Origin of the sequence: Psychrobacter sp. K31L, from assembly GCF_017942195.1 — a bacterium.
GTDB classification, from domain to species: domain Bacteria; phylum Pseudomonadota; class Gammaproteobacteria; order Pseudomonadales; family Moraxellaceae; genus Psychrobacter; species Psychrobacter glaciei.
In genome coordinates, this window is record NZ_JAGKSC010000001.1 from 57,672 (window position 1) to 115,342 (window position 57,671).

Sequence of the window (57,671 nt, forward strand, 5' to 3'; positions counted from 1 at the left end):
GTTCGGTTTCGGCATCTGTCATGCCTGCCACTGGTTCATCAAGCAAAATAAGCTTTGGTCTTTGCATCAGTAACATCCCAATCTCTAGCCACTGTTTTTGACCATGAGATAACAGTCCTGCTGGCTTGTTAATCAGCTCTTTTAGGCGTATTTGATCAAGCGTTGAGTCAAGTGTATCTTGGATTTCTGTATCAATACGAGTAAACCAGCTTTTTGACACTCGTTTGTCCTTTGGCGCGGCCAGCATTAAGTTATCGAGTACGGTAAATTTCTCAAACACGGTGGGTTTTTGAAACTTACGGCCAATGCCTGCTTCCGCTATTTCTTCGGTAGATAGTTTGGCTAAATTATGTACTTGACCGAAAAATGCACTGCCTTTAGTGGGACGCGTTTTACCAGTGATGACATCCATTAAAGTCGTCTTACCTGCGCCATTAGGGCCGATGATGCAGCGTAGCTCGCCTGCCTCAATGTATAGAGATAGATCATTGAGTGCACGGAATGAGTCAAACCACACGCTAACGTCTTCTAAATACAGCGCAATACCATGTCTCATATCTGGCCCTGATTTGGGAACAGGATGCGCCAAGCCTCCGCTATCTCCGTAATCTTCAGCCAGAGTAGTGACTGGTCGGGTAGGCGTGTTTTCTGCGACCGTTATGTGTGGTGTATTTTTAGAGTTTTTCATTGGATTATTGATACTAGGATTGTTTTTAACAAGCGCATCGTTAGTAACTTTTTGGGAAGTAGCAACATTAGAAGTAGCAGTATTAGTTATTAACATTATTCTTTTTCCTTTTTAAAACGATCAAGTACGCCAATGATGCCGTTAGGGAGAAATAAAGTAACCACCACAAATAATCCACCTAGGATAAGCAACCAAAACTCAGGGTAGGCGACAGTAAAATAAGTCTTAATCGCATTGATGGCACCTGCGCCTACGATAGCACCAATGAGTGAACCTCTGCCTCCCGCAGCCACCCATACTGCCATCTCGATAGAGTTGACGGGGTTCATCTCACCGGGATTAATGATGCCAACTTGCGGTACATATAGAGCACCAGCGATACCAGCAATGACTGCAGACAATACCCAAGCCGAAAGCTTGTACCAAAGCGTGCGATAGCCTAAATATTGCAAGCGATTTTCACTATCACGAATGGCACCGAGCACGCGCCCATAAGGCTGGCTCATCAGATAGCGTAGTCCAAGATAGGACAGTAGCAGCGCCAAAGCGGTCGTAAAACACAGCACAGCTCTCGTTGAAGAGGCAGTGATGTCATAGCCTAATAGCGTGGTAAAACCTGTAAAGCCATTGTTACCACCGAAGCCTGTTTCGTTACGGAAGAATAATAAGGCGGCAGCATAGGTCATGGCCTGAGTAATAATCGAAAAATAAACCCCTTTGATTTTTGAGCGAAAAGCAAAATAGCCAAAGATAAAAGCGACTAGACCGGGAACTAGCACCACTAGAGCCATCGCCCACCAGAAATGTTGAGTGCCTGCCCAATACCACGGCAGCTCGGTCCAACTTAAGAAACGCATAAAGTCTGGCAAGCCCGTGCCAGCAGTTTCACGCGTCAAATACATGCCAAAGGCATAACCTCCTAGCGCAAAATAAAGACCATGACCTAAGCTTAGGATGCCGGCGTAGCCCCAGACGAGATCTAGCGCCAGTGCTACCATAGCCAGTGCCATTATTTTACCGATGAGCGTTATCCAGTAAGCAGACAAATGAAAACTAGAGGTTTCAGGTAGTAGATGGAGCCAAGGCAATATCAGTAGCACTAAAAAACACAAACCAATCAAAATGGCATTACGTGGGGAATCAGATAATAATTGAGTCAAACGCATGAGGTTCTCCTTAATCCACAAAACGGCCTTTGAGGGCGAATAAACCTTGTGGACGTTTTTGAATAAACAAAATCACAAGAACCAGTAATACAATTTTAGCCATCACAGCACCAATGCCAATTTCAAGCACCGTACCACTGACACCAAGACCTAAAGATGCCAATACCGCGCCCCATACTTGCCCAACACCGCCAACCACGACGACTAAGAACGCATCAATAATATAAGTTTGACCTAAGTCGGGTCCGACGTTGCCCACTTGCGCCAAAGCACAGCCAGCGAGACCTGCGAGACCTGAGCCAAGCCCAAAAGCCAACATATCGATGCGAGCAGAGGATATACCAACCGCACGAGCCATTTGCCGGTTTTGAGTGACAGCGCGCACAAATAGCCCGAAACGAGTCTTATTAAGTAAGTACACCAGTAGCATAAGAATAATGATGGTAAAGCCGATAATAGCGATACGGTTGAAGGGAAGCACAAGGCTCGAGGACACTTGATAGGCACCGCTCAACCAGTCGACATTGCTGACTTCGACGTTTTGCGCGCCAAATATCATCCGAACCAACTGCATAAGAATCAGACTGACACCGAAGGTTGCCAGTAAGGTTTCAAGCTCACGACCGTAAAGCGGGCGAATAATGATTCGTTCGATAATCATGCCGATAATGGCACTGACTAAGAAAGCGACGGGTATAGCAGCAACCAGATACCATCCAGTCATACTAGGAAAATACGCTTGAAAGAGATTTTGCACCATATAAGTGGCGTAAGCACCAATCATAATGAGCTCACCGTGAGCCATATTGATGACACCCAGTAGCCCAAAAGTAATGGCCAGCCCTAATGCCGCGAGTAGTAAGATACTTGCCGTACTAAGCCCCGTGAATAGATGACCTATCCAAGTACTGATGGTAATGCGCTGCTCAATACTATCCTCAGCGTCTAACAGCGCAGATTTGAGCACAGGATCGATATCATCTGCCGCCAATGCTTTTTTGACATCAACTAAGACTTGCGGGCTATCACTATCAGCAAGCACGGTAAGTGCGGCAATTTGGGTAGTAACGTCGCCGTCTCTAAAATCAATTCTTGCTTGTAAAGTACTCAACGCCGTTTTGACGTCGTCGTCTTCCTCATTAGTGGCAGCAGTACTTATGAGTGCTGGATCTAGCTGTTCGATATTGTCCGCTAAGATGGCAACTGCCTGCACACGTTGCGTAGGATCGTTTGACTCAAGCTTAACCTTGGCTTGTCCAAATACTAAGGCTGAGCGTAGCGTATTGGTCAAAGTCACTTGCGCCAAGTCACTCGGCCACTCGGTGGTCAGCTGTTTAGCAGGATAAGTAAATAGCTCATCTTCGCTGTTAAGTAGGTAGGTTTGCCCGCCATTGCCTTGATATAGCTCATCGTTTTTTATCAGCTCAACTAAAGCATCCAAACTCTCAACTGACCCCGGCCACTGATTGAGCATGGTTTGGCGCTTGGTGAAGTCAGCAGCAACGAACTGCTCGATAGCATCCCCTTTACTTACCGCAAGATTAGCTGGCGTAGTAAGAGACTGCTTGTTTTGAGCAAGCAAGGTGTCGTCTTGAGCAAGTAAGGTCTCTTCACTTACAGCATTGGATGTCGCTGCCACAGTATTAGTCGATAGCTTCTCGCCATGGCTGTGTACTGCTGATGTCTCGTGAGCATGAGCAGGCGATGTGATAGCAATGAGAAGGAGTAAAGATAGTAAGGCGATGACAAAAGTCTTATTAGAATAATTGGCTTGCGCGTCACTTTTATAATAGGAAGGAGAATGTGACATGATGGTTCCTTTTTTGCAGTCAACACTCCTCTAACCTCTACTGAAAACTGTTTTATCAGTAGAGGAGCTAAAGGGTTGCTGGTATTGATACCATTAAGGGGCTAAGGATTAGGGACTAAGGCTTGGGTGACCACAACCTTATTTAGGGATGTACTGACTCCATGGCTCAGCACGAATGACTTTTGGCGTTTTGCTGATCACATCGAACTGACCATCGGCACGGATTTGACCGATCATGACAGGCTTCCATAAGTGATGGTTTTCCTCATCCATTTTTAATGTATACCCTGATGGCGCGTCAAAAGTCTGACCTCCCATACTAATACGCACTTTATCGACATTAGTGGTACCTGCTTTTTCGACTGCTTGTTTCCACATATTGATACCCACGTAGGTGGCTTCCATAGGATCATTGGTCACGACCTTTTCAGCATTCGGTAGCTTATGATCTAGCGCATATTTCTTATACTTTTTGGTGAAGCCGCTATTGACAGGATTTTTAACCGACATAAAGTAGTTCCATGATGCTAAATGCCCTTGCAATAAGCTGGTATCGATACCGCGAAGCTCTTCTTCTCCTACTGAGAATGCCATGACGGGGATATCAGAGGCTTTAATACCCTGATTGGCAAGTTCACGATAAAAGGGTACGTTTGAATCCCCATTAATGGTAGAGATAACCGCCGTCTTTTTACCAGTAGAGAAGCTTTTAATATTACCCACGATGGTCTGATAGTTGCTAAAACCGAAAGGGGTATACTCTTCCATGATGTCTGTTTCAGCGACGCCTTTAGACTTTAAAAAAGCACGCAGTATCTGGTTAGTAGTCCGAGGATAGACATAATCTGTGCCAAGTAAGACAAAGCGTTCTGCACTACCACCCTCTGGACTCATTAAGTATTCAACAGCAGGAATAGCCTGTTGATTGGGAGCTGCCCCAGTGTAGAAAATATTTTCTGACTGCTCTTGACCTTCGTACTGCACAGGGTAGAACATAAGGCCATTTAACTCTTCAACGACAGGCAGCACAGACTTACGTGATACCGACGTCCAACCGCCAAATATGACATCCACTTTGTCTTGAGTTAATAGCTGACGAGCTTTTTCAGCGAATAACGGCCAATCAGAAGCGGGGTCTACGACGATTGGCTCTAGCTGCTTACCCAACACACCGCCATTGGCATTAATTTCATCAATGGTCATGAGGGCAGTATCTTTTAATGATGTTTCAGAGATGGCCATCGTTCCAGATAAAGAATGCAAGATGCCAACTTTGATGGTGTCACCATCTGCCGCAGGGGTAGTAGCGGTCTCGGCCGTTTCGGTTTTTGTGGCTGTAGAATTGGTTTCAGCACTAGTTTCTGCAGGTTTTTGACAACCTATAAGGCTTAAGCTACCTACGACGGCTACTGCTAGTAGAGACAAACGTGATGTGAGTTTTGAGTCGATACGATAATTTGTACTTATAGGAGTAGCAGTGATAAGCGTTGGCAATAAAGACATGTATTTCTCCAAAAAGATAAAGTAGCAGCTTGGCAGGCCGAGTTAACAAACCATTCCTAACTGCTATTAATACTTCAATATTTATGCCATTCCAAAATACAAAATAAACGCACCAATATCGGTCTTTTTAAGAGATATTGCACTTTTTTCGCACCATGATGGTTTTTATGATTTTCTATGCACCATCTGTGTCTGGTTAAAAAGTGACTTATACTGTCAATGTCAAATCCGTACAAACAAGCTTGGGAGATATCAATTACGCAGCTACAAGTTTTGTCAGCATAGCTCAAATAACGATCAATTCCTTTTATTATCAAAAGATTAAATAGGTTGTTGTTGATATTATTGGCTTCATGCTTAACCATCCTATGGTGGTTGAAGGCTGGTCTAATATCAAAATGGCATCTCTGCCGACTATTAAATGTCCAAATATTATCGAGGAGGTTATAAAAGAGGGGAAGATAGAGGAGGTATAGGCGGTAACCTATGTGTTAGTGATTTTCTATCAAGTCCATGGTCAGATAAAAGTGAATAGCAGTGCTTGGCGATTCATAAGTGGTTATCTACAAGCTATATTTATAGTTGCAGCTTGGCAGGATAAGCATTCTCCCAAAGTTAATGTCTACGGGATTAATAGCATAGGTCAGAATTCAGAACCATTAGAATTGTGGGTACTCCAAGTAGTACTTCCTGGCAATGTCATGGTAAAAGCCAAGCTTGAATCGACAGACCTATTCTTCATGTAACGCGGAGGGTAAGTGCTGTTATTGTTGCCACCATCTACTGCAAGGCAGACCGATAGATATCCTGCAGAGCCGCTAAACCGGTTATTTCAGGAACAACTCAAAAAATATTTTATATCGTGAGAACATGGATTAAATCGAAGAATTACTCTGTGTTTTTCGGAGATACAGCGGCATACGTGAAGCCTTCGTACTCCATTGAAACACGAGTACCTCCACCTCCTTCAAGTGTCTGACCAATATTGGTCAGTGAGCCGATGATGGCGGTGTTTCCAGTCGCACGCGCAAACTCGCAAGCCGCTGCAACTTTTGGTCCCATAGAGCCCGCAGGAAGATCAAGCTCACTTAAAGCGTCTGGATGCGCCTGCAAGATACCTCGTTGTTTGTCCGTCCCAAAGTCTGTATAAACATACGCCACATCCGTGGCAATCACCAATAACTCACATTCAAGGCTACGGGCAAGTAAGGATGCGCACAAGTCTTTATCGATTACTGCCTCGACCCCTTGCAAACAGCCATCTTCATCAAATGCCGTTGGGATACCACCACCACCTGCACAGATCACAATCGCACCTTTTTCAAGCAGCCACTGTATGGGTTTTAGCTCAAATATCTTTTTGGGATTAGGGCTTGCAACCACTCGCCTAAAGTATTGACCATCGGCTTTAACAACCCAGCCTTTTTGCGCACTTAGCTTTTCTGCTTGCTCTTTTGAGTATACAGGGCCAATAGGCTTGGTTGGACTGTTAAAAGCAGGGTCTTTACGGTCGACTTCTACTTGAGTGAGCAGGGTAGCAATGGAGGAGTCTCTCGGCAGGACATTCCCAAGCTCTTGCTCGATGATGTAGCCAATCATACCTTCCGTTTCTGCGCCCAAAACGTCTAATGGATAAGTATCGACTTCAGTGTAAGCCGCGCCTTGCAACGCAAGCAAACCGACTTGCGGGCCATTACCGTGAGCAATGACTAACTCGTTACCCTCCGTAATCTTACTGATCTGCTCAACGGCCGTCTTGATGTTTTGGCGTTGGTTGTGAGCAGATAACGGCTCTCCACGTTTTAATAAAGCATTACCACCTAAGGCAATTAGTAACCTCATGATATTTCCCTACGCATTGTCTTCAGTTAACGTCATATCAGGGCGTGTCTTCATTTCAAAAATAGTGATAAAAATGAGATAAATGGCAGTCAAACAAGAAAAATAGCGCAGATAATATCGAGATATTAGTCAGCTATTTGACGCCGTTTGGCAAGATTTAGCCACTTTGAACTTATTTAGATGACTATCGATTGAATTAAGGGCACGCCCCAGTAGCACGCGTTGCTAATGTCATATGTTAGATATTACCAAGCGCAGAGACCAGAACGGCCTTAATCGTATGCATACGGTTTTCGGCTTGCTCAAATGCGATGTTGTAAGAGGATTCAAATACCTCTTCGGTCACTTCGATACCGTCTGCGAGCTGTGGGTATTTTTCAGTGATTTTTTTACCAACTTCAGTATCTGAGTTATGAAAAGCGGGCAAACAATGCATAAACTTCACTCTTGGATTGCCAGTGGCTTTTATCAGATCCATATTGACTTGATAAGCCATTAGCGCATCGATTCGCTCCGCCCAGCTCTCAATAGGCTCACCCATCGATACCCATACGTCGGTATGAACGAAATCAACGTCTTTTGCCGCCGTTTTTACATCTTCGGTGATGGTAAGACGCGCACCTGATTCTTTGGCAAAGTCTGCACAAGTGGCCAAAAAGTCTGCTTCAGGCCATAAGTCTTTAGGGGCACAAAGGCGTACGTCCATACCCATCTTAGCGCCCATTAAATATAATGAGCGGCCCATGTTATTACGCGCGTCACCAAAATAAGCATACTTAATCTGATGGGTTGATTTGTCGGTATGCTCACGCATGGTCATTACGTCTGCTAGCATTTGTGTGGGATGAAATTCATTCGTTAGGCCGTTAAAGACAGGAATATCCGCATATTCTGCCAACTCATTGACAATCTCTTGACCGAATCCGCGATACTCGATGGCATCATACATACGGCTCAACACACGAGCGGTGTCTTTCATGCTCTCTTTGTAGCCGATCTGTGATGAGTTTGGGCCAATAAACGTCACATTGGCACCCTGATCATATGCCGCTACTTCAAAAGCACAGCGAGTGCGGGTTGAGGTTTTCTCAAAGATTAGCGCAATGTTTTTGCCCAAAAGATGCTTTTGTTCTGTGCCTGAGTATTTCGCTCTTTTTAGGTCACGAGCCATATCCAAAAGATAAGTAAGCTCGCGTTCACTATGATGCATAAGGCTCAGCAGATCACGGTTGTGAAGATTGAAACTCATGATAATTCCTTAATTTTTAGTGTTTGTTTATTTTGAATGGACTATCACTGTATTTGGCACCGCTATGAGCAGGTAAGATTCAACATGCTCTAGGGTGTGTCTTCATCTCAAAACTGGAGATAAAAATGAGATAAATTGCCGTCAAACAAGAAAAATAGTGTCGGTAATATCGAGATATTGCCCCGCTATTTGACGATGTTTGGCAAAATCCAGCCATTTTTAACCCAGTTAGATGACACTCGTTTGAATTGAGGATATGCCCTAATCTGTTGAATCGCGAATGATAGGGCAAGTCATGCAGTGACCACCACCACGTCCACGGCCCAGCTCAGAGCTTGGAATCGTAATCACTTCAATGCCTTGTTTACGCAGTAACGTGTTGGTATAAGTGTTGCGGTCATAAGAGATGACAACGCCTGGCTCAAGGGCAAGGACATTGTTACCATCATCCCATTGCTCACGCTCAACTTCGTAGCTATTGCCGCCTGTTTCTACCACTCTTAATTTATCGACCCTTGCGGCTTCTTCTATCACTTTCAAAAAATGTCTGTCATCTTCGCGCACATCTATACCGTGTGGCTTGCTTTCATCAGGACGAATATGAAAGGTCGTAATATGATCTGTCACTGCCGGAAACACGTTGACCAAATCAATGTCGCAAAACGTAAATACAGTATCCAAATGCATCGCAGAACGTTGCTTAGGTAAGGCTGCTACGATGATATGGTCAACCGAACCATCGATGAATAAAGTCTTGGCCAGTCTGGTAATCGCTTGTTGTGACGTTCGCTCACCCATACCAATCAGCACGGTTTTGTTGCCGATAGGCATGACATCACCACCTTCTAAGCTACAGCCGCTTAAATCTTCTTCAGTATCATCCATCCAAATTTTGAAATCAGCGCCTTTAAAGTCTGGATGAAATTTATAAATAGCAGAAATAAGGAGTGTTTCTTGCTGGCGAGCGGGCCAGTACATTGGGTTAAGCGTCACACCACCATATATCCAATTTGAAGAGTCGCGAGGAAACTGAGTATTGGGCAGTGGTGGCAATACAAACTCAGTCGTACCTGACAGTGCGGATAATTTTTTGAGTGACGCCCCAATATCATTCGGTAACTCTTCAGTGGTGACACCGCCAATTAAAAACGAGGACAGTTTCTTGTGCTCAAGTTTGGTCAACCAATCTCTCACTTCGCTCGCCAATAAAGTACCGACATGATTATCAGTGATTTTATGATCCATAATCCACTGCATGGCATCACTATTATCAAGGGTTTGTGCGAGCAGTTGATGCATCTCAACCACCTCAATATCGCGATCTCGCATCTTTGTGACCATATCATAATGATCACTTTTGGCTTTGCTAACCCACATGACATCATCAAACAATAAATCATCGCAGTTTTGCGGTGTCAGTCTTTGATGGGCAAGACCTGGAGAACACACCATAACTTTGTGTAATTTACCGACTTCTGAATGAACACCTAAAGATTTGTCAGACATTTTTTTATCCTTATGCGGTTTGGGTGCAAGTATCTCACCACTGTTTAGAGGACGAACAATCTAAAAAAGCAACTGATGTGACAATTAAGACGAACGGTTTTTTGTGATTACAACGGTAAGGCATTTTATTTAATAGGGTCACTACAAGCTTAACGTACCGCTGTAGAGGCCATAGGCTGCATAGATGGCACTGACAGTAATGACTACCAGCACCACTTTTTCGGCTGTATTGAACAGCTGATGCTTGTGCTCTCTGCGTGCTTTTATATAGAGAACCACACCAGGAAGATACAACAAAGCGGATAGTAAAAAGTACTGAATACCAGCGGCATACAACAGCCAAATACTATAAAACAGCGCGGTTACCCCAATAATAATATCTTTTGTGGCGCTTTCGGATGGTCTGTAGCCCTCTTTGCGATAGGCCACCAAAAATCCATAGGCAGCAGAAAAGAAATAGGGAATCAAAATCATGGAAGTGGACAGATAAAAAATATTGTTATAGGTGCTTTTACTAAAGTAGGTGATGACTAAGAATAACTGTGTCGCTGCAGAAGACACCAATAGTGCATTTACCGGTACATCAACGGCATTTGTCTTATAAAAGAACCTTGGCATGGTTTCGTCTTTGGCGGCAACGAATAAGACTTCGGCACAAAATAGCGTCCAAGCCAATAAACCACCGAGTAGCGAGACGACCAAACCTACTGAGATAAAGGTCGCGCCCCACGGGCCAACGGCATACTCTAGCAAATAAGCCATCGACGGGTTTTTCATCGCTGCCAGCTCAGGGAGGGATCTAACACCCATCGCTAAAAAGTTAACCAGCATTAATAGCACTAACGTAAAAATGAACCCCAATACGGTGGCTTTACCAATATCGGAGCGTTTTTTGGCGCGTGCAGAATAGACACTGGCCCCTTCAATACCAATAAATACCCATACCGTCACCATCATCATGTTTTTAACTTGATCAGGGACTGACCCTAGATCCGTCTCTCTGCCCCAAAAGTCGCTATTAAAAAGATCCATATTAAAGACCGTAAAAATAATGACAATAAAGGTGAACAACGGTATCACTTTGGCGATCGTAATCAACGTATTGACTGAGGTAGCCGTCTGGATACCTTTGGTAATCATGAAGTTGTATGCCCACAATAATACAGAGGCACCCACCAATGCCGTTAGGGTATTGCCATCTCCAAACACATTAAAAAAATAACCCAGCGTACTAAATATCAGCACGTAGTAACTGACGTTGCCCAACCAAGCAGAGAGCCAGTAGCCCCATGCAGAGTTGAAGCCCATATAATTACCAAAGCCTGCCTGCGCGTAGGCATAAACCCCACTGTCAAGTTCAGGCTTGCGATGTGCTAAATTTTGGAACACGAAGGCAAGCATCAGCATGCCAACGCCAGTGATGATCCAGCCAATCAAGGACGCACCAGGGCTTGCGGTTTCAGCGATGTTTTGCGGTAATGAGAATATACCACCGCCTATCATAGAGCCTACGACAAGGGCAATGAGTGCGGTAAAGTTTAGATTTTTCTCGGATGGATTATGCGTTGTTTCAGACATGGTGACGACCTTTTACTCTCTGATTGAGAAATATATGAAAGCAACAAAATAGATATGGCCTTGAAGAATACTTAAAAACATTGTTTAATATATGAAAACCCCATAATATTAGCATGGATTATTATATATTTGCTAGATGAATGATTTTTGCTTGTAATTTCTATGTATCTATATCAACCAAACAGCCGTGATATTTGACGGCAAAGGTATTTTTCACGGCAGTATTTTTTGTAAAAGCTATAACTCAGATAGGCTAAAGCTCATAAGGTTAGATTTTGTGGAACGTATGATGATTGAGAATAGATTCAGTTTCTGATGGTGTATTGAGGTGGTATCGAGTACCATAACCACAATAAAATTATGGATTTATTGGTATTTCTGACTAAGTCGTGTCCTAATCGGCTCAATATCCAATGAATTAACTGTATTGCCGAACACCTTATATACCTCACTCAGCATCCTGCATTAGCGTAGAAAGTGTTTTGTACTCACACCGCGCCAATATGCCAGTCATTGTGATCGACACGAGGTGTACTTGAGCTGATTTCCTACACCCAACACGCCCTATACTAAAAAATCATTAAAATTTTTAAATTGAGGATATGCCCGAATACGGTTAAAAAACGTATGGGTTGGTTATTTTCTGTTTTATTTCCGCATATAAATAAGATATAGGAACCGTTATGAAAAAAGCATGGGTTTTGATTCTATTGCTTGTCGTGGCCGCCGCTGCCGGTTGGTATTACTGGCAACAGCAGCAGCTTGCACAAGCCCTACCGCTAGGAATAGTCAGCTCAAACGGTAGATTGGAGCTTGAGCGGTTTGATATTGCTAGCCTTTATCCAGGTAGAGTCGAGCAAATGCTGGTGGCGGAAGGAGAGGATGTCGATGTCGATCAGCTGCTTGTGAAGCTGTCTTCCTCACAAAGCGAAAGTCAGTTAGTGGCGGCACAGGCAACCGAGCAGCGCGCACATGAAATGGTGTCACAGGCACGGGCGGGTCGTAAGCAAGGAGAGCAGGCAATGGCGCGTGCCAACGCCCAAATCGATGCGCAGATTGAACAGCAAAAAATAGCCAAAATGGAGTTGGATAATGCGCGCAAGATGCGCCGCGAAGATTTGGTGTCAGACTCAGAGGTGACCAAACGCCAAGCGGCATACAATGGCGCGGTTGCGGTCGTGCAAGCGGCTAGAGCAGCGTACGCAGAAGCGCAGGCAGCCGTTCAACAAATCGATGCTCAAGTAGCGGAAGCAAATGCTGGCGTCAATCAGGCCAAAGCTCAAGAAAAATCTGCCGCTTCGATGAATGACGATATGTTGATACGCAGTCCTAAAGCTGGCCGTGTGGAATACCGAATTGCCGAGGTTGGCAGTGTGATTGCAGCAGGCAGCAAAATGGTTAGCCTGCTAGATACAGAGGATGTGTCTATGACTCTTTTTTTACCTAATGGGCAGATGAGTGGCTTACAAGTCGGTAATGACGCGAGAGTCGTGCTGGATGGTCTGGATAGTGTGTGGCCAGCAAAAGTCTCGTTTATTGCATCACAAGCACAGTTTACGCCCAAGTCAGTGGAAACACAGAACGAGCGCGAAAAGCTCATGTTTAAAGTGCGTATCAAGTTACCTGTGGCAATAGCCAAAGAATACAAAGGCCTACTCAAGGGCGGCATGACAGGCAATGGTTATGTGCGTAGCAATACCGACGTAGTATGGCCGAGTAATCTTGCTATAAACCTTCCCAAAAAAGGCCAATCCTAGTTTCTCACGTTCGAGTATGACAGCGGAAAATGAGGTCATAAATTATTCAGATGGTTTTACAACCGAAGAGTTATCTTTATGAATAAATTAACGACACAAACTGTGAGATAACGTATGGATAGCCAACATACCGCCGTTGAAATTAACACTGTTTCGCATACATATGGCAAGACGGTTGCTCTTGATAATATTTCCCTAAATATCTTACAAGGAAGCACTGTTGGGCTAATTGGTCCTGATGGTGTTGGAAAATCAACGTTGTTGTCTCTTATTGCAGGGGTCAAGGTCATTCAAAATGGCTCCGTGCAAGTATTCGGTAAGGATATGGCAGAAAAATCTGCACGTGAGGCGCTGTCAAAACATATCGCCTTTATGCCACAAGGCTTAGGGCATAATCTTTATCCAACCCTGTCGGTATATGAAAATGTGGAATTTCATGCGCGACTGTTTGGATTGAATGCGCATGAGCGTCATGTACGAATAGCCCGTTTACTTAAGGCAACTGGGCTAGCACCATTTCCTGATCGTGCGGCTGGCAAGCTTTCGGGCGGAATGAAGCAAAAACTGAGCTTATGCTGTGCATTGGTGCACAATCCTGACTTACTGATTCTGGATGAGCCAACCACAGGGGTAGACCCCTTATCACGCCGTCAATTCTGGTCATTAGTGGCCTCGCTACAAGCTGAACGTCAAGAGATGACGGTCATCGTGTCGACAGCCTATATTGATGAAGCCAAAAATTTTGAATACCTGCTAGCGATGGATGATGGCAAGCTCTTAGCCAATCAGCGGACGCAAACCGTCATGACAGAGCTGAATGTCACGTCACTTGAAGAGGCCTACATCAAGCTATTGCCACCAGAGAAACAAACGAATGCAGGCGCGTTGGTTATCACGCCATTTGTCCCTGATCCTGATGCACCGCCAGCTATTGAGGCAAAAAACCTAACCAAACGTTTTGGAGATTTTACAGCGGTTGATAATGTCAGCTTTTGTATTGAGAAAGGTGAGATTTTTGGTTTTTTAGGCTCTAATGGTTGTGGTAAATCGACCACGATGAAGATGCTGACTGGATTGATTGATAAAACAGAAGGCTCAGCCAAACTGCTGGGTCAATCTATCGATGCAAATGATATAGCGACAAAAATGCGCGTCGGCTATATGTCGCAGTCTTTCTCGCTTTATGAAGAATTGAGCGTACGTCAAAACTTAGAGCTGCATGCAACCCTTTATCAAATAGAAGGGGAGCGTGGACAGCAGGCCGTAAAGGATGCATTAGATAAGTTTGACCTCAGTGCCGTGGCGGATACAGCGCCAGCCTCGTTGTCACTGGGTATCCGCCAACGATTACAGCTGGCAGCGGCTTGTCTACATCATCCCGAAGTATTGATTTTGGATGAGCCAACCTCAGGTGTCGATCCTGGTGCTCGTGATATGTTTTGGCGACAGCTATTGACGCTTTCACGAGAAGATAAAATCACGATATTTATCTCTACTCATTTTATGAATGAGGCCAGCCGATGCGATCGTATCTCTTTTATGCATCGTGGTCGCGTGCTGGTCGTTGGTACACCGACAGAGCTGACACATAATAAACAAGCAGAGGATCTCGAAGAAGCCTTTGTAGAGTATCTGCTCGAAGATGAAAAAAATGATACTGAATCCACCAGCCAAAACGACTCGACTGAAAATACACCAGTAGAATCAGCGACCATAGCGTCTGAACCTGATAATCAAACCAACGAAACTGACACGTTTAAATATTGGTTTACCACTGTTTGGACATTTGCTACGCGCGAATTTAAAGAGCTATTACGCGATAAAATCAGGCTATTTTTTGCTATCGTTGGACCCATTATTTTGATGGTCATGACTGGTTGGAGTATCTCGTTTGATGTGCACGATTTACCGTATACGATACTCGATCAAGATCACTCTGTACAAAGTCGACAGTTGACGGAGTACTTTTCTGGCTCAGAATATTTTACATCTACGTCACCCGTACGCTCTATAAAAGCAGCCGAATACGCGCTTAGAAGCTCTGAGACTCAATTGGTCATTGATATTCCAGCGGATTATGGACGTGATTTATTGGCCAATAGACAACCAGAAGCGAGCTTTTACATTGATGGGACAGTGCCATTCAATGCGGCCAATATTGAGGGCTATGTAGGAGGGATTATGACGATATATATCACAGACCTTCTTCAAGATACTGGCTTGCCTATCGATTTAGACCCTGCCGCTGAAGTGGTTCCGCGCTTTATGTATAACCAAGATTTCAAAAGTGTGAACGCGGTCATTCCCAGTGTGCTAATGATGATACTCATGTTGATTCCGGCAATGATGACCACGCTGGGTGTGGTACGTGAGCGTGAAGTTGGCTCGATATCAAACCTCTACACATCACCAGCCAGTGTGCCTCAATACCTACTTGGAAAACAGCTACCTTATGTCGTTCTGGGACTGATCAATTATCTCATACTTGTGCTCATGGCCATATTTTGGTTCAAAGTGCCCATAAAAGGCTCTTTCTGGGCAATGTCTTTTGGCGCATTGCTGTTGGTCTATGTGTCTACAGGACTGGGGCTGCTTGTGTCCAGTTTGGTTCGCACACAGGTTGCAGCGCTGTTTGTCACTGCTATCGTTACTCTGATACCCACCATTAACTACTCTGGGTTGTTGTACCCGCTCTCTAGTATGGACGGCATCGCTTATGCCATTGGGGTCGGGTTCCCCGCATCTTGGTATCAGCGTATCAGTATTGGCGGCTTTACCAAAGGGCTGGGTTGGTCTAGCTTTTTGACTGAGTATATGGTCTTGACAGCTTTTGCCTTGGCATTTATCACACTTGCCTCTATTTTCCTGAAAAAGCAGGAGGTATAAATGCAGACTTTTAAAAATATTTGGACGTTGACCATCAAAGAATTGCGCAGTCTGTTTGGAGACAAGATACTGTTTCTCATGATTGGCTTCGTGTTCTCTGTCACTATTTATACTGTGGCAGAAGGCATCAATACGGATGTACGCAATGCGCCTGTAGGTATTATAGATTTAGACCGCACAGCCCTGACCAGACAAATTCAGGATGCCCTACAACAACCTTACTTTCTGCCTCCTGTCGATGTGAAACGCGAAGATGTCGATGAGTTGATGGACAAAAGCAAGCTTATTTTTGTGCTGGAGTTTCCACCTGGGTTTGAACGAGATGTGCTGGCTGGACGAAAACCGCAAGTTCAGCTGTTAATTGATGCCACCACCATGACTCAAGCAGGTATTGGGCAAGCCTATATTCTCCAAATATTTAATCAGGAAGTGAGTGATTTTTTAAAACAAGCCGATCCACCGTTATTGGTCAAGCCAGTACTGAACATGATATTTAACCCAAACGGAGACAGCTACTGGTACACACCAGTTATGGAAGTCTGCAATATGATTGCGCTCTTGGCAATAGGGTTGTCCGGTGCTGCCGTTATCCGTGAACGCGAACGTGGCACCATCGAGCATCTGTTGGTGATGCCAGTTAATACAACAGAAATCGTGATTTCAAAAATACTTGCCAATAGCTTGGTGATTTTATGTGCCTCCATGTTATCGATGGTTTTTGTGGTCCAATATCTGCTCGGTATTCCCATTAACGGGTCGCTGCTTTTATTCGGTAGTGGTGTGGTGGTGTATCTGTTCTCCATATCTTCTCTCGGCATTATGCTATCAACCATGGCACCGAGTATGCCGCAGTTTGCCTTATTGATGTTGCCCGTCTTGGTCGTATCGTTACTCTTATCTGGCTCTATAGCGCCGCGCAGCAATATGCCCGAAGCGGCACAAATGATAAGCGAGTATTGGCCCACAACCCAGTTTGTCAGTTTTACACAAAATGTTTTATTCCGTAATGCCGGCTTGGACATTGTTTGGCCTGAGTTATTAGTCATGACAGGTATTGGCGTCGTGTTTCTCATTTTTGCTTTAGTACGATTTAAAGCGATGCTTGAAAAGCTAGGATAATGTGCAAAACAGACTGGCCCAATTTGGCTCAATAAAAGCCAGTCATACATATAACGACATCCTAGGATAGCTTCTATGAGACGTCCTAGGGCGTGTTTGATATTCGACCATGGCACTGAATTAAAAATAATGATAGAGAATATAAGGAGGAGTAGCGCATGTTTCCATTATCCAAAATTGTGAGTTTGGGAGCATTGGTCTTGATCTTAAGCGCCTGCCAAAGCACACAGGTTGTTCGCCAAAGTGACATTTCTATTCCGACAACGTTTGACGAAAACAAAGCGGCGAAGGGCAGTCCAGAGATTAGCCACTGGTGGCGACAATGGCAAGATCCGCTATTGAGTCGCCTGATAGAGCAAGGATTACAAGACAGCCCCGATATCCGCATCGCTGAAAGTCGTTTTGCAGAAGCAGTGGCAATCAGTCGTCTTGCCACTGCTGATCTTGGGCCACAAGCTGGCGTCAATGCTTCAGCGGGCCTTATAAATGGTACGGCTCATCTGTCTGCAAATGACAACCTCAGTCGTCTTTTGGGCGCTAGTACAGCGCTGCTGGAGACGCACCAAGATATAGACAGCAGTCATGCTAATGCGGGATTCTCTGCTGCGTGGGAGCCTGATATATTTGGCAGAAAACAAAGTGATGCTGATGCCGCCCGTTATGCGGCGTTGGGTGTACAAGAAAAAGTATATGGCGCGCAAATGCTACTGGCAGATCAAATTGCTGATCACTATTTTCAGGCCCGTGCCGCTCAGCAGCGTGAAGTCATTACTGCCCGCAATGTAGAGATATTGACGCGCTTTGAGCGATATATAAAAGGGCGTTTTCAAGCGGGTCAAGTCACCATGTATGAAGTTAATAATGTCCAAAGTAAACTCAATGCCATGCGTGCGAAGAAAAGCACAATCAATGCAGAGTATGCAATGCACGTACGTAGCATAGCCGTACTTATCGGGCAAGTACCGCAAGGTTTTGAGCTGCCTTCTACGACTGTAGATATTCTCAATCATCAACCGAGTGCGCCCAGTGGCCAAACGCCCCAAGGGTTGCTAGAACGTCGTCCAGATCTGCGTGCCTATGGCGCACAAGTCAATGCCTATTCTGCCAAACTGGCAAGTGCCAAAGCTGATCTGCTGCCACATTTTTCCATTCGTTTTTTAGGTCAAGGCGGGCGTATTGACGTTGACAGTGATGTGCCAGATTTGAAAGGTTGGGGCAGTATATTGAGTGTGGGTATACAGGTTCCCATTTTTACAAACGGTCGGATTAAGGCCAATATTGACAGCGCAGACGCTCGATTGCAAACGGCGCTGCTACAGTATGATCGAAGGCTACTGCTCGCGCTTGGTGAGGTAGATAATACTTATCAAGCACATCAGGCGCTCGCGCAGCAACAAAAATTGCTAGATACGGCCTATCAGCAGTCTGCCAAGCGTGCCAGCGATGCCGAAAAATTGTTTCGTTATGGTTATCAAAGGTTAGATGAAGCTCTGACAGCGCAGCTCGACTCGGAACAAATACAAGAAAACTTGATTTACTCGCAGCTTGCTCGAGCACAAATGCTACTGAACCTTTATAAATCACTAGGAGGAGGATGGGGAGAGAATGTCACTGCGGAGGCATCGTAAATTTCGCTAACTATTTGCTACTGATTTGCTCACTATCTGCTCATCCCAGTACGGCGGCGTGCCATAGTAGTCCATCATAAAATTGTTAAAATATCTGACTTTATGGGGAAGCAGTTTTAGAGAGGCTGAACCGCCCCGAGTATACCGGAGGCTGATTTACTTGAGTCAGGCAGTGATGCCTGACAGGATTAAATTATCATAATACCGTCTTTCAAATCAGACCTATATGCTCCATTGACCGTTTCAGCCAATGCATTGTCGTATGAACCACCAGTCGTGCCAACAGAAGCAATAATGCTAGAGTGAGTCATTTTATCCTTGATCGTTGCATGTTTATATTTAACATTCCAGCATTTTACTGTTAGTGGTAATATCAGCATCATTGTTAGTTTGGTTGCTGGTTACTTAATCCGTATGGCAGCGGTTAGAGCAAAGTGGCGATTACCCGTATTCCATTTGTTAAAAACTTCCAAATAAAATAGTGATCCTACCGTTATAAGGATGTCTACGAGCGCGCTGTGTTATTTTAGAGAGTCGTTACTACCTGTGAATATCTCGTTTTTAACACAGCTATTTGACGCAGCTATTTAATACAGCTATTTAATACAGTTTGGCTACAATTTATCTCATTTTTATCGCTATGTTCAAAATGAGGATACGCCTGAATACTACTATACAGTGAGCGTAATTTTACCCACTGCTTTACCTGATTCAAGGTGATCATGTGCCCGTGCTACCTCCCAAATAGAGTAGTTACTATCATCTATGATAGGCGTGATTTTGCCAGTATCAACCAGCTCTGCAATCATTGTCAGGATACGACCGTGCGATTCATGGTTGACGCCATGAAATAATGGAATGAGCACTAAAACACCGTGAAAGGATAAGGCTTTGAGAGCAACTTGCAATGGATCAGCAATCGGTAAAATAGTGGCGACATGGCCATTAAGTCTAACAGCTTGAAAAGATTTTTGAATATTATCACCAGCCACCGTATCGAAAACTTTGTCAAAACCCACGCCGTCAGTATACGTCGCCACATAGTCATCAACCTCCGCTGTTGTATAATCCACTAGATGATCCGCGCCTAGTGTTTGTGCTAATGCACTATTAGCAGGAGAGTAGGTAGCGGTGACTATCGCGCCAAGTACTTTTGCTAGCTGAACGGCAAGATGACCAACACCCCCTGTTGCACCATGAATCAAGACATTATCGCCTTCTTTGACATTCATTTTTTGTACGAGTGCCTCATAAGAAGTGAGTGCGACCAACGGCAGGGCTGCGGCTTGCCTCATACTGAGTGTTTTAGGCTTTTTAGCCATTAAACGCACATCAACTAACATGAATTCAGCAAGTGCACCATCAATACCGTTGAGGCCACCAGCCATACCATAAACTTCGTCACCAACACTAAATTCAGTGACGTCGGCACCTATCTCGCTCACAATACCAGCTACATCACCGTGTAGTATCTCTGGCAAATTCTCCGACCAAGGCAGCTCGACTGAGCGCAGCATGGTATCAATAGGGTTCACACTAGTGGCTTTCACTTCCACAACCATATGACCTAGTGTTGCCGTTGGTTTTGGTTTTTCTACCAATTGAAAAACTGCAGTTGTACCGATTTCTTTAATGATCATCGCTTTCATGTTATTACCCTTTACTGGTGTGAATGTTTTATTGTTTGTTTCAGGACACTCAGTTTAATCATTGCTAATCCAGCAAACCATTACCCAGTAAACAAATTACCTTTGCTTTTTGAGCAAGTCATAGTTACAGTTAGATAGAATACCTATTACCCTAATAGAGGAGTGGCAATGAGCTCAATAAATCGATTGGCATACTTCAATAGTGTTGTCGAAACCGGTAGCATTTCAGAAGCCAGTCGCATCTTTGATGTACAGCCGTCTTCCATTTCACGGCAGTTAGCGGTGCTTGAGAAAGAGTTGGGGGTACGTCTGCTCAATAAAACGACCAGAAACACCAGTTTGACTGAAGCGGGGCACAAATATTACGAATACTCTCAGCGAATTGTGTCAGAGTTTGATAATGCCAAAAGAGCCGTTAATGACTTACAAATAACGCCACAGGGTAAGCTTAAAATAAGCATGACAGTCGGTTTTGGTGAAAGTATGGCATTACCATTGATACCGAAATTTATGTCGTTATATCCAGATATTGATATAAAAATTGAGTTAACAGAGCGGGTTGTAGATCTTATAGAAGAAAATATTGACGTTGCTATTCGAAGTGGACGCTTATCTGATTCGACCATGATTTCCAGACGCTTGGTATTTAATGATTTTCTACTGTGTGCAAGCCCCCAATATTTAAAAAATAATGGCACGCCTTGTAGCATTGACGATCTAGCTGATCACCAATGTATCCGATATGGTTATAACGGTTGGAAAGAGTGGTTTTTGATAGCAGAAGATCGTAAAAAGTTGGTGATTAATAGTCAGGTTTCAGTGAACTCAGTGAATGGTCAGAAGCAGCTGGTATTGAATCATACAGGTCTGACGCTAATCCCATTGTGGGCTGTTAAAAGTGAATTGGCGAATGGGTCATTGGTTCAAGTCATGCCAGATCATATTTTTAGTCCTTATGAAGAACTCAGTGCCACTTACGCTATTTATTTAAAGCGAGATATGGTCTCACCAAAAACACGCGTTTTTTTGGATTTTTTGGTAGAACACATGATAGCGATTTGAGTTTGGGTCTACAGCTTGATCGCACGAATTTTTATAGTCGATGACTGCTAAATGCACTTTCATGAAGGTTGATGTTATTAAAGACCGAGTATGAATAGTTTATGAAAAAATAGGAGCGCGCCCAATCCGCGTATTATTTCATATACGATACATGCCTAGGCACTCATTATTTGATGAATGCTTCTAAATTTAAAATGACTTATTATGCTTAAATATGAGCCTATGGAGCTTTTATGACATCTAAATTATTTGTTAGTGGCTCAATTATGCTGGCCCTTGCTGCACTGTCTGGACTGATGGAAAGCTTATTTTACGGTGGCATTGGTTCTGATGGCGTGCTCCAAGAAAGCTTATTTTTACCTCTGACTTTTATTTTTTTAGCCTTATCACTAATCCTTTATTGCTTATCATTAATCATGCACATAAAAACGAGCGTGACAGGTATTCAAATGAACTAAACACTTACTCCACAACCACATTTATTGTTCCCAAGAGAGCAATTATGATAAATGGATTTGATGCAAAAAACTTAATTAGCAAGATGCGTATATATTGAAAACATTAGGATGCTTTTTTCAACCAGTCTAACCAGAGGTATCTAAAGAGTTCATCAAAGCAGTCACCACTAAATTGTTTACATTTTTGAGTGAAAAAACTACTTCGTCATAATTTGAAGGTAGCTCCGCAATGGGTACCTTCACAAAACCATCCTTTCTTATTGTGCTTTCGCTCCATGCAAATCCTACACCTAAGTTTTGGTAAACCGCATCGTAAACACTTTCTTGGGTGTTTACGATATACGTAGGGGTTATGTCTAAATTAATTTTTACCAGTGCCTCATTTATAAGTTTTTGAGTGGTAGAACCGTGCGTGCGGAATATGACGGTTTCAGTCGCTAATTCAGTTAAGCTTATAGACTCTCTTGATGCAAAAGCATGGTTCGGTGAGCATAAAGCAACGAGCCGCTGGGTAGCACATTTCTTAAACTGTAACCTGTCATCTTTTGGCACATTTGCAAGAATGCCAACATCTACTTGACCGTTAACGACTCTACTGAACGTTTCATAGAAATTACCAAAATAGATCTCAGTCTGTAGCTTGGGATAGCGCTTACTAAACTGCCTGATAATTTCAGTGCCCGGTAGTGGGCTGCATAGAGCTACCTTTAATATAGCTGATTCAAAGATTTTACTTCTTTGAATCAGCTGCTCTAGATCATCTTCAACTGCTCGTATTTTACTCGTCAATGACCCAAGCTCTAAGCAGTAATCTGTTGGCACAAGGTGCCTGCCACGCTGCATAAATAGCTTAAACCCAAGATTGTTTTCAAGCGTAGATAGTGCTTGGCTAATGGCAGATTGAGACACGCCTAAACGTTTAGCTGCCTGCGTGTAATTACCTTCCTCAAGCACCGAATTTAATATGTTTAGCTGATTATAAGTGTAAGGTTTTTTCGTCATATGACCGCCGTTTCTCGTATCGGTTTCAGAGATTGTCAGGCTTATCTCTGGGAAGTACGAGAAGTTATACACGATAAATAAGACTGAATGATTAAATGTATAAGCTAACCTTATATTTGACGCCAAACTGTCATATTCATCTTCTATATTAGTTACATGTAAACGATTAAAGCATTGAACAATTTACCTAAATGTATTTGCTTGAGCTATCACTCATTGCCAATACCAAAATATAAGTTTGGGCTTGAATTATGTTAGAACTAAGAAATGTGACTAAGAAGTATGATGGCAAAGTTATTTTTGAGGATATCTCCCTAAAAGTGAATAAGGGTGAGATTGTTTCAATATTAGGCCCATCTGGCTGTGGGAAAACCACGTTGCTGCATATTATTTTAGGTCTAACCGATATTAGTTCTGGTCGGCTTGCTTATGATAAGGAAGACATCACACGTGTGCCTATGAAGCACAGAGGTTTCAATATTGTATTCCAAGACTATGCTTTGTTTCCTAACTTGAATGTAAAGCAGAATATTGAATATGGGCTACGTAATAGACCTAACGTCAGCACACAAGCGGAGGTTGATGAGCTGGTTGACCTTTTGGAGATTAAGCCGCATTTGAACAAGCGAATCAGCCAGCTCTCTGGTGGGCAAAAGCAGCGTGTTGCATTAGCGCGTACTTTAGTGATGAAGCCTAAGATTTTATTATTAGATGAGCCTTTATCTGCCTTAGACGGGGTTATTAAAGAGACCATTAAGGCACGTATTCGTGAGATTGCAGAGCGTTATGAGCTAACCACTTTGATTGTGACACATGACCCTGAAGAAGCGATGACACTCTCTGATCGCATTTTGTTGTTATCAGACGGCAAAGTAGCTCAATATGCCAAACCATCAGAAATCATCAAAAACCCTGCCAATGATTTTGTTAAGAGCTTTATCTTAAATCAGCTAAATATCAAACGCCGTAATATCTTGAGCCTATTTGAAACGGACGATGCGCCAGCTGATCCATTAGAAAAATACACTCAAATGAGACCTGTGCTAGATGGCAGCTCAGTCACTGAAGATATCAATTCCATAATCCAGCGCACAGCTGCTAAATCCATTAAAGATACCTCCTAAGGTTAACAAAGGTTAATCGCACTAGGCCAACGCTGGTCTTTCAAAACTTACTTATTTCGTGCGTAGGTCATTATGAAACTTAATAACTCACCGCTAATGAAAGCTTCATGGCTTTTCATTGGTGCGCTATTTCTCGTCTTTATGTTTGTTCCTTTGGGTAAAATGTTGATGCTGTCATTTAATGTGGCTGATGGATTAGGTATAAGCCACTATGTCGATATCATCAGCAGTAATGACTTCAGACAAGTGATGTTAAATAGTTTTTTTGTCGCCATTGTTAGTGCGATGAGTGCCACCTTTTTGGCATTTATTCTTGCTTATACAGTGCACTGGACTAATTTGCCAAAGGGTCTTAAACAAACCATTAAGCTTGCATCACTGTTCCCTATGCTATTGCCAACAGTAACTTATGGATTTGCCATTATTTACACCTTTGGTAAGCAAGGTCTACTCACCAAGATAATTGGCTTTCAGTTGTTTGAAGACATATATGGTTTCTATGGTATGTGGCTTGGCTACACCATCTATACCTTGCCAATAGCCTTTTTACTACTTAACAATACCTTTCAATATTTGGATAAGAAGTTCGTAATCGTATCAGAACTGATGGGCGATTCACGCTTACGCCAGATAGATATGACGGTTATTCGTCCTTTAATTAGTACGTTTGCAGCCGCTATCATTCAATGCTTCTTTTTAGCCTTTACTGACTTTGGTATTCCAGCCTCTATTGGTGGTCAGTACAAGGTTATCGCCACTGAGCTTTATACCCAAATACTAGGTGCATCTCCCTCGTTTGAAAAGGGCTCTGTGGTTGCCCTGTTTATGCTAATCCCCTCTGTCTTGAGCATTCTACTGCTTTGGTATGTGGCTCGATTCAATGTCAGGTATGACTCAGTAGAGCATTTTGACTTGCCCACATCTAAAGTCAAAGACAGAATTCTGGGTGTGTTGTCCAGTGGCATTTTGATTTCACTATTATTCGTATTTGCTGTGATCTTCATCATTCCATGGATTAAGACATGGCCTTACGAGATGGCGTTTAGTACAGACACATTTACTAAGGTGATTGAGTCCTCGAACCTAATGCGAGTGTATAAGAACTCACTTATGGTCGCCACACTAACAGCTATTTTTGGAACTATTATTACCTATGTTGCCGCGTTGATATACGAGCGCTCAGGGTTATTCAAGATAGGAAAGCTGACGATCGAAAGCTCAGCCTTAGTAACCAATACAGTGCCGGGTTTGGTTATTGGTATTGCTTATCTAATGGTTTTCTCAGGCTCATCTATATCGAACACCATCTTCATTATTGTGATTAGTAATATCATTCATTACTTCTCGACACCTTATCTCATGAGCAAAAATGCACTGTCAAAAATGAACTTAGGCTGGGAGACCACAGCTTCTTTACTGGGAGACTCATGGCTACAGTCTTTACGCCGAATTGTTATACCCAACTCAATATTTACACTTATCGAAGTGGCATCGTACTTTTTTATCAGTGCGATGGTCAGTATCAGTGCTGTGATATTTATTTCAGGTGCAAAGACGATGGTGCTTACTACAAAAATTGTTGAACTACAGCACTTTGCCCGCTTTGATGAGATTTTTATATTGTCGCTGATGGTGCTACTCACAAATATCACGGCATTAATATTCTTCGCAGTGGCGCGATACCTTTATACCAGAAGCATCAATGGCACAACAAAAATAAAAGTGAAAAAAACCACAGTGACGACGGTCGCTTAGATATTTCAACACAGTTTAGGCGTTGATGTGACGAAAACCAATTTAACTTTTAACCATTCAAATAATCAGGAACAACAATGAATTTATTTAAAACGATAGTAACGGGATTGACTTGTGGAGTTCTAGTAGCAGGTTGTGGGTCGCAAAGCTCGGGAGATACGGCTGGCGAGGAGGTGATTATTTATAGTAATGCTGATGAAGAGGCAGTCGAAGTTATTCAAGAGGTACTTGATGAGGCAGGCTTTGAAGGTCAATACATATTTCAATCATTCGGAACAGGTGAGCTGGGTGGCCGACTATTAGCAGAAGGAAAAAACATTGAAGCTGATATGGTGACAATGAGCTCGTTTTATATCGAAAGTGCTCAAGCAAAAAAACCAATGTTTAAAGCGTTAGCATTTACGGCAAATCCACAGATTGCGACGCCTAATTACTACGCACCGATTCTCAGCTTTACGGGTGCTATCTTACTCAATACCAAAGAGATGGAAGCCAATAATCTCCCCATACCTACCAGTGCCAAAGACTTAGAAAATCCTATTTATAAAAATCAAATTTCTATGGTTGATCCAAATGGCTCATCAACCGGTTGGTTGTTTGTACAGGATATTGCTGCTGAATATGGCACCGATGCTGAAGGTCAACAAATCATGAATGCTATTCGTGAAAATGCAGGACCTAATTTAGAGCTATCTGGCTCTGGTCCTCTTAAAAAGGTAATGGCAGGTGAGGTGCCTATCGGTTTCGGACTACGTCATCAGGCAGTCGCTAATAAAGCAAAAGGTTTACCAATTGATTTTGTGGATCCCAGTGAAGGTAATTACACATTGACTGAATCGGTTGCTGTTATTGATAAAGGAGAGAAAACCAATCCTAAAGCAATGAAAATGGCTGAGTTAATTGTCACTAAAGCTCGCCCAGGTTTATTAGAGATTTATCCAAATGTTGTGTATGACGGCGAGACAGTAGCTGCTGAGAATCAGATTGATAATTCTAAGACCTATCCAGAGCTATTAACTGCCGAGCTGTTAGATAAGCACCGTGCTTTTTTCCATGGTGAGTAATTTTCGTTCAATCAAAATAATGCCCATTCATGCTTAGCTATATTAGTTCATAGGTTAAGCAAGTAGAGGGCTAATTAATAAAGATGTATGGGAAGAGCAGATATGACAATGAGCAAAATACTTTCTGATAAAACATACGATGTCGTTGTCGTAGGTGGGGGCATCGTTGGGCTGGCAAGCGCCTACGCCGCCTTTAAAAAGGGGCTGAGTGTTGCAGTTGTAGAACGCCAATCTCAGAACAAAGATGCTTCTGTTCGTAATTTTGGATTTGTGACAGTTAGTGGTCAGCGTCGAGGTAAGCATTGGCAACGCGCCATGCACTCGCGTAATATTTGGGCCGAAATTGCGCCAAAAGCAGGTATTCAGGTAGAGCATATCGGTCTGCATATGTTAATGCAGCGACCTGAAGCGGTAGATGTTGCACAAGCTTTTTTAAAGACGGAAATGGGTGAGGGGTGCCGACTACTGCCACAGTCTGAAATTAATGAAGCCGCGCCTTATCTGAATAAGGGAGAAGGGGTGTTATATAGCCCGCATGAGCTTAGAGTGGAGTCCAATACTGCAATTGCTAAGCTGGCTCATTGGTTACAAGAGACGCAGAGTGTGGACTTTTATAATCATACCACAGTGACTTCGGTGGAATTACCAAAAGTGCATACCAGCCGTGGTGTCCTTAACGCTGAGCACTGTGTGGTCTGCCCAGGAGCTGACTTTACTGGCTTATATCCAGAAGTACTCGCTAAGACCAAAGCTAAGATGTGCACACTAAATATGATGCGAGTCGTGCCCAAAAAAGCATTTAGATTAAATGCCGCTGTCATGTCAGATTTAAGCTTTGCCCGTTATGATGGATTTGCTCAGTTACCTGAAGCTACGGTACTAAAAACCTTACTTGACGATATTCAAAGTGTAGAGCGTCAAGCAGGTGTCCACCTAATTGTGGTTCAGTCTGAAGATGGCTCACTAATCATTGGCGATAGTCATGATTATAGTGATAGAGAACTACCGTTTAGAGACACTCGAATTGATGGTCTAATCATTAATGAATTTAAGCAGGTGATGGATATTGGTGAGATAGATATTACTCAGCACTGGTTGGGTGTATATCCAAGTGCAGATGACGTGGTATTTAAGACATCACCTGAAAAGGGCGTGGTGGTCGGTGCAGTCACCAGTGGTACAGGGGCATCAACAGGTTTCGCATTTGGCGAAGAGTTAATTGAATTGGTATTGGAATCAAAGTGATGAATACAGTAAAGAATAATGTAACAAGCAGCAGCTCACATAGTGATAGTTTAAATAGTATTAAAAATAAATTTTTTGATATTAGGCTCTGTGTGTTTGATATGGCTGGCACAACAGTAGATGAAGGTAACCTAGTCTATAAAACCGTACGTAATGCCATCAATGAAGCACTGAATAGCGCTGGCAAGTCAGATAAACAAGTGAGTCTTGAGTTATGTTTAGCATATGGTGCAGGGAAAGAAAAACGCAATGCCATCCGCGATATTTTAAACAGGTTAGATTTATCTGATGCTTGTATTGAGTCGTTAACGGATACTGCGTTTGCAGCCTTTAGAGACAGTCTTGCAACTGCCTATAGCAAGGATACCTTATCTGAGTTTGAAGGCATGTCAGAGTTGTTTGAGCAGTTAAAGGCGAGCGGTCGTCATGTGGTATTAAATACAGGATATGATGCTAAGACTGCTAATAAAATTTTGACTATCTTAGGGTGGTCTGTGGGAGATCAAGTAGATGCACTAGTAACAGCCGATGACGTAGAAAATGGCCGCCCAGACCCGGATATGATTACTCTTGCGATGAAGCAGTTTAATATCGAGAATTCACAGCAAGTATTAAAAGCAGGGGATAGTGGTATCGATATTAAGGAAGGCCAAAATGCAGAGTGTGGGCTGGTTTTAGGTGTGCTATCTGGTGCACAAAACGAGCAGCAGCTAGTGAAATATTCACCTGATGCGATTTTAGATAAGCTGACTGATTTAAAGGCGCTTATTTAACTTAAAGCTAGGTCTAAGCTTCAAAATATACAACAGAACAGTAAAGCCATAAAAGTAATGACTTTTATGGCTTTTTTGATTTAGAAGGACTGTCCCAGATTCTGTGTAACTGCCGTTTAGATTAAGTGTTCCTGCCTAAAGGCTGTAACTTTAGACAGGTACTTGATATTAGAATACAGACTATTGAATATAAATCTCATAACACACCAAGCGTGCTCAATTGGCTTTTAGCGGACGCTAATCGAGCACTCTATCATTTAGCGTTGCGCTTGCTGTATCTTCTTGCTGTGTGTCGTTTGTGTACATAGCTAAATTATGATTCGTCGACCGGATCTATCGTCTCTAGCCTATCCGGACTAGTATCATAAAGAATGGCTTTGACCAGCGATATTCCCATTAGTACCATCACAAAACTAAAGGGTAAGGCACCAATAACCATCGCCGTTTTAATCGCACCCAATCCTCCGCTTATCAGCAGCACCCCAACAACCAATGCCAGTATTACGCCCCAAAAGATAATATGTGGGCGGCCTTTTGGACCTTCGTTACCACCTGAATTGATGGTATTGATAACTAGAATTGCCGAATCTAAAGTAGTGACTAAGTAGGTCAATAGTAAGACCAGAACTAAAATAGCCATTACCCAAGCAAAATTGGGAGACAGCATCACATCAAGCATGGCAAGCAGTTGAGATTCTTGGCCAACGCTTGAGATGGCATCAGTGCCACCTAGTGTTAAGTCAATCGCGGTTCCGCCCACCATTGAAAACCAAATAAAACACATCAAAGCAGGTAGGATGACGGTGCCGAATAGATAAGCACGGATACTACGACCACGTGAAATGCGAGCAAAGAAAACACCAACAAAAGGACCAAAAGCAATCCACCATGCCCAATAAAACACAGACCAGTCTTTTTGCCATGTGGCAAGCGTGTCACCGACCACCGTACCATCTGGCTGCCAAACCGTAAACAGCAATTGAGGAAGTGCGACGACATAGTCAAACACACCCAAGAAGAAAGATTGTAAACCAAAGAAGGTCGAACCGAATATTAAGAAAAAGGCAAACAGGATAAGACTTAATCCCATGTTGATGTTAGATAGCCATTTCACCCCTTTACCAAGCCCAGAAAGCGCAGATAGGGTTGCTATGCCAACGATAACGGTCAGTGCAACGATAATGGCTGCCGTTGACGATGTGCCATCGGTATTCATTAACCATTCGCCCAAACCAACACGGTACATACTAGAAACGAATTGCTCAACCCCAAACCCTAATGTTTGGGCCACGCCCAAAATGGTTGCAATAACGGCAACGATGTCAATGGTATTACCGAGCTTACCGGATAGTTTTTGACCGAATAATGGTGCAAGACCTGAACGAATGGTCAGCGGTAATTTACGTCGAAAAGAAAAATAGGCCATCGATAATCCGACTAAGGAATAACAAATCCATGCGCTGAATCCCCAATGTAGAAAGGCCCATTTATAGGCATAGCGTACATTGTCGGCACCAGAGGCTGTTGCCAACCCTTGAATGACCTCAGGGTTATTGGCAAAGTGATACATCGGCTCTGCGGTCGCAAAAGTCAACATACCAACCCCGATACCTGCGCCAAAAATCATTGAAAACCATGAAAAGTTGGAGAACTCAGGTTTATCCCCTGTGTCCCCTAAAATCAACCTCCCATAGCGCGGCACAACGGCCAGAATCAACGCTAAAATCAAGAAAAAGGCGACACATAAGATATACCATGTCGAAAAGTGATTGAGTAAGAAAGTATTGATCGACCCTAATATCGTCGTTGAATTATCAGGAAAGATGACAGCCCAAACAATGAGCAGACCCAGTAAGATTTTAGCGGTAATCGTAACGTCTTTATTAAACCCCTCATAAAAACCTTTTGTCGCCACTTTAATCGGCAATTTGGTTAAAGGTTTTCTGCTGCTGTTTTTCATATCTAATCCTTTAGATGGTTTTCCTTTTGCTCAAATGAGCATCAAGCTGCACTGTCCTTCGAGCAGCTTAACCCCTATCATTCAGGTCGTGTCATCAGCCAGATACAAACCAACTTGCATCATGGTTAGCAGGGCACTCCAACTGATGACACTGCCTATTTAACTTGGTAAAAACTCTTGACTCCAACTATCACTCAAATCACCACTGGCAATACTGGCGTCAATGTCTGCCTCGCTATAGCCAAGTTCTAGCATGATCTGACGGGTGGATTGTCCAAATTTTTCAGGTCTAGAGAGTGCATACACGATGCTGTTCGACGGACGAATAGCATAAGGATCAAGCTGTGTCACCGTATGACCACTTGGATGATCTTCATAAATTGAAAAAGAATAACTACCATTGTCAGTACCTGGTGTGCCATCTGCTATGCGGCTGTATTCAGCACGTAATGCATTGATATCCGCACAGACGACAGCCGCAATATCGGCAGCTTGCAGACGTTCTACCCAGTCATGAGCAGGCGCTTTTTGAAAAATATTAGACAAGAAAGCGGCACGTTCACTTTTATCCAGCTCACTGAAACCTTGTAAGTCTTCAACGTTTTCGAAGTTTTTTACATCGACTTCATACGCGTTTAATAACAAGTAGTTCCCTGAAGAGGTATAGTAAAAGCGCGTCAATTCATCATGGCCATTGGTTTCACGACCTGAGGGCTCATTGAATAACCCGCGTTTTTCAAAATCATAGCAATAAGGGATTTGTAGTAGGGCGCTATTGGCAACCAATGAGGTACGGCCACGTCCAATGCGGCCTGTACGATATTTTTGATAGAGCGCCACACCAATACTCATGGCGCCGCCAAAGCCGCACATGACATCAATAGTACCAACGTGTGCATGTTCTTCAGGAGTATCCATAGCACCGCCGCAACGCAACATGATGCCAGTAGACGCCTGTACCACATCGTCATAGCCTATGAAATCACTACTCGGACCCTTACGGACACCGCTAAAACAATCAAGCTTACAGAATATAGCGTCAGGATTTAAGGCTTTTAAGCCTTCAGTATCCAAGCCCATTTTTTTGATTTGGGTGTCTGTTGCATTCCAAACAATAACGTCAACGGAACGAACCAACTTCTCAAACACTTCTCGTCCTGTGCCCTTGCTAATATCAGCAAGTATGGAGCGTTTACCGACCATTTGAGACATACCATAAATGACGGTGTTCCAGCTGTCGTATAATGGAGAAGCAGAATCAAGCTTGATAACTTCTGCACCAAAACGCGCCAAATAACAGGCCGAATGCGGGCCTGCAATGACGTTGCAAAGATCAAGTACTTTAATACCGTCTAACCAACCGCTTTTTTCATCAACATTATTGATTGAAGGCAACTTGGTTTTGATTGCCTTTAATTTTTTCAATGCACCTTCAAAGTCGATAGGCAGCGGTGCTTTTGGTTGTAACATCAACTCGCCACATTCTTCTAACCACACAATTGGTCCTGGCTGAATCATCTTGCCATAAGTGGGATCATCAACTTCGATCATGAGTCCTGTTGTTTCTGCATGATCATCATGAATCCACTCTTGTAGCCAACGCTGCGGTGCACCAGGTATGCCGCGTTTTCCAAAAATCTTCTGCCACTCTTTTGATGTACGTAATAAAAACGCCACTTTCATTTTTTCGGCAATACGATCTGCCCAATGTTTTGGCATGGGATAAACCCCAAGCGATGTATCAGATGTCCACTGACTAGAAGGCAAATAAGTATCGTCTTCCTCAGTCAATCCTTCCTCAAGTAATTCGTCGTATAGCCCCAATACTTGCAAACAACGCTTGGCGTGATGTTTATGGCTAGGGCATACCACGTAAAACATACGGCCATCTTTACACATGTAACTGCGGTAAAAAGGATCTAGCAGTTCTTGCAACGATTCGTAGTCCATATTCATGGGAATACCTTCAACGCGGCGACGTTGAATCTCAACTTCACGTTGGGTCAAATAGCGTTCAGGTAAGTTTTCGATATCGATTGAGTTGTAACAAAGGCCTTCCATGACAGCCGCAGCAAGTGGAACTTCAATGGCATCGCCAAGTCCTGTGTTTTCGCGTGCTTGTAGTGCAAAAACAACTGAAGAACCTGCTAGCATTGCGCCATAAGCAGAGGGCAGTGGTAGGGGTGAGAACGATGGGTTAATGCCCATGAGCACACGGTTTAAACCCATGTCAGTAAACACGCCCGAGCTCGCTGCCACAATGCTTTCATAGGCACGTAACTCACGGCGATTTTCATCGTTTGATGCAAATCCAGGGATTGACAGCGTGATCAGCTGCGGACGCTCTTCTCGTAGCGCGACCAGATCTAATCCCATTTCTGCCATTTTTCCAGGGCGAAAGCCTTCGATAACGATGTCACTTTCTAAAATTAATTGCCTAGCTTGTGCCAAGCCTTCATCCGTCTTAAGATCGAGTGTTAACATCAATTTATTGCGATTCAATACCGCATTGGCTGGACTGTGCCACTTTGGGCCTGATGGCGGATCTATATGAACCACGGTTGCGCCTAAGTCACCAAGCATCATACCGACAGCGGGACCGGCAATATATTGACCAAAATCGATGACTTTGACACCCAGTAATGGCAATTCAAAAGTTTCTCGCATAGTTATCTATCCTTAGAATTTTATGGTACGACTATGAAAAATTAGAATTCAGTCAGAGCACTTGCCGGTCGTCCACTATTGGAGAGAGTCAGAAGCAAGCAGCATTTTTTGAATACAAACGACTGCTTTTAAGCGCACTGATTATGCAGTGCGCTTAAAAGGTAAGGATTTTATAATGTAGCGCCTTTATAATGTAGTGTTCTTAAAGGCTAGCACCTTGAAAAGGCAGTGCTATTAAGTTGGCATAGAGAACTGTTTCTCTTCTCTCAATGCCGCACTAGGCCAGCGCTGCGTAATGGTCTTACGACGAGTGAAGAATCTCACGCCGTCTGGTCCGTACATGGCCAAGTCACCAAATAATGAACGTTTCCAGCCACCAAAGCTTTGAGACGCTACAGGTACTGGTAGTGGAATATTGACACCAACCATACCGACTTGAATGTTGTCAATAAAGTAACGCGCGGCTTCTCCATCTCTCGTATAAATACAGGTGCCGTTACCATATTCGTGATCGTTTATGAGTTGCACTGCCTCGGCCATGGTCTGTACACGCATCACCTGTAACACGGGACCGAAAATCTCTGCCTCGTAGCTGTGCATCTCTTTAGTGACATGATCAATCAGAGTAGGACCTACAAAAAATCCATTTTCATTGCCTTCTGGTGCAGCATCAGAGCCATCGATGATGAGCTCTGCACCTTGCTCGGCAGCACTTTTTATATAATCTAAAATTTTAGATTTGTGTGCCGCCGTAATGACAGGGCCAAAGTCGTTGCTTTTATCTGAATGAAGCCCCAGTTTCAGCTCTTTAATAGCAGGCTGTAGAGCCGCAATCATCTTGTCAGCCGTTTCATCACCGACGGCAACAGCAACAGATAGTGCCATGCAACGCTCGCCTGATGAGCCAAAAGCAGCACCCAATAGTGAGGTGACGACGTTGTCTAAGTCCGCATCTGGCATGACAATCGCATGGTTTTTTGCACCGCCTAATGCTTGGCAACGTTTGCCTTGTGCAGCGGCTGTGGTATAGATGTATTCAGCGATAGGGGTTGAGCCCACAAAGCTAACGGCTTTGACATCTGGATGATGCAAAATAGCATCGACGGCTTCTTTGCCACCATTTACGACATTGATGACACCATCTGGTAGGCCCGCTTGCTGTAAAAGCTGCGCGATGAAAAGTGTGGCACTTGGGTCACGCTCAGACGGTTTTAATACAAAGGTATTGCCGCACACGATGGCCATCGGGAACATCCACAGTGGCACCATCACAGGGAAGTTAAACGGTGTGATACCAGCGACGACGCCTAGTGGATGAAACTCACTCCAAGAGTCTATATCGGTACCCACATTGCGGCTGTGCTCGCCTTTGAGTAGCTCAGGCGCGCCGCATGCATATTCGACGTTTTCAATACCGCGCTGTAGCTCGCCTGCCGCATCGTGTACGATTTTCCCGTGCTCTTCGCCAACCAGTCTGCAGATTTCATCCGCATTTTGCTCTAACAGCTCTTTGAATTTGAACATGACGCGCGCGCGTTTTAGTGGCGAGGTTTTGCTCCATGCGGGAAAAGCCGCTTTAGCCGCAGCGACTGCTTCGCCAATTGTTTTTTCACCACCCAAAGCGACTTGCTTGCTGACATCACCAGTTGATGGGTTGTAAACGTCTTGAGTTTGGCTGTCATTGTTTGACAGGCTGCCGTTGATAAAATGTCCGATTGTTTGCATAAGTTTAATTCCTTTAAACGTGTGAATAATTAGTAGGTTAATAGTAAATGATGGCTGTTTTAACTGACTGAACTCTCAGCAACAGTGTTGTCAGCCCATAGCAAGGTATAGAGTTGAACCATCTCTTCTAGAGTAGGTATTCTAGGGTTATTGTTGGGTGAACCTGATGCAAAGGCTTGCTCGCACATCGTGTTTATTAGCGCATCAAAATCTGCTTTTTGTACACCAAACTGTGCCAATGTGGGCACGTGAAGCTCATCATTTAAGCTTTTTAGATAATGGACCAAGCTGACGTTGGCCTGATCATCTGTCTCGCTATGATCCGCTATTCCTAATGCACGTGCGCAGTCTGCATAACGGTCGGGGGCACTAGAGATACCGAACTCTGTAATGGTTGGCAATAGCATCGCGTTTGATAGGCCATGTGGCACATGAAAAAAGGCACCAATTGGACGACTCATGCCATGTACCAGCGCCACTGAAGAATTACAGAACGCAATACCTGCTAAAGTAGAGCCCAGCATCATTGCTTCACGGGCGGTTTCATCTTTGCCGTCGTGATAAGCGGTTTGGATATTGGGTCCAATGAGGCGTAGGGCTGCGAGCGCCTGTTGGTCGCTATAGGCATTACGTTTAGGGCTGATATACGCTTCGATAGCATGGGTCATCGCATCGATACCCGTATCTGCGGTAGTACGAGGCGGTACGCTGAGCGTGAGGCTATAATCGATAATGGCTGCGACAGGCATAAACCCCATACCCACGCACAACAGCTTTTCATTATTAGCCTCATCGGTAATGATGGTAAAGCGTGTCACTTCTGATCCTGTGCCTGCCGTCGTCGGTATGGCAATAATAGGCAAGCCTGCTTCGTCCACTTGACGAGGAAACTTATAATCGCGAATCACGCCGCCAAATTTTCCTAGAATAGCAATGGCTTTTGCACTATCGATAGGGCTTCCGCCACCTAAGGCAATCAGACCATCGTAATCTTGTGCTTGTACTTGAGACACGCCAGCCTCAATAGAGCTTTCAGTAGGCTCTGGCACCGTATCTGAAAACACATCGGCATTGATTTGTGCTTCTTTCAAAATGGTTTGAATGTTATCGACATAGCCGAGTTTAACCATCATCTCGTCAGTGATAATAAGGGGTTTTTTCACCCCTAAGCTGGCCAATATTGCTGGCAGCTTTTGGCAGGCATCGCGTCCAATTTCCATCGTTCTTGGGAGCAGGATACTGTGTGACATAGTGACTCATCCTTGAATTAATGACTTCAGATATAAGCGTAGTAGGTAGCTCAATCGTCGTACAGACTATTCACAAAAGTGTATAGCGTTTAGATATAAAATTCACATAACGATAAATATCTTATCGATATGTGAAATGTATCAGAATATATTTATAATAGCAAGACGCAAAAGGATTAATTTTATCGTTATAATAAACAAAATTTATTCGCTGAGAATCAGCTAGAGGTCTAGAGTAAGTAATGAGTAATACTAAAAAGAAGGGCTCAAGTGTTGAGCGCGTTTTGCAGATAGTAGAAGTGCTAGCCAGCTCGCAAAGACCAATGAGTGTCAGCGATTTAGCAGAAATATTAGAAGTGCCAGTGCCGAGTATGTATCGGCTATTGGATCAACTGCAGGGTCTTGGGTTTGTGCAGTTAGATTTGCCAGGGAAGGTCACTTGCGGTAAGCGCACTTATAAGCTTGCCATGAACTTATTGCAAAACAGTGATTTCAAAAATGAAAGATTGGCCATATTGAATGAACTGTCAGCGCAAATAGGGGAGACGGTGGGTATTTCGATTTTGCAAGACTTGGATGTGGTTTATATCGATCGCGTTATGTCGGATTGGCCGCTACAAATATTTCTACCTTCGGGCACGCATGTACCCGTTTGGGCCAGTGCCAGCGGCAAATTATTATTGGCACAGCTAGCGGATGAGAAATGCGAGCGCATCGTTGAAAAAATGTCGATACATGCGCTAACGACCAAAACTCAGACCGATAAAAAGCAACTGATGCAAACGATTAGTGCAACGCGTGAGACGGGAGTAGGAATAGATGACGAGGAGTTTATTCCAGGTATGGTCGCGTGTGCGGTCATGATTCCTAATGGCGATCAACAGGCATTTGCGACGGTGTTTACCCATGGGCCGACCGTGAGAAAAAGTCTAGAGGAGCTGCTCAGCTATGTGCCTCTTATGCAAGAAGCAGCAAATGAGCTATCGGTAATTTTTAATCAAAACTATGAATAGAGAAGTAGGCGAAAAGCAGGGTAATAAATTACTATGAGTGTTAGTTGATCTTATAGCAAACCCCAGTCAGAACATCATCATCTCAGTAAAAAAGATTGGTAACGCTATATTATATATAGCGTTACCAATCTTTTTTACTAAAAATCATGTTTTGTAAGTGACAAGATACTGTACCGTCCAATTTAGTATATCTATGATGTCAAACCCATTTGTCGTTTTTACAAACTCGTTAAGATAAATGTTTGACATAGGTATAGTGCGTTATCTGCGGGTTTAGGTCGTTGGGATACTGATCAACACGTTGATAGCCATTGTTGTCGTAGTACTGATAAGTACACAAAGTATCTGTGTGCAGTGCATACGTGGTTACGCCCTGTGCCACGAGATAAGTCTCAAATGCCTGAATCAACGTTGCACCAATACGGTGGCGACGATAATCTGGATCTACACAGAAAAACTGCAGCTCGCTATCAAAATTGACTGTCTTTCGTTTCGCGCCAGCCGATTCTTTTTTCTGTAAATCACTTAATACCTGTTGTCCTTGATCAGACAGGCGCAGCTTGCTTTCTATCTGATCAATAATAGGCTTATCATCGAATAATAAAGCTTTATATGGATCGTGTTTAGTGACCCCTATCACCACACCGCAAATAATGTCACCATATTCTGCAACTTGTATAAAAGTAGCATGATGACAGTCTTTAGCTAGAAATAGGGTAGCCAGTTGCTTTAGAACCCGCTTATCTGTGGCAGTAGTAAATACACTCAAATTCATATTGACGACAAAAAGGTCGACAATGGCTGAAAAGTCTTCAGGCGTAGCACGACGATACTGTATTGTCATCAGTCACTCTCTTTCATCATTAAAAGTACTGGCGTATGCTTCTTGACAAAGCATTCATACGCCAGCACCTTGACACTAACATCTGACTAATAGACATAGCCAGATGTTAGTGTTTTTTACTTAATAGTTGTCCTGTATTTACCACTCTATCTCACCTGTATTGACTTGACTGCTCAACTCTAAATCACTTCCTCCGGGCAACGCTGGATAAGCCGATTTCATGATGGTAATCACTTTTTCTGATTGCTTAGAATCTTGTTTTTTTGCCTCGCCCAGTGCTTGCTCAAAAGTTTTTAGATAATTGAGGGTGAAATCAACAGCGTAGTTTTTTTTGAGTAGGTTGCCTGAATAGTGACCTGGTATCACGACGTTTGGCTTTAATTGCTTCATTTGTTCTAATGATTGCATCCAAGCGCTACGAGCTTCTTTAGTTTGGGTATCAGCAGTCCACACATGCATGCCTGATGTTACCGACACGCCGCCGAAAACGGTTTTTGACTCTGGTACCCACATGTATGCTTGAGGGGTTCCGAACGCTTTGATTTCAATTTTATGGCCTTCTAAGGTCAGTGTAGACTGGTTAAGTGTTTGAGGTACTGTGATCTTGGTAGGCGCGTGTTTGCCAAGGATTGGGCTCCAATGCTTTAATTTTGTATCTTTGGTCGCCTCAATGTGTTCAACAATAGAAGGGCTAGACATAACCTTCACATTAGGGAAGGCTTTGACTAAAGGCTGAAGACCGAAATAGTAATCTGGATCGCCTGCCGTGATATAGATCATTTTAAGGTCTTTATTGCTTTTTTTGATCATATCAACCAATGCTTCACCGTCGCTAACACTAAACTGCGCATCGAACAAAATAGCATCTTTCTCGCCACTTGCCAGTACAGAGGTCACTGGGAAAATAGCATTTTGATCTGGTTTATATGCTTGTAGTTGTAGGTCGGCTGCGTTCGTTTGGGTTGCAAGCAGTAGAACACTGGCCGCCATAGAAGCTGTCATTAATTTTTTCATAATCCACCTGTATTTTTGTTTGAGTAAATAGACCGCGTTAATGGCGGTATTCGTTGTTAGTGGCTATTCTATTCGATTGTATTTCGTTTAAATACGCTATAATCCAGTGTTTACTGTTTCAGTTTTCGCGCAAATGAGGATGGATAAATGGATAGACTGACCGCGTTACAGGTGTTTGTTGCTATCGTCGAACAAGGTAGCTTGAGCCGTGCTGCGGATAATTTAGATATGTCTAGAGCTAAGGTAACGCGCTATCTGACAGAGCTTGAGAGCTGGATGGATATACGCTTATTACATCGCACGACTAGAAGTCTGAGCCTGACTGCCCCTGGTGAGCAGGCGCTTGAGGTGGCGTATCAGTTACTTGAATTGACCGATTCATTGGATCAGATACGCAATCAAAATACTTTGGAGTTAAAAGGTAAGTTGCGGATTACTGCTAGCCTTTCGCTGATTGATAGCCTTTTGATGGATGTGGTTGGTCGCTTTGTATCTCACTGGCCGCAGACAGCGATTGATATTCTTACCACTGATGACTCGGTTAATTTAGTTGATGCCCGTATTGACTTGGCGATTCGTATCACCAATGATTTGGAGCCAAATGTCGTTGCCAGACGTATCGGTGAGTGCCACTCTATCGTATGCGCTGCACCTGAGTATTTAAAAAAACGTGGCAGACCTACAGATGTACAGTCGCTTGTACATCACAACTGTCTATCGTTTACGTATTTTGGACGGTCTGCATGGGTGTTTGATGGGCCAAATGGTCCAGAATCTGTCCCTATCTCTGGCAATATCAGTGCCAATATCTCTGAAGTCTTGCTTTCTGCCACGCTACGTGGACACGGGATCAGCTTACAGCCATCTGGCGCAGTCAAATCTTTGATTGCATCTGGACAACTTATTGAGTTATTGCCTGAATGGAAACCCAAAACTTTGGGTGTTTATGTGGTTTATGCCAATCGAAAGCAGGTGACACCATTACAAAGAAGGTTTATTGATTTTCTCGCTGAAGAAATAAAGCATTCGCCTTACTGGTAGCAAGCAATGGATGAATATGGACTGTTTATAAAACCCAATATTAGCAATATCACCTAAGAACGTTTAAATTAGCACTTAATTCCTCAAATATAATAGGTACGTAGACACTTCTGTAACCTGTACGCTTTCTCATGCTAAAACTCCTTATCCATACCTTATAACGAGTTCTGTTGTGAGCTTGATTATCATGAGAAGTGGAATAGCAAAATACTGCTTTGCAGCGACGTAAGATAAGAGCTGTGCTCGCAGTGAAACGAGAATTCAGAAGGGTTTAGGCTATAGAAGGCCAAGACAGATGTGGTTTGATTATTATCGTCAGGTTGAGTAACTAAAGTCTCCCAAGTTTAAATATACAGATTTGATGGCAGAGGTTATTTTCAAACTACAAACCAAATCCGCAAGTTTACCCTGCATAAGTAAAATATTTATTCGCTTATTTGTATCAGTACCAGTAAAATGCGAGACTGTTTTTTACACGAGTTTATGAGTAACCAATGATACGTTTAACTGAAATTAAATTGCCATTAAATCATGCACCTGAAGATTTAACGACTGCTATAACGACAAAACTTAAAATTTCTGCTGAGCAAATGGCGTCATTTGTGATGTTTAAACGTGGTTATGATGCTCGTAATAAAAGAAATATCCAATTAATCTATACGCTAGATATCACACTGACCGACTCGGATTTGACCAATGATTTACTGGTTCAATTTGAGTCAGACAACCATGTTAAAGCAACGCCAGACACCAGTTATAAATATGTAGGTGAAGCGCCAAAAGATTTAACTGAGCGTCCTGTTGTTATTGGTTTTGGACCTTGTGGTTTATTAGCAGCACTTACCCTTGCTCAAATGGGTTTTAAACCTATTATCATTGAACGTGGTAATGAAGTAAGACAACGCACCAAAGACACCTTTGGCTTTTGGCGTCAGCGTAAATTAAACACAGAATCAAACGTACAATTCGGTGAAGGCGGAGCGGGTACTTTTTCTGACGGTAAATTATATAGCCAAGTGAAAGATCCCAATCATTACGGTCGTAAAGTAATGACAGAATTTGTAAAAGCTGGTGCACCAGATGAAATTTTATTTGTCAGTAAACCGCACATAGGCACTTATAAGTTAGTCACTATGGTAGAAAAAATGCGTGCTGAGATCATAGCGCTTGGTGGGGAAGTCCGTTTTGCGACTCGCGTAGACGACTTGCACATCACTGACTCAAAAGTAACTGGCGTGACACTCAATACTGGCGAAACCTTAAAAACTAACCATGTTGTTCTTGCTGTTGGTCATAGCGCCCGAGACACTTTTGAGATGATCCATGATAAAGGCGTATATGTTGAAGCAAAACCTTTCTCGATTGGTTTTAGGATTGAACATAAACAGTCAACCATAGATAAAGCACGATTTGGTGACAATGCTGGAAACGAAATACTTGGCGCTGCGGATTACAAATTGGTTCATCATTGTAAAAATGGTCGTTCTGTCTATAGTTTTTGTATGTGTCCAGGCGGAACTGTGGTTGCCGCAGCATCAGAAGAAGGCCGTGTTGTCACTAACGGCATGAGCCAATATTCAAGGAACGAGCGCAACGCCAATAGTGCTATTGTGGTAGGTATCGACCCAGAGCGAGATTACCCAAACCACCCTCTTGCTGGTATCGAATTACAAAGACAACTAGAAACCTTAGCGTTTGAATTAGGCGGCAAAGATTACAGTGCACCAGCGCAAACCATTGGCGACTTCTTAAAAGGTAAACCAGACTCAGAATTAGGCGATGTAAAACCGTCTTACACACCAGGCATTACCTTAACCGACTTAAGCAAAGCACTGCCAGACTTTGCCGTGGATGCCATACGTGAAGCCATTCCAGCGTTTAATAAAAAAATCAAAGGATTTTCATCTGACGATGGTTTATTGACTGGTGTAGAAACCAGAACATCGTCACCAATCAGTATTAAACGCAATAAAGAATTCCAAAGCATTAATACCAAAGGCTTATTCCCTGCAGGCGAAGGCGCGGGCTATGCAGGTGGAATATTATCAGCAGGGATTGATGGTATTAAAGTGGCCGAAGCTGTGGCGAAATCGATGTTGAACATAGAGTAAGAGCGGCTTTAGGCAAACCCCAATATCAAACCTCTTACCTAGATAAAAATATGCGATCGAAAAAGCCTTTCAAGCTATGAAATATAAAGCTTGAAAGGCTTTTTTGTGTTTTCAGGATGGTGGACTATTTTTATTGACCGATGCTGTCAGTGTGATCTCTTTGATTGCTGTAAACCTTATTTTATAGTCTTGGTTATACACAAGCGCATTCTTTAATGAACTCAGCAGCTTTCTATGGGTGCTTTATCGAAGCATATGCTGCGTGATGATCTTGTGATACGCGTGGCTACAGTACTGACTGCCTCTATCAGAATGTACAATCAGCCCTTGGCTTGACTCTTTATTCTTAATTGCCATGTTCAATGCACGGCAGACCAAATCAGCGGTCATGCGCTTGTCGATGGCAAGCCCACCAGCTCTTTGGTGTATAAGTTCTTAACCCCTGCTAAATACAACCAGCCCTCATTTGTCCAAGTATAGGTAATATAACTGACCCAAGATTCGTTAGGACGGATAGTGTTTCCCAATCTCATCACTGGATACTCTGACTAACAATTAATGCTGCTATTTATCCTACTGTGATAGCCTAATTGTTTAAAACCTAACACGCGATACGGATATATGATTTAAATAACTTTTAATTATCCTTGATACCAGCGTACTTTACGAGCTGTACGTAACGAATTACGTTGTAGCGTAATTATGATTCCCCAATCTATCAACACTTCTCTTTCCTCATAAGCCAATTCAAGCTGTCAATTATTTACTTTATCTCTTCAAAAGTAGTATTAAGCGCATGACAATATCATCATGCTTACACGCTTTTATTGGCGCGTTCTATTCTACTCATTGAATAGCATTTGTATTGTTGCTAACTGGTAGGTATTTCAGTTTTATCTTCTGCGTATAAAACACTTATTGAATATATTACATAGCTTATGGACAAACTTAATATAGTAGTCCAAAAGATATTAGATTTACTTATAAATACTATTAATTTATAACGTTTGACGGAGACTTTTCAACAACATATATTAGAGAAACATGAGTAATGATCATAATATACGGCTATTGGCAATCAGATATAAAAATATAGAGCTTAGTAAGTACATTAGAATTTTTAATATTATTTTTTAAGTATTTTAGAAACAAAGGAATGTTCAGAATGAAAGTTTATAGTCATGAAAATCAAAAGCTTCACCATCCAAAGACTTACTTTTCGCGTGGACAAATGCGCGAGCCTCAAGAAAAACCTGAGCGATTGATTGAGCTATTAAAGGCACCAGAAGCTTTAGACTTGGTAGTAACAACTGCTAAAGATATTGGCATCGCGCCAATTTTGGCTATTCATGATTTAGATTATGTTGATTTCTTAAAGCATGCTTATGATGAATGGATGGCAATAGATGAAGAGATGGGCGAGGAAGTTCAGACGACGATTTATGTTCAGAATAATAACCCAGGTCTTGGTATCTTAGCAAAAGCGGCCAAATATCAAGCCGATGGTAGCGCACCAATTGGCAAATACTCATGGACCTCTATTTATTGGTCAGCTCAAACAGCACTCAACGCTGCTGAAAATTTATTAAATGATGAAGACAATCAAAACAATATTCAAATATGTCTAACCAGACCTGCAGGCCATCATGCTCGTAAGAATGCGGCAGGCGGCTTTTGCTATTTAAATAATGCTGCAATCATTGCACAGCATCTCCGTCAAAAATTTCAAAAAATTGCCATTATCGATACAGATATGCACCATGGTCAGGGTATCCAAGAGATATTCTACGACCGCAAAGATGTGCTATACACCTCTGTTCACGGTAGCCCTATCAATTTTTATCCGGTAGTCGCCGGTCATGAGCACGAGAGAGGTGCAGGAGAAGGTTATGGCTATAACCTCAATTTTCCAATGCCTCATGATACTGATGAAAGGGGATTCTTTCATTATGTAGATCGCTCAATAGAAACCTTAAAATTATTTGATCCAGATGTCATTGTTCATGTCTTAGGGTTTGATGTCTATAAAGACGATCCACAAGCCAAATGTCACGTTAGTACGGAAGGCTTTAAAACTTTGGCACAGAAACTTAAGGCGTTAAATAAACCGATCATTGTGCTGGTTGAAGGAGGGTATTGCATAGAAAAGCTCAATGAAAATCTGCAATCTTTCTTATCTGGGTTCATTTCAGAAAACAATAATGATTAATGAAAAATAAATGTTTAGTCGCTAACCGTTTAAAGGATTTATTAGGGTTATTACTCGATTAACTCACAACAACAGGGATGTTTAATATGAGTGTTTCAATTATTAAGGCGATCAGTTATGCCGGTGTGTATGTTGGGGCTGTCATTGGTGCTGGATACGCAAGTGGGCAAGAGGTGCTGCAATTCTTTGCAGGTTACGGTTTTATCGGTATGCTGGGTGCTGTGATTACGATGATCATGCTGGCATGGTACGGTACGGTGTTTATGGAGTTGGGTCATCAGCTTAAAACCAATAGCCACCGTGTGGTTCTTAACTACTTATGTGGCAAAAAAATAGGTTTCTTCGCCGATTATATTCTTTTGTTTTTTATGTTCGGCGTCATTAGTATTATGTTCTCAGGTGGCGGGGCAGCTATCGAACAATACTGGGGTTTACCGTCCGTTGCTGGCAAGATACTGATTGCTATAATGACCTTGTCAACCGTCATATTTGGTTTTACATCTTCTGTTAGAGCGTTAGGGATTATTTCCCCGTTAATGATTTTGGCCGTGGTTGTCATCTCTGTCATTACCTTCACTAATTACTCTGACCAATTAGCAACTGTTGATGCCACTATTCAAACGCTTCAGCCCGACACAGCCACGTCTTTTTGGTGGACGTCAGCAATCGTTTATGTCTCATACAATGTCATTCCAGGCGTATCTACTTTTGCCTCAATTGGTAATAAAGAGCCAAATCTAAAAACAGTCAGAATGGCCGGTGTAATCGGTGGTATGACATTGGGTATTTGCTTACTATTCATTATTATGGCGCTCTTATCAAATCTTGAAAACGTCATGAGTTATGAGCTTCCATTTTTAGAGATAGCACGTGGTATTAGCCCAATGACAGGATTATTATTTAGTGTAGTGCTCGTCGTTGCCGTGTTTACGACAGCGGTATCCAACCTTTATGGTTTCGTTATTCGCTTCTTTGATTCTGATACAGAAACATCAAAGTTTCGTATTTTGACTATAGTCGTCGTGGTGCTGTCTCTACTGGCTTCACTCTTTCCGTTCAGTACATTGGTCGGCACCTTATATCCCGCTTTAGGTATTCTCGGTATGTATGTACTGCTCTGTGCGCTATATAAGACTTTCAAAGGTCAAATATTTATGGCTGAACGACCAAAGCTATAACAAAAGGCAAAGCAGAAACAAAAGGATATAGTATGCGATATGAAGTGATTGTTATTGGTGCTGGCATGGTAGGGACATCTATTGCTTGGCATCTGCAAAGTCATAACTCTCAGGTTTTATTATTAGATAAAAAGCCACCGGGATCAGAAACATCATATGGTAATGCGGGATTGATTCAGAGAGAAGCTATTCATGTGCATCCTTTTCCAAGGCATCTTGCAGAATTAATAAGAGTATTACCGAATCAAAATACTGATATACGCTACCGTTGGCCTGCTGTCTTCCGTTACCATCAGGCATTATTAAAGTACTGGCAGTTCTCTGCACCTTCTTCTGTTCAGCAAATAGAAAAAGAGTGGCAGACTCTGATTGAGCATTGTACGAGCGAACATCAAGAGATGATTACGGCCGCAGGTGCTGAAGATTTGATCAGGCGTGATGGTTGGATTGAAATGCATCGAGACGAAAACAAACTTAAAGCAGCAATTTTAGGTGCTGAAAATGTACTACAACAAGGCATTGAGCACAAAGTTCTATCTATTACGCAATTAAAAGAATTAGAGCCCAATGGTAATTTCGATGATTTTATCGGGGCTATTCATTGGTCTAACTCTTGGCAGGTATCAAACCCTGGAGCTTTGGTAAAGGCCTATGCAAAAAGTTTCCAAGAAATGCACGGGTCAATAGGTGAGTGCACGGTCAAAGAAATACGACCTGAGGGCGATGGCTGGCAAGTGATAACTGATCTTGATACTTTTTATAGTGATGATCTGGTTATCGCAGCAGGCCCTTGGTCTAACCAGTTGATAAAACCTTTGGGATATGATTTACCTTTATTTCCTATGCGTGGCTATCATCAGCATTTTGAGACGACGCCACAGAACACGGTCAATCACAGTCTGGTAGATATGGATAAAGGCTTTGTCATGGGGCCGATGCAGCAAGGTATTCGCGTCACAACTGGCGCTGAAATGACTACCATCGATGCACCAAAGAACTTTGATCAGTTGAACGCTGTATTGGCTTTCGCTAAAAATATTTTACCATTAAATCAAAAAGTGGAAACAGAGGCGTGGGCAGGCTCACGACCGTGCATGCCTGATATGAAGCCGGTCATCGGAGTCGCTGGTAAACATAACAACTTATGGTTTGCCTTTGGACATGGTCATCAAGGCTTCACCTTGGGGCCTATCACTGGACGTATTATAGAAGAGTTATTACACAACAAACCTACAATAGTGGATATTGAACCTTTTAATGCTCAACGATTTTCTAACGCTTAATAATATTATTTTAACGAGATAATCTTAAATTTCGTTATTTCTAACATACAAGGATTAATCAACATGCGAAAACTTCATAGTAACCAACGTATGAGCCAAATTGTTATTCACAATCAGACCATTTATTTGTCAGGTCAAGTTGGAGGTATTGATGAAGATGTGGCTACTCAAACGTTGACATGTCTAAATAAAGTCCAAGCGCTATTAGAAGAAGTAGGTAGTAATAAATCCAAAATTCTATCAGCCACCGTTTGGCTAAAAAATATGGAGGATTTTGCAGCGATGAATGATGTGTGGGATGAGTGGTTTGCAGATACTCAACCACCTGCTCGAGCCTGTGGTGAATCAGTATTGGCGCATCCTGACCTATTAGTAGAAGTGACGGTCATTGCTGCTGAATAAGTTGTTTTGACACTTATAAGAAATAAAGACTTTTATTAAAATGAAAAATTAAGGGACTAACAATGAGCAACATTATCCATGGTGGTCGAGCAATCGTAGACAGTTTGCAATTACACGGTGTCAGTCGCGCCTATGTCGTTCCAGGTGAAAGTTATCTGTCGGTATTAGATGGGTTGTATAATGCTGATATTGACACAGTGGTGTGTCGTCATGAAGCAGCCTGCACTTACATGGCAGATGCTCATGGCAAATTTACGGGTCAGCCTGGTATTGCTATGGTTACCCGTGGACCAGGCGCGGCACAGGCTTATACTGGTATTCATACCGCATGGCAAGATGGTGTGCCGCTCATATTATTCGTTGGACTTATTCCTGTTGCAGACAGAAACCGAGAATCGTTTCAAGAGTTTGATCCCAATCAATGGTTCTCTAGTCAGTGTAAACGTGTACTGATATTGGATGAAGTTTCAAGAGCATCAGAGATTGTAGCCAAAGCTTTTCACGCTGCTTTAGAAGGACGACCAGGTCCTGTCGTTGTGGGACTACCTGAAGACATCATCCAACAGGAATTCCACGGACAATTGCATCCAGTGATTCCTGTTGCTGAAGGTGCTATATCTAATGACAAGCTTGATATAATATTAAATGCGTTATCTACTGCTGAAAAGCCACTGATTTTTGCAGGGGGACAAAATTGGACGACCGAAGCTTCTAAACAGTTAACCCAGTTTGCAGAGGACAATCACATTCCTGTCATCCATGATTGGCGCGCCTCAGACAGAGTGGCTTTTGATTCTCCTGCCCACGCAGGTTACCTAGGTTATGGGCGCTCGGACGACTGTGCCGCATTAATCGAAACAGCTGATGTCGTGCTTACGATAGGTACTGTATTAGGGGACGTTGCTAGTGATGGGTATAAATTGCGCCAGTCCTTTGATAAGCCTAATTATATTGTTAATCTAGATACAAGCTTGCGTGGTCATAGTGGTGCAGTTACTGAGCATATCGTCGCTAGCCCTATTAGCTTTATCAAAGCGATTAGCCAAGTATCGCTGGCAAGCTCAGATTCACGTGATACTTGGTTTAATTATTGTCATAAGCAACAGAGAAAAGATTGTGCTTTTCCAGAAACGCCCGTAGCAACGAATAATATTGAGCAAACAAATACTGATCAGACATACGTCAGTATGACCCAAGTTATCAAAGCGTTGACTGAGCAGTTACCTACCGATGCTGTCTACAGTTTTGGTGCTGGCAATCACTGTTTATGGGCGCAGCGTTATTTGCCCACAAACACCTTCCCAAGTCAGCTGAGTACTAGAAATGGTGCGATGGGTTACAGCCTGCCAGCGGGTATTGCAGCTGCATTAGAATCGCCTGAGCGTTTATCGATAGTGGTCACGGGTGATGGCGAATTTATGATGAATGAAGCAGAATTGTCAACGTCCATTCGTTATGATGCCCCTGTCTTAATTGTTTTGATGGACAATCAGCAATTTGGTACTATCCGTCAACACCAAGAAGCTCATTATCCTGATCGGGTGTCTGGTACGCAGCTACAAAACCCTGACTTTGCTGCACTGGCCAATGCTTTTGGTGCCCATGGTATACGAGTCGCTAATAACAAGGACATCGCAACCAGTGTGACCAATGCGCTGAGAATCGTCACAAAAGAGCGTAAGACAGTATTGCTGCATGTGATTACAGACCCTGATGAGCTAACACCTTAGGTATTAATTAGCTTGTCATGATAAGAAGGTGTTATGACAAGCCATACAATAAATAAGCATTTATACCGCCCCGTTATCCTTAGCTATATTGTATTATGAGCTGAGAACAATGATGAAAGGGGAGCTAAAAATTCAGAGGCTGAATATGTATCAAAAAGACTAAGTCCTCCTTATTTTTGGTAGTCCTTTCATGTTGAGTTGTTATCAATATATTTATAATACAAGTGCTGAAACTACTATGCTGCAACAGAAATTAGCCGATAGCTTGAATTGGACATTGCTTCATGTGTTAATAGCTATATATGAGGAGGGAAGCATTAGCGCAGCTGCTAATCGGCTAAACATTACCCAGTCAGCAGTCAGTCAAAACCTTAAAAAGCTTGAAGAGCAGCTCGAAAGTCAGCTACTTATTCGCAATACCAAACCGTTAGAGCTCACTCCAATTGGTCATTATTGCCTTCAAGTTGCACAAACGATTTTTACAGAAATAACCTCTATTGAAGCCATGAAAGGTAGCAATTCGCATCTACTAGAAGGCGAGATTAAATTACTAGTCGCCAGTCGACTCCACAATCCAAAATACAATGATTTTTTAGTTTATTTCAAAAAAAAATATCCAAATATTACTTTAGATCTAACAGTGAAATCAAGTATGGATATTTTAAATAACCTCAAACAAAAGACGCCTGCTGTTGGTATCTGCTTAGCTCGACACATCCCGGAAAATCTTAATCAGCAGTTATTATTTACTCAGCGGTATTACCTATACTGCGGCTACCATCATCCGCTATTTTCAGTACCTAATTTGAGTTTTGATAGCCTATTAAAAGAGGATTTTATAGCTTTTAGTAGTGAAGATATTGGTGATGTGCTTTCACCAATTACGGTGTTTAAAGAAAGCCATAATGTTACTGGCCGTATTAGTGCTTATACCAACAATTTAGATGAAGCGGTTCGCCTGATTTATACCGGCTATGGCATCGGCGCGCTACCTGATCAGTTCATTGCCGCAACGCACTTAGAGTCTAAGCTTAGACGTTTGCCGCCAAGCGAAGGTATTGCTGATATCCCTATTCGTCTCTTTTGGCACAAACACCGTGCTTTATCACCTATTGAAGCTAGATTTATCGAAGAAATTATAGAGTTTGATATTTCTTTTTAATCGAAACTCTGTAAAGACAATATTACCTAATTTGAGATAAGCTGTAACTATTAGACCTCCTGAAAAAGTCAAATCTTAAGCTTGAAATTTACTAATCCTGAGAATTGAACCGTTCCGAATTTTTCGGAGGCAGATTTACTTGAGTCAGGCTGCAAACCCCAATTTCCACAAAGACACCTAACAAACCTTATTATTAGCAATTTGTGGTGTAAGCCTTATATAAATAGGCTTAGATAGATCATCAATATAGTGTGTTCATATCTTGGTTAGTGGTTCGTATATTTATAAATACTATTTATATACCCGTAATATTATAGGTAGTCACACCGAATAATTTTTAAATATACGCATATAAGTTAATTCTGCAAAAGCCAATTATTTCAAAACTACCCTGCCAGCCATACCATTCATTCGATGGTTTTTAATATCCCATGTGATAACGACACTAAAGAGCTGATTGGCTATGCCATCAATAAGCATGTGACAGCAGATTTAGTCTGTTGTGCACTCAATATGGAAATTAAGAATAGACGACCCAGCCAAGAGCTGTTTTTTTATTTTGATAGAGATAGTTAGTACTATAGCCATCAAAGATATCATTAAGTATATTGAGCTTGATTATAATGAGGAGTGACTAGCAAAGTACGTACTACCTTTACCATCACGTAAGCCATTATCGTTCATACAGTTGCTCTAATCATTGAGCTGTTGGAAGTGTCAAGCACATAGATAAATTCACTAATGACATGAATAAACATGCTTTATTAAATTCCATTAAGTGAGTAAAACACTAAAATCTCAAGCTATTTGCTATGAAGTCCGCATTATGAATGTGCTGAAATAAAATCTGCAATATATCTATTAACGATTTCCGGTTGTTCAAGTGCTACCGAATGACCGGCCTTTGGAATCACGAACATTTGGCCATCGGCTACTGTATTAGTAATATTTTCTGACAGAGGTACTTCATACGCATGATCCTGTTCGCCTGCCAATACTAGCGTAGGTACTTTGCACCCTTTAAGCTCATCTAATATGCCAGTGCGATGAATAACGCCATCAGCACTGCGCGCGATATCAGGTCCTAGTTTTAGCATATGATCACGCCAGTACTCACGCTCACTTGCTCGAGTGGCGTCTGCCAAATAGTCATCGCCAAACATGATATACATAAGCGTATCGATAAATGGTTCAGTACCTTGTGCACCTAAGCCTTCAACCAAAGGCGAAAAATCGGCCAGTTTGTATTCAAGCTCTCCGCTAGATCCAAGTATAATACAACCCTTTAGCAAATCTGGGCGGCGAGCGGCTAAACGTAGCGCAACAAACCCGCCCATAGAGTTCCCAGCAAAAAAGCAAGACCCTAGGTCGAGCTCCTCAATTAATGCTATGGCATCGTTGGTATGAGTATCCATATCAACGCTTTTCAATTCTGAACGGGCACTTTGCCCTTGATCCCGATCATCATAGCTCACTACTCGAATGGTTTTAGATAGATGTTCTATTTGATGCGTGAACATTTTATGATCAAAAAATAGCGAGTGACTTAGTACCAAAACCGGGGCGTTTTTAGGGCCATTGTCACTATAAAATAGGGTAGTTCCATTAACGTTAATATTTGGCATGATCTTCTTCCTTGTGTAAACACTATTGACCTTTATGACTCTTATAATAAACAGAGCGTGATATTTACCTTAATCTTTTAACTTTAATACTTTTATCAGAATTTCTGAGTCATTGAAAGCGATGAATTGTGAGCGTATCGGTTGCTAGGCAGTTTACTAATACGATAATTTTTAGCTCTCAGATATGCGTGGAGATACTTAACATTATAGCGCTGTTTGATTTCAATATAAGTTGATTTACTACTTATTCACTTTGATTACAGTGTGTTTTCTACTCACTAATGTTACGATTCAACGAGTCATGATAGCTAGATGGCATGATGCATAATACGTGATACATGTTATAGCCTAAGGTTAATGTGTTTCTTGCTATTGTGGTACATAGTCATTAGAGCTACTAGCTATTTGGCAACCAATTATTAAAAAAATGAGGCAAGGATGCTGATTTTAAAAACAAAGATCGAACGACCACAACTGCAACAAGTCAGGCTCCTTGAGCGCCCCAAACTACTGCATCAGTTATTTGGAGATAATACTCATCGGTTGGTTTTGATACAAGCCGCTGCAGGGTATGGCAAAACTACTGTTATGGTACAGCAGAGCGAACAGCTAGAGATACGTCATCTCACGGTTGGTTGGCTAACTCTAGATAACGATGACAACGACCCTATACGTCTGTACCAATATCTGTGGACAATATTGACTCAGAAATCTGATGCACAATTATTAGTAGAAGACAGAGTGACAAAGAGTCATATTCATCATTTACTGTCTCAGCTTAATACGACAACTTCCCATACATTATTTATTGATGAGCTAGAGGTATTAACCAATCCTGATAGCTTGAATATTATCTGGTGGCTATACCTATTTTTACCCAGTAATTACCATTTAGTTATTGCCTCACGTGCGCTTCCAAACTGGGCACTTGCAAAAGGTGAACTACAAGGATTGGTCCACATTATTAGAGCACATGAGTTGCGTTTGTCAGCACTTGATGCGCATATACTACAGCAGTACCTACACAGTAATTTGATACAAAATACTACGCTTACACCTTACATGGCAGCCAATCAGTCATTATCAGAGATGACAGTAGATGCTGCTAGCACCTTAACTTTGATTGATAACGAGTTGGTATCAATGCTTATTGATAAAACGGAGGGTTGGCTAACAGGTATACAGCTCATTAATTTATGCTGTACGAATGAAAAAGATTTATACCAACTCGTACATCAAATGAGCGGCGCACAGCGGCAAATAGCTGATTTCTTAGCGGAGCAGGTATTTTTACAATGTGATGCGCATGTCCAAAATCTTTTGTTAAATATTAGCGTATTGAGGAAAATAAATGCCAGCTTGTGTCACGCATTAACTGGCGCAACTGATGCGCAGGTCTTGCTGAAAAATTTAAGTCAACAAGGACTTTTTATTCAAGCGATAGATGATCAGTATCAGTGGTTTCGCATACACCAATTAATGAGACAGTTTCTGCAAACAAGGCTACAAAATCAAGCACCAGAAAAGTATTTTGCCACTCATTCTAAAGCAGCAGAATGGTATCAAACAAATAGTATGTTTTTGGAGGTGATCTACCATGCACAGTTAATCGGTGATAACACACTGATTTTGTCAGCTTTAACAGCAGTCAGTCATGATTTGATACTAGAGGGGCGGCTTTATAGTTTGTTAGAGCTGACTGAGTCTTTAACTGATAGTCAGCTGTGTCAACATCCAGCCTTACTATATGATTTAATTTGGGGTTTGATTCTATCTCGTCAACATTATAAAGCAGCCCGCTATATAAAAGTGCTTGAGCAAGAAGAGCTTTATTTGTTAGATAATGACAACCAAACTTTTATTAGCCATAAAGATAAGCAGTTAGGACTGTCAGCAATGACTGCTTTTATTGCTGATGACTTACCCAAATCTTATCAGTTGGCGCAAATAGGTCTTCAACAACTGTCGCTAGAGGCGTATTTTTTTAGAGCACCGTTATTGGCCATCTGTGCTTTATATCAACTTAATAATGGCAACATCAGACATGCTCATTCACTAATTTTTCAATCAAGAACCCTTTATATCAAGGATGATAATCCGTACGGATTAACTTATATAGATAGTATTGATGCAACTTGTGACAGGCTATTAGGCGATATACCATTAGCCACCAAGAAATTTCAGCGCATTGGTATCAGTCCAGATTATGCTCAATTAGGGACCAATGATAGTAATCGCGATATGATGCTGAGTGTGGCAAGCAGTTTAAAAGCGAGCTTTTATTATGAGTGCAATCGTATTGAAGATGCCAGACAAGCACTTAGAGATTTCGACCAAGGTGAAAACATGGTTATCACAGATATGATTACGTTGGGTTTTTTGACAGAATTGAAGCTGGCATGTTTAGCAGGGATGGAGATTAGTTATCAAGATCTCTCAAAAGCCAATAGCAAAGCGGATGAATGGTCGCTCCCACGGCTAACCAGTGATATACAACGATGGGTTGACGAGCAAGATTTGAAAAAAATAATGCCAGTAATGGTAACAGGAAAATATGATGATAAGAACAATCGGCTTGGTTATCAAATAAAAAAGCGAGCAAAAACAGAGGAGGGTGAGCTTAGTAGTTTGACGTTGACTGAATTATTGACTGGACTGGATCTGTTACCCTATCGTAAGGCGATATTTTCGGTTAATAGTCAGCAAGTAGCGCAAGTAGTGGTGGAGCTGAATCAACTTCTAAAAGCTGATCTACCCTTTGTGATACGTAATGCTCGCATAAGGTTATTGTTGGCAATGGCCTATCACGTGTTGGATCAACCTATACTGTCTTATAAGAGCTTATTAGATGCGCTGGAACAATTTAAATCAACACAAACTCATCGAATCATACTCGATGAGCATCCGCTAATTTTAGTGCTGTTGAATAAGATTTATCAGTATCAGGGAAATGAGGTTGCCGTATCGTCTGATATCCAAAAATATATAGTATCTATATTAGAAATAGGGGGTCGTGATTTTTATGAAGAAGGTAGTTTTTCATTGAAAGATAATCAATCTCAAATAGAAAGCGCTATGCAGCTATCTAGTGATAATCAGAGTGATCCTAATAGTATGATAGTTTTATCAGAGCGCGAAATTGAAATATTATTATTGGTTGAAAATGGTTTGAGTGATGGACAGATAGCCGATAAGATTTTTTTGTCTATTCACACCGTAAAATGGCATTTACGTAATATTTATCATAAATTACAAGTACGCTCCCGAACACAAGCCGTTGCGCAAGCACATCAACAGTATATTTTAAAATAGGCCAAGTCGTAACAGGTCATGACCTATTTTTAGAGCATTCACATATTAAACAATAGAATAGCCGCCATCGACGTTGACGATGGTACCAGTAATCCAACTGGCTGCATCAGAAGCTAAAAATAAAACCACGTTAGCCACTTCTATTGGGTTACCAAACCTTGCCAGAGGCGTTCTTGCCATAATACCATCGGTAAAACCGTCTAATACTTTTAACTGTTGAATCATCGGGGTGTCAATCCAGCCGGGTGCTACAGCATTCACGCGAATGTTATCTTTTGCAAGGTAGATAGCATGAGATTTAGTCAATTGATCGATTGCGCCCTTGGATGATGCGTAAGCAGGCGTGAGTTGTGACCCAAATATAGAATACATAGATGAGACGTTAATAATAGAACCACCAGATGATTTTGCCAGTAGTGGTACCGCGCATTCACTGATATGAAAAACTGCCGTTAAATTAATATCAACAACCTTTTTAAACATAGGTAATTCGTGTTCTGTTGTTGAGCCAATACCCGCGCCATTAAAAAGCACATCAAGCTGATTTAAATTTTTGAAAAAATTGGCGACTTTATCTTCATCAGTGACATCTAATTCCACTGACTCAATATCCAATTGCTGTGGATACTGTGCCTCCTTACTATTTAATCCTAATGCCCAAACTTTAGCGCCTTTTTGTGCAAAGGCAATGGCAACGGCTTGTCCAATTCCTGAGGTTGCTCCGGTCACAACGACAACTTTATGAGCAAATAAATCTTTTGAAAATGTATCTGATGCTTTCGTATCCATACGAAATACTCCTTTTATTAAACACCTATAGCTTAAGTAGCTAGTTAAGCTAATAACCTTACTCTGCTGATATATGACCATGAAGCGGGTTAAACAGTTATAAAATATCTCTGTCAGGGTCTACTATCAGACATACCCTAGTCATATTGATTAAAATTAGCATAAATATTGATAATAAAAGGATGGTTGTACTCAGTATTGTGTTTATAAAAAACCATTCTTTTGAGTGGTTGGCAGCAAGTTTTAGGCGAATATACTAATAGAGTATCTGCAAGAGATTAGGTGCAGTCATGACTTAACTTGCTCACAACTAGCAGCATCTGAAGGACACTGATGCTGACTTCGACTATTAACCGTATATCGCAAAAGGAATTGCATTATGTCTATCGGCACCCCTCAAGACTATCTATTGACGCTAAATATGAAAAAGGAAGGCGAGATAAAAAATGCCTTGCCAGGCGTTCATATCACGCCCTTTTATTTGAACCCTGAAACAGGGGTATGGGTTATTTACGCCCGTTTTGAACCCAATACTCAACTGCCAGAGCATTTTCATACGGGGATAGTACATTTTTATACCACAGCAGGATCTTGGATGTACTTGGAGTATCCAGATGATGTGCAAACAGCTGGGAGCTATTTATTTGAACCAGCAGGGTCAACACATACACTCAGAAGTGATGAAGGTGCAGAGGGGTTCATCATGGTTGAAGGTGCTAATGTGAACTTCAATGAGGATGGCTCGCTTATGTTTATTATGGATGCTGGTTGGATTGAACAGATGCTACATACTGTTGCTAAAGAAACTGGACAAAAAATGCCGCGTTATATTAAGCCAAATGCTAATAATGATTTTAGTGATAAAGCTACGAATAATCCTATAGTCTAAATACCCATTTGATATCTACTAATAGTGAGAAACATCAAAAGTTATACTGTGATTTTAGCTTCGTGAATGACAATCGTCTTAATAAGACATCCTCTTGAGTCAGAGCGAAGCCATAGTAGGTCTTCATAAACTAATCCTTCTGAGTGATATGCAACTTAGAAGGGTTAATTCAACTCTAAAAAGAGCAGATCGCGAAGCACGCCTTTATCAAAGATAACAGGCGCTTTCTTATTATTACTCGAATATGTCATATATTAGACGTGAAGCTATCAAGCTATACGAGTGGGAAAGTTGTGGTATGAGCGCACAGCGCATATACCGTAACAAATGTGAGCTACTAGTTAAAGCAATACATAGTGAGAGAAAAAAACAAAAGATCGTCTACACGCATATCTGAGTGAGCAAAAGTGTAATATTAGCCAAAACAGTCTAGAAGCGTTAAAGAACGTGGCATAAAATAGCTTTGGTACAATTTAATTATATTCCACGCATATGAGCTTCAAGTAAATTTCTATACAAGACTTTAATAAAAGTTATGGAAGAAAATAATACAGAACAACAGTCTATAGAAAATATAATATCTCCTTAATTAATTAGTAATGT

41 protein-coding genes and 2 pseudogenes (1 of these 43 only partly in view) are annotated in these 57,671 nt (G+C 42.2%); 23 read left to right on the forward strand and 20 right to left on the reverse strand.

Features of this window, described 5'->3' with window-relative positions:
- The 8 genes from urtD to arcD all read right to left on the reverse strand — a co-directional run.
- Positions 1-784, reverse strand: partial view of an urea ABC transporter ATP-binding protein UrtD gene (urtD, locus tag J5X94_RS00265; RefSeq protein ID WP_210539238.1) — the 5' portion only. 188 nt of this gene lie to the left of the window's left edge; the window shows 784 of its 972 coding nt (coding positions 1-784); the start codon lies at positions 782-784; its stop codon lies off the left edge, out of view.
- Positions 784-1,854 carry an urea ABC transporter permease subunit UrtC gene (urtC, locus tag J5X94_RS00270; protein WP_010200558.1) on the reverse strand — a complete coding sequence of 357 codons (1,071 nt, stop codon included), beginning with the start codon at positions 1,852-1,854 and terminating at the stop codon, positions 784-786. The genes urtD and urtC overlap by 1 nt, the downstream gene beginning before the upstream one ends.
- 10 nt (positions 1,855-1,864) lie before the next feature.
- Positions 1,865-3,664, reverse strand: a complete 1,800-nt coding sequence (gene urtB, locus J5X94_RS00275) for an urea ABC transporter permease subunit UrtB (protein WP_210539239.1) — start codon at positions 3,662-3,664, stop codon at positions 1,865-1,867.
- 138 nt (positions 3,665-3,802) lie between these two features.
- Positions 3,803-5,113, reverse strand: coding sequence for an urea ABC transporter substrate-binding protein (gene urtA / locus J5X94_RS00280; RefSeq protein WP_026037277.1), 1,311 nt, complete (start codon positions 5,111-5,113; stop codon positions 3,803-3,805).
- A 942-nt stretch (positions 5,114-6,055) separates the two neighbouring features.
- The gene (gene arcC / locus J5X94_RS00285) at positions 6,056-7,009 is read right to left on the reverse strand and encodes a carbamate kinase (RefSeq protein ID WP_210539240.1); all 954 of its coding nucleotides are present in this window, start codon (positions 7,007-7,009) and stop codon (positions 6,056-6,058) included.
- A 238-nt stretch (positions 7,010-7,247) separates the two neighbouring features.
- Positions 7,248-8,258 (reverse strand): ornithine carbamoyltransferase, encoded by a 1,011-nt coding sequence (locus tag J5X94_RS00290; RefSeq protein ID WP_210539241.1) that lies wholly within the window; start codon positions 8,256-8,258, stop codon positions 7,248-7,250.
- A gap of 261 nt (positions 8,259-8,519) precedes the next feature.
- On the reverse strand, positions 8,520-9,764 hold the full coding sequence (gene arcA, locus J5X94_RS00295; RefSeq protein ID WP_210539242.1) for an arginine deiminase: 1,245 nt from the start codon (positions 9,762-9,764) through the stop codon (positions 8,520-8,522).
- 141 nt (positions 9,765-9,905) lie between these two features.
- Positions 9,906-11,342 carry an arginine-ornithine antiporter gene (arcD, locus tag J5X94_RS00300; RefSeq protein WP_210539243.1) on the reverse strand — a complete coding sequence of 479 codons (1,437 nt, stop codon included), beginning with the start codon at positions 11,340-11,342 and terminating at the stop codon, positions 9,906-9,908.
- A gap of 683 nt (positions 11,343-12,025) precedes the next feature.
- Between arcD and J5X94_RS00305 the strand changes: the two genes are divergently transcribed.
- The 4 genes from J5X94_RS00305 (at position 12,026) to J5X94_RS00320 (ending at position 18,732) form a co-directional block, all read left to right on the forward strand.
- The gene (locus tag J5X94_RS00305) at positions 12,026-13,099 is read left to right on the forward strand and encodes an HlyD family secretion protein (protein WP_201593362.1); all 1,074 of its coding nucleotides are present in this window, start codon (positions 12,026-12,028) and stop codon (positions 13,097-13,099) included.
- A gap of 114 nt (positions 13,100-13,213) precedes the next feature.
- Positions 13,214-15,985: a ribosome-associated ATPase/putative transporter RbbA gene (rbbA, locus tag J5X94_RS00310; RefSeq protein WP_210539244.1), complete on the forward strand. Its 2,772-nt coding sequence runs from the start codon at positions 13,214-13,216 to the stop codon at positions 15,983-15,985.
- Positions 15,986-17,104 carry an ABC transporter permease gene (locus J5X94_RS00315; protein WP_210539245.1) on the forward strand — a complete coding sequence of 373 codons (1,119 nt, stop codon included), beginning with the start codon at positions 15,986-15,988 and terminating at the stop codon, positions 17,102-17,104.
- A gap of 158 nt (positions 17,105-17,262) precedes the next feature.
- Positions 17,263-18,732 carry an efflux transporter outer membrane subunit gene (locus tag J5X94_RS00320; protein WP_210539246.1) on the forward strand — a complete coding sequence of 490 codons (1,470 nt, stop codon included), beginning with the start codon at positions 17,263-17,265 and terminating at the stop codon, positions 18,730-18,732.
- Between the two features lie 188 nt (positions 18,733-18,920).
- Here the strand turns inward: J5X94_RS00320 and J5X94_RS13985 are convergent, their stop codons facing one another.
- Together J5X94_RS13985 and J5X94_RS00325 are read right to left on the reverse strand one after the other, a co-directional pair.
- Entirely contained in the window at positions 18,921-19,043 is a 123-nt protein-coding gene (locus J5X94_RS13985; protein ID WP_266097127.1) for a hypothetical protein, read from the reverse strand.
- 360 nt (positions 19,044-19,403) lie between these two features.
- Positions 19,404-20,381 carry a zinc-dependent alcohol dehydrogenase family protein gene (locus J5X94_RS00325; RefSeq protein WP_210539247.1) on the reverse strand — a complete coding sequence of 326 codons (978 nt, stop codon included), beginning with the start codon at positions 20,379-20,381 and terminating at the stop codon, positions 19,404-19,406.
- 168 nt (positions 20,382-20,549) lie between these two features.
- On the opposite strand from J5X94_RS00325, the gene J5X94_RS00330 reads away from it, so the two are divergent.
- Both J5X94_RS00330 and J5X94_RS00335 read left to right on the forward strand, forming a co-directional pair.
- The gene (locus J5X94_RS00330) at positions 20,550-21,443 is read left to right on the forward strand and encodes a LysR family transcriptional regulator (protein WP_210539248.1); all 894 of its coding nucleotides are present in this window, start codon (positions 20,550-20,552) and stop codon (positions 21,441-21,443) included.
- A 233-nt stretch (positions 21,444-21,676) separates the two neighbouring features.
- Positions 21,677-21,901, forward strand: coding sequence for a hypothetical protein (locus J5X94_RS00335; protein ID WP_210539249.1), 225 nt, complete (start codon positions 21,677-21,679; stop codon positions 21,899-21,901).
- A 126-nt stretch (positions 21,902-22,027) separates the two neighbouring features.
- On the opposite strand, the gene J5X94_RS00340 is transcribed toward J5X94_RS00335, so the two are convergent.
- Positions 22,028-22,903: a LysR family transcriptional regulator gene (locus J5X94_RS00340; RefSeq protein WP_210539250.1), complete on the reverse strand. Its 876-nt coding sequence runs from the start codon at positions 22,901-22,903 to the stop codon at positions 22,028-22,030.
- 251 nt (positions 22,904-23,154) lie between these two features.
- Between J5X94_RS00340 and J5X94_RS00345 the strand changes: the two genes are divergently transcribed.
- From J5X94_RS00345 to J5X94_RS00365, 5 genes are all read left to right on the forward strand, one after another.
- Positions 23,155-24,027: an ABC transporter ATP-binding protein gene (locus J5X94_RS00345; protein WP_210539251.1), complete on the forward strand. Its 873-nt coding sequence runs from the start codon at positions 23,155-23,157 to the stop codon at positions 24,025-24,027.
- A 72-nt stretch (positions 24,028-24,099) separates the two neighbouring features.
- Complete coding sequence (locus J5X94_RS00350) at positions 24,100-25,782, forward strand: iron ABC transporter permease (RefSeq protein ID WP_210539252.1); 1,683 nt, start codon at positions 24,100-24,102, stop codon at positions 25,780-25,782.
- A gap of 77 nt (positions 25,783-25,859) precedes the next feature.
- Positions 25,860-26,846 carry an ABC transporter substrate-binding protein gene (locus tag J5X94_RS00355; RefSeq protein WP_210539253.1) on the forward strand — a complete coding sequence of 329 codons (987 nt, stop codon included), beginning with the start codon at positions 25,860-25,862 and terminating at the stop codon, positions 26,844-26,846.
- A gap of 102 nt (positions 26,847-26,948) precedes the next feature.
- Positions 26,949-28,091 (forward strand): TIGR03364 family FAD-dependent oxidoreductase, encoded by a 1,143-nt coding sequence (locus tag J5X94_RS00360; RefSeq protein ID WP_210539254.1) that lies wholly within the window; start codon positions 26,949-26,951, stop codon positions 28,089-28,091.
- Entirely contained in the window at positions 28,091-28,864 is a 774-nt protein-coding gene (locus J5X94_RS00365; protein WP_210539255.1) for a phosphonatase-like hydrolase, read from the forward strand. Before J5X94_RS00360 ends, J5X94_RS00365 begins: the two co-directional genes overlap by 1 nt.
- A gap of 313 nt (positions 28,865-29,177) precedes the next feature.
- Here the strand turns inward: J5X94_RS00365 and J5X94_RS00370 are convergent, their stop codons facing one another.
- From J5X94_RS00370 to J5X94_RS00385, 4 genes are all read right to left on the reverse strand, one after another.
- Positions 29,178-30,824, reverse strand: a complete 1,647-nt coding sequence (locus J5X94_RS00370; protein WP_210539256.1) for a BCCT family transporter — start codon at positions 30,822-30,824, stop codon at positions 29,178-29,180.
- Between the two features lie 159 nt (positions 30,825-30,983).
- On the reverse strand, positions 30,984-33,491 hold the full coding sequence (locus J5X94_RS00375; RefSeq protein ID WP_194618392.1) for a CoA transferase: 2,508 nt from the start codon (positions 33,489-33,491) through the stop codon (positions 30,984-30,986).
- A 234-nt stretch (positions 33,492-33,725) separates the two neighbouring features.
- Complete coding sequence (locus J5X94_RS00380; RefSeq protein ID WP_210539257.1) at positions 33,726-35,216, reverse strand: CoA-acylating methylmalonate-semialdehyde dehydrogenase; 1,491 nt, start codon at positions 35,214-35,216, stop codon at positions 33,726-33,728.
- Between the two features lie 59 nt (positions 35,217-35,275).
- Complete coding sequence (locus J5X94_RS00385; RefSeq protein ID WP_210539258.1) at positions 35,276-36,466, reverse strand: iron-containing alcohol dehydrogenase; 1,191 nt, start codon at positions 36,464-36,466, stop codon at positions 35,276-35,278.
- Between the two features lie 242 nt (positions 36,467-36,708).
- Between J5X94_RS00385 and J5X94_RS00390 the strand changes: the two genes are divergently transcribed.
- Positions 36,709-37,479: an IclR family transcriptional regulator gene (locus J5X94_RS00390; RefSeq protein ID WP_210539259.1), complete on the forward strand. Its 771-nt coding sequence runs from the start codon at positions 36,709-36,711 to the stop codon at positions 37,477-37,479.
- 229 nt (positions 37,480-37,708) lie between these two features.
- On the opposite strand, the gene J5X94_RS00395 is transcribed toward J5X94_RS00390, so the two are convergent.
- Both J5X94_RS00395 and J5X94_RS00400 read right to left on the reverse strand, forming a co-directional pair.
- Positions 37,709-38,323 carry a GNAT family N-acetyltransferase gene (locus tag J5X94_RS00395; protein ID WP_210539260.1) on the reverse strand — a complete coding sequence of 205 codons (615 nt, stop codon included), beginning with the start codon at positions 38,321-38,323 and terminating at the stop codon, positions 37,709-37,711.
- A gap of 138 nt (positions 38,324-38,461) precedes the next feature.
- The gene (locus tag J5X94_RS00400) at positions 38,462-39,337 is read right to left on the reverse strand and encodes an MBL fold metallo-hydrolase (protein ID WP_210539261.1); all 876 of its coding nucleotides are present in this window, start codon (positions 39,335-39,337) and stop codon (positions 38,462-38,464) included.
- 147 nt (positions 39,338-39,484) lie between these two features.
- Here J5X94_RS00400 and J5X94_RS00405 point away from each other — a divergent pair, with 147 nt between their 5' ends.
- A complete protein-coding gene (locus J5X94_RS00405) occupies positions 39,485-40,378 on the forward strand; it encodes a LysR family transcriptional regulator (RefSeq protein ID WP_210539262.1) in 894 nt (297 codons plus the stop codon).
- 494 nt (positions 40,379-40,872) lie between these two features.
- Positions 40,873-42,489: an NAD(P)/FAD-dependent oxidoreductase gene (locus J5X94_RS00410; protein WP_210539263.1), complete on the forward strand. Its 1,617-nt coding sequence runs from the start codon at positions 40,873-40,875 to the stop codon at positions 42,487-42,489.
- 153 nt (positions 42,490-42,642) lie between these two features.
- Here the strand turns inward: J5X94_RS00410 and J5X94_RS00415 are convergent.
- Positions 42,643-43,001: pseudogene (locus J5X94_RS00415) on the reverse strand (DDE-type integrase/transposase/recombinase); the annotation flags it as partial.
- Positions 43,002-43,654: 653 nt separating this feature from the next.
- On the opposite strand from J5X94_RS00415, the gene J5X94_RS00420 reads away from it, so the two are divergent.
- The 7 genes and pseudogenes from J5X94_RS00420 to J5X94_RS13845 form a co-directional block, all read left to right on the forward strand.
- Complete coding sequence (locus J5X94_RS00420; protein WP_210539264.1) at positions 43,655-44,698, forward strand: histone deacetylase family protein; 1,044 nt, start codon at positions 43,655-43,657, stop codon at positions 44,696-44,698.
- An 86-nt stretch (positions 44,699-44,784) separates the two neighbouring features.
- Positions 44,785-45,876, forward strand: a complete 1,092-nt coding sequence (locus tag J5X94_RS00425; RefSeq protein ID WP_194618409.1) for a beta-carotene 15,15'-monooxygenase — start codon at positions 44,785-44,787, stop codon at positions 45,874-45,876.
- Between the two features lie 32 nt (positions 45,877-45,908).
- Positions 45,909-47,159: an NAD(P)/FAD-dependent oxidoreductase gene (locus tag J5X94_RS00430; RefSeq protein WP_210539265.1), complete on the forward strand. Its 1,251-nt coding sequence runs from the start codon at positions 45,909-45,911 to the stop codon at positions 47,157-47,159.
- A gap of 63 nt (positions 47,160-47,222) precedes the next feature.
- Positions 47,223-47,561: a RidA family protein gene (locus tag J5X94_RS00435; protein WP_210539266.1), complete on the forward strand. Its 339-nt coding sequence runs from the start codon at positions 47,223-47,225 to the stop codon at positions 47,559-47,561.
- Positions 47,562-47,623: 62 nt separating this feature from the next.
- Positions 47,624-49,291: a thiamine pyrophosphate-dependent enzyme gene (locus tag J5X94_RS00440; RefSeq protein ID WP_210539267.1), complete on the forward strand. Its 1,668-nt coding sequence runs from the start codon at positions 47,624-47,626 to the stop codon at positions 49,289-49,291.
- 190 nt (positions 49,292-49,481) lie between these two features.
- Positions 49,482-50,453 (forward strand): LysR family transcriptional regulator, encoded by a 972-nt coding sequence (locus J5X94_RS00445; RefSeq protein WP_210539268.1) that lies wholly within the window; start codon positions 49,482-49,484, stop codon positions 50,451-50,453.
- Positions 50,454-50,897: 444 nt separating this feature from the next.
- Positions 50,898-51,026: pseudogene (locus J5X94_RS13845) on the forward strand (IS3 family transposase); the annotation flags it as partial.
- A 251-nt stretch (positions 51,027-51,277) separates the two neighbouring features.
- Here the strand turns inward: J5X94_RS13845 and J5X94_RS00450 are convergent.
- Positions 51,278-52,078 (reverse strand): alpha/beta fold hydrolase, encoded by an 801-nt coding sequence (locus J5X94_RS00450; protein ID WP_210539269.1) that lies wholly within the window; start codon positions 52,076-52,078, stop codon positions 51,278-51,280.
- Positions 52,079-53,140: 1,062 nt separating this feature from the next.
- Between J5X94_RS00450 and J5X94_RS00455 the strand changes: the two genes are divergently transcribed.
- Positions 53,141-55,390 carry a helix-turn-helix transcriptional regulator gene (locus J5X94_RS00455; protein ID WP_210539270.1) on the forward strand — a complete coding sequence of 750 codons (2,250 nt, stop codon included), beginning with the start codon at positions 53,141-53,143 and terminating at the stop codon, positions 55,388-55,390.
- Between the two features lie 45 nt (positions 55,391-55,435).
- Here the strand turns inward: J5X94_RS00455 and J5X94_RS00460 are convergent, their stop codons facing one another.
- Positions 55,436-56,179, reverse strand: coding sequence for an SDR family NAD(P)-dependent oxidoreductase (locus J5X94_RS00460; RefSeq protein ID WP_210539271.1), 744 nt, complete (start codon positions 56,177-56,179; stop codon positions 55,436-55,438).
- A gap of 379 nt (positions 56,180-56,558) precedes the next feature.
- Here J5X94_RS00460 and J5X94_RS00465 point away from each other — a divergent pair, with 379 nt between their 5' ends.
- A complete protein-coding gene (locus J5X94_RS00465; RefSeq protein WP_210539272.1) occupies positions 56,559-57,068 on the forward strand; it encodes a 2,4'-dihydroxyacetophenone dioxygenase family protein in 510 nt (169 codons plus the stop codon).
- Positions 57,069-57,671 lie beyond the last annotated feature (603 nt).

Bases quoted from the DNA above. Each gene is read 5' to 3' on its own strand.
- urtC (WP_010200558.1), bottom strand. From the start codon at position 1,854: ATGCGTTTGACTCAATTATTATCTGATTCCCCACGTAATGCCATTTTG.
- urtB (WP_210539239.1), bottom strand. From the start codon at position 3,664: ATGTCACATTCTCCTTCCTATTATAAAAGTGACGCGCAAGCCAATTAT.
- arcC (WP_210539240.1), bottom strand. From the start codon at position 7,009: ATGAGGTTACTAATTGCCTTAGGTGGTAATGCTTTATTAAAACGTGGA.
- J5X94_RS00290 (WP_210539241.1), bottom strand. From the start codon at position 8,258: ATGAGTTTCAATCTTCACAACCGTGATCTGCTGAGCCTTATGCATCAT.
- arcA (WP_210539242.1), bottom strand. From the start codon at position 9,764: ATGTCTGACAAATCTTTAGGTGTTCATTCAGAAGTCGGTAAATTACAC.
- arcD (WP_210539243.1), bottom strand. From the start codon at position 11,342: ATGTCTGAAACAACGCATAATCCATCCGAGAAAAATCTAAACTTTACC.
- J5X94_RS00305 (WP_201593362.1), top strand. From the start codon at position 12,026: ATGAAAAAAGCATGGGTTTTGATTCTATTGCTTGTCGTGGCCGCCGCT.
- rbbA (WP_210539244.1), top strand. From the start codon at position 13,214: ATGGATAGCCAACATACCGCCGTTGAAATTAACACTGTTTCGCATACA.
- J5X94_RS00315 (WP_210539245.1), top strand. From the start codon at position 15,986: ATGCAGACTTTTAAAAATATTTGGACGTTGACCATCAAAGAATTGCGC.
- J5X94_RS00320 (WP_210539246.1), top strand. From the start codon at position 17,263: ATGTTTCCATTATCCAAAATTGTGAGTTTGGGAGCATTGGTCTTGATC.
- J5X94_RS13985 (WP_266097127.1), bottom strand. From the start codon at position 19,043: ATGACTCACTCTAGCATTATTGCTTCTGTTGGCACGACTGGTGGTTCA.
- J5X94_RS00325 (WP_210539247.1), bottom strand. From the start codon at position 20,381: ATGAAAGCGATGATCATTAAAGAAATCGGTACAACTGCAGTTTTTCAA.
- J5X94_RS00330 (WP_210539248.1), top strand. From the start codon at position 20,550: ATGAGCTCAATAAATCGATTGGCATACTTCAATAGTGTTGTCGAAACC.
- J5X94_RS00335 (WP_210539249.1), top strand. From the start codon at position 21,677: ATGACATCTAAATTATTTGTTAGTGGCTCAATTATGCTGGCCCTTGCT.
- J5X94_RS00340 (WP_210539250.1), bottom strand. From the start codon at position 22,903: ATGACGAAAAAACCTTACACTTATAATCAGCTAAACATATTAAATTCG.
- J5X94_RS00345 (WP_210539251.1), top strand. From the start codon at position 23,155: ATGTTAGAACTAAGAAATGTGACTAAGAAGTATGATGGCAAAGTTATT.
- J5X94_RS00350 (WP_210539252.1), top strand. From the start codon at position 24,100: ATGAAACTTAATAACTCACCGCTAATGAAAGCTTCATGGCTTTTCATT.
- J5X94_RS00355 (WP_210539253.1), top strand. From the start codon at position 25,860: ATGAATTTATTTAAAACGATAGTAACGGGATTGACTTGTGGAGTTCTA.
- J5X94_RS00360 (WP_210539254.1), top strand. From the start codon at position 26,949: ATGACAATGAGCAAAATACTTTCTGATAAAACATACGATGTCGTTGTC.
- J5X94_RS00365 (WP_210539255.1), top strand. From the start codon at position 28,091: ATGAATACAGTAAAGAATAATGTAACAAGCAGCAGCTCACATAGTGAT.
- J5X94_RS00370 (WP_210539256.1), bottom strand. From the start codon at position 30,824: ATGAAAAACAGCAGCAGAAAACCTTTAACCAAATTGCCGATTAAAGTG.
- J5X94_RS00375 (WP_194618392.1), bottom strand. From the start codon at position 33,491: ATGCGAGAAACTTTTGAATTGCCATTACTGGGTGTCAAAGTCATCGAT.
- J5X94_RS00380 (WP_210539257.1), bottom strand. From the start codon at position 35,216: ATGCAAACAATCGGACATTTTATCAACGGCAGCCTGTCAAACAATGAC.
- J5X94_RS00385 (WP_210539258.1), bottom strand. From the start codon at position 36,466: ATGTCACACAGTATCCTGCTCCCAAGAACGATGGAAATTGGACGCGAT.
- J5X94_RS00390 (WP_210539259.1), top strand. From the start codon at position 36,709: ATGAGTAATACTAAAAAGAAGGGCTCAAGTGTTGAGCGCGTTTTGCAG.
- J5X94_RS00395 (WP_210539260.1), bottom strand. From the start codon at position 38,323: ATGACAATACAGTATCGTCGTGCTACGCCTGAAGACTTTTCAGCCATT.
- J5X94_RS00400 (WP_210539261.1), bottom strand. From the start codon at position 39,337: ATGAAAAAATTAATGACAGCTTCTATGGCGGCCAGTGTTCTACTGCTT.
- J5X94_RS00405 (WP_210539262.1), top strand. From the start codon at position 39,485: ATGGATAGACTGACCGCGTTACAGGTGTTTGTTGCTATCGTCGAACAA.
- J5X94_RS00410 (WP_210539263.1), top strand. From the start codon at position 40,873: ATGATACGTTTAACTGAAATTAAATTGCCATTAAATCATGCACCTGAA.
- J5X94_RS00420 (WP_210539264.1), top strand. From the start codon at position 43,655: ATGAAAGTTTATAGTCATGAAAATCAAAAGCTTCACCATCCAAAGACT.
- J5X94_RS00425 (WP_194618409.1), top strand. From the start codon at position 44,785: ATGAGTGTTTCAATTATTAAGGCGATCAGTTATGCCGGTGTGTATGTT.
- J5X94_RS00430 (WP_210539265.1), top strand. From the start codon at position 45,909: ATGCGATATGAAGTGATTGTTATTGGTGCTGGCATGGTAGGGACATCT.
- J5X94_RS00435 (WP_210539266.1), top strand. From the start codon at position 47,223: ATGCGAAAACTTCATAGTAACCAACGTATGAGCCAAATTGTTATTCAC.
- J5X94_RS00440 (WP_210539267.1), top strand. From the start codon at position 47,624: ATGAGCAACATTATCCATGGTGGTCGAGCAATCGTAGACAGTTTGCAA.
- J5X94_RS00445 (WP_210539268.1), top strand. From the start codon at position 49,482: ATGTTGAGTTGTTATCAATATATTTATAATACAAGTGCTGAAACTACT.
- J5X94_RS00450 (WP_210539269.1), bottom strand. From the start codon at position 52,078: ATGCCAAATATTAACGTTAATGGAACTACCCTATTTTATAGTGACAAT.
- J5X94_RS00455 (WP_210539270.1), top strand. From the start codon at position 53,141: ATGGCAGCCAATCAGTCATTATCAGAGATGACAGTAGATGCTGCTAGC.
- J5X94_RS00460 (WP_210539271.1), bottom strand. From the start codon at position 56,179: ATGGATACGAAAGCATCAGATACATTTTCAAAAGATTTATTTGCTCAT.
- J5X94_RS00465 (WP_210539272.1), top strand. From the start codon at position 56,559: ATGTCTATCGGCACCCCTCAAGACTATCTATTGACGCTAAATATGAAA.